This window comes from Polaribacter sp. IC073 (genome assembly GCF_007997075.1).
In the GTDB taxonomy this organism is placed as follows: domain Bacteria; phylum Bacteroidota; class Bacteroidia; order Flavobacteriales; family Flavobacteriaceae; genus Polaribacter.
The window spans coordinates 115,343-173,013 of record NZ_VORS01000002.1 but is presented as its reverse complement, the minus strand read 5'-3'; the positions used below and the strand labels follow the sequence as shown (position 1 = coordinate 173,013).

Sequence of the window (57,671 nt, the reverse complement as noted above, 5' to 3'; positions counted from 1 at the left end):
TTTCTTCTTTAATTTGTTTCCATTCTTTTGCATCGATACTTTGGGTTGCTAAAAATCGTGCAAAATCTTCGTGTAAACTTTCGAACTGTTCTTTGGTAAGTTGTCTGTATTTCATTTCTATAAATTAAAGGTCAAAAATAAAAAAAGCTCGTTATTTCTAACGAGCTTTTTGTAAAATATTAAAGTAAGTTACTATTCAGCAACAACTTCAAAAGTAATATCAGCAACTACCGCTCTGTGTAATCTTACAGCAGCTTCGTATTTACCTAATCTTTTAACAGAACCACCAACAACTTTGATAAATTTCTTATCTAAATCTGTTCCTGCTTTTGCCAATGCTGCAGCTAAATCAATATTGTTTACAGAACCAAATAATTTGTCTCCTGAACCAACTTTAGATGCAATCTTAATGTCATATCCTTTAACTGTTTCTGCTATTTCAGTAGCGTCTTCAATTAATTTAGCTTCTTTATAAGCTCTTTGTTTTAAATTCTCTGCTAAAACTTTCCTTGCAGATGAAGTAGCCAAAGATGCTTTTCCTGTAGGGATTAAAAAATTTCTACCATAACCGTTTTTCACAGCTACAACATCATCTTTAAATCCTAAATTTTCTACGTCTTGTCTTAATATAAGTTCCATGTTCTACGTCTTTATTATTTTAACAAATCTCCAACGTAAGGCATTAATGCCAAATGACGACATCTTTTAATTGCTTGCGCAACTTTACGTTGATATTTTAATGAAGTTCCTGTTAAACGTCTTGGTAAAATTTTACCTTGTTCGTTTACTAAATACATTAAGAAGTCTGCATCTTTATAATCGATATACTTGATACCTTTCTTCTTAAATCTACAGTATTTTGCTTCTTTCTTTGTGTCTATATCTAATGGCGTTAAATATCTAACGTCAGCAGATTTACCACCTTTTGCTTGTTGCTCTATTGATGCCATTTCTTATTTTTTAGTAGATTTAACACGTTCAGTTCTAACTTTTGCCCAAGCAGCAGCATGTTTGTCTAATCTAACAGAAAGGTAACGCATAACGCTATCATCTCTTCTAAATTCTAACTCAAATGCAGAAATCTCTTCTCCAGCAACTTTGTACTCAAATAAGTGATAAAAACCACTTTTCTTTTTTTGAATTGGATATGCTAACTTTTTCAAGCCCCAATCTTCTTTAGAAATCATTTCGGCACCTCTAGAAACCAAATAGTCGTTAAACTTTTGTACTGTCTCCTTTATCTGAGTATCAGATAAAACGGGATTCAAAATGAAAACAGTTTCGTAATGATTCATAAATTAAATATTTATTGTTTATTTTTAAGGCTGCAAAGATAGTAACTTTTTATTACTTAAATCTATATAAGACCAATAAATCTTTTTAATAATTTAAAAAATTATTTTCTCTCCAAAAAAAAATCGCATTAACCACCTTTTTATTATTAAAATGCCCCTTCAATTAATTTAAATCTAAACGAATTCCCATAGAAATATTTCTAATATCTGTATCTTTAAAAAGCGGATTTAAATCATACTTTACATACAAACTTGTAGATTGATACCCAACATAAGCACTTACCCCGTAGTTAATCGTGTTCATATTAAAGTTATTAAATTGAACTTCTTTAACTTCTACGTTCCTGGCATCTTCGTATTCTAAATATTGCCTAGTACCAAGTTTAAAACCTACAAAACCACCAAAGCCAACTCGTAAAGACCTATTTGTTCTATCATATATAAAACCATCTTTGTATTTTTTGTTTTTAGAAAAATCCCACTCTAAATGTAAAGGAAAAGTCACTTGTGCATGACGCAATCTACTTTCTATTAGATTATGAGGATATACTTCTAACTCTGTTCTATCTCCATTCTTAACATGTTGCTGATTATCTTCTAAGCGCAAATTGTTCCAAAGAAAAGACAAACCATACTTAAAATATAAGTTGGATGCTTTTCTGCTAAACCTGGTTTTCCAAGTAAAACCTAATTCATAAAAATGAGAAGCCCATACCTTGTAATCAGAATCACTTAAAGAACTTATTTTATGATCTTGCAAAACATTATTAACCCCTAATGCAAATACAAACTGACTCGTAGTTTTTCTATTGCTTTTACCATTTTTTCTCCATCTTTTTTCATTTCTACTTTTTACAGCAGCTTTATCTTCTTCCTTTACAGTAAATTTAAATGTTTTGTTTCCTACTTTAAATGTTCTCACTTCACCGTTATTTAAATCACTATCTGTAGAGCTTTCAATTTTACCATCTGTTTTTTCTTGAACTAAAAGCTGTAACAAGCGTTCTTGTTCACTCACTTTAATTTCTATTTGTTTGGCATGATAACTAGCAATTTCTTTCTTTAAAGTTTCCGCTGTATTTTTTGTGATTTCTCCTTTTTTAAGTTTCTTATCAATTGCAATTACTTTTGCTTTTAAAGAATCTTTTTCATTTTTGGTAATCATTTCTATTCTGTTAGAAATCTTTATCACTTCTTTTTCGAAGGTTCTTTTTTCTTGAGATGTTGTTGCGATGGTAACCAACAAAAGAAATAGTAATGTAATTTTTTTCATCTTTTATAATTTTGACTTTTTTTATCTTTTTTACTACAATTAGAATTAATCATTTCTACTGGCAATTGCAGTGGCAATATTAGTTATTTTTTTCTTTAACGATTTTAAAAAATTATTCTGAAAATCATCATCACTTATAGTACGTTTTACTTCTGCTAAAATGGTTTCTGGATTCACTTTTAAATTCGATTTTTTAAGTTCTATTTTAATCGTCTCTAAAAGAACTGCGCTACTTACATTATTCTTCATGTAAGGTTTACTTTCTTCTTCGGGTGCATTTGTAACCGCAAATAACAAAGCTTCTGCGCTCACTTTAATTCTACTAGTATTAATTTCTTTATTTAGAGTTGAAATTTTCTCAGTTTTTTTACTAATACCTTTATCTATGTTCCTAGAGATTCTTAAATTTTTATTCAACTCTACAGAATCCTCCTTTGTCGGAATTATTATTGCCTTTCTATACGCAATTGCCTTTTTTTCTTGTTTATTTTCAACTTTGTTGTCCTCTTTATTGATGACCTCTTTTTCTACAATTGCTCTTTCAACAGGAATTTCATTAAAGTGTTCTTCAATTTTATTTAGTACTTGAATTGTATCAACAACTCCTTCTACAATAACCTCTTTCGGGTTTGTATTTTTTTTATCACTAGAAAAGGTATAAACCCCTATTGAAACTAATGCCAAAATACTTGCTGCGTAGCCTATATAAAGAAACCAACCTTTCTTTTTTTGCTTTGGTTGGTTGTCTAATTGTACAGACAAACGTTCCCAAGCAGAAACCGATGGTTCTAAAGTTCTATTAGCGAACTTCTCTTTTATGTTGTTGTCTAACTTATTTATTTTCATGAATTGTCTTATTCATTTTGTAATAATTTGCTTGCAATAACTTACGTGCTTTAAATAATTGCGATTTCGATGTACTTTCAGAAACACCTAATTGGGCTGCTATTTCTGAATGTTTAAACCCTTCTATGGCGAATAAATTAAATACCATTTTGTAACCGTCTGGTAATTTATCTATCAATTTTTGAATATCCTCTACAGAAGTGTTTTCTAAACTTTCTGTGGCTGCATCGTTAAAAACATACTCTTCATCAGACAAATCGACTAAATTCTTTTTCCGGAGATAAGAAATGCAAGTATTCACCATAATTCTGCGAATCCAACCTTCAAAACTACCTTCGTGTTTAAATCTGTGTAAATTGGTAAAAACCTTTAAGAAACCTGTTAATAACAAGTCTTCTGCGTGATGCAAATCTTTAACATATTGCCTACAAACTCCCAACATTTTAGGTGAATGCTGCTCGAACAATTGTTGTTGCGCTTCCCTATTGTTGTCAATCGCTTTATTTAAGAGCAATTTTTGTTTATTCTGCAATGGTATAATTTTCAAGCCTCTTGTTTCAGTTTTTAATGCCTTACAAATATAGAGACTACAGAAGTTTTAAAAAGGTTGTCTATCAAAATAAAAAAAACTTAAAATTTAATTTAAGATTTATAATTTTAGTAATATTAGTGGTTACAAATCCAAAGAGATATGACTCTTCTCTAACTCTACTTCAAACAATTCTTTGGTTATTTCTGCCTTATAAAAAGGCACTATTTTTTTTAGTTTTTCTTCCCCTTTTTGTGAATTCATCAATTCTGGAAATGCTTTCTCTACAACTTCTAACATAATAGATGTTGCTGTAGAAGCGCCTGGTGAGGCGCCTAAAAAACATGTAATAGCCCCGTATTTGCTAGAAATTACTTCGGTTCCAAATTCTAACTTCCCACCTTCAAATGCATCTTTTTTAATAATTTGAACTCTTTAGCCTGCAATCATAATTTCCCAATCTTCACTTTTAGCATTTTTGACAAAGGTGCGTAAAGAATCCATTCTGTCCTCTCTACTCATTAAAACTTGCTCTATTAAATATTTAGTTAATGGTAAATTGTGCCAAAAAGCGCCCAACATAGCAGGAATATTATCAATTTTTATCGATTTAAATAAATCTAAACTAGAACCTTCTTTTAAAAATTTCGGGCTAAATCCTGCAAAAGGATCAAACATTAACTGACGTTTCCCATCAATATAACGCGTATCTAAATGTGGCGTAGACATTGGCGGGTCTCTAACTCCTGCTTTGCTATATACTTTTGCGTTGTGTTGTTTAATAATTTCTTCATTGGTACAAACCAACCATTCTCCACTTACAGGAAAACCACCGTAGCCTTCTTTTTCTTCAATTTCTACTTTCTGTAATAACAACAAACTTCCACCTCCTGCACCTATAAAAACATGGGCTGCTTCTAGTTGATGTTCCTCTTTCGTTTTTAAATCCCTTACTTCTACTGTCCAATCTAAATCTGTATCCGGATCTACATCCAACACCTCCATATTACAATGCACTGGCGTATCAAAATCGTTTTCTAAAATAGCAAATAATTTTTCTGTTAACGCACCATAGTTCATTTCTGTACCTCTATTCATTCTAGAAGCCGCCATAATTTCATCTTCCGTTCTATCTTTTGCAATTAAAGGAAACCACGCTTTCATTTTGCTAGCTTCTCTTGTAAACTCTATAGCATCGAACATAAAATGCTCTTTCATTGCATGAAATCTATTTTCTAAATAATCGGCATTTTCTTTTCATAAAACCCAACGATGGTGTTTTACTGTTGTAATAAATTCATCAGGATTTTTAAGTCCCCCTTTCACATACTAAATAAGACCAAAACTGTTTCGAAGTTTTATATTGTGTACAAATATCGATGGCTTTTTTTATAGAAATTGTTCCGTCTTCTTCCTGGCTATAATTTAATTCACACAGAGCAGAATGACCAGTTCCTGCATTATTCCAAGCAGTAGAACTCTCTTGTGCTACTTTATCTAAACGTTCTAAAATTAAAATATTCATTTCTGGTTTTAGAAGTTTTGTTATCAGCGCTAGAGTTGCACTCATAATTCCTCCACCAACACAAATTAAATCGTTTTTTTTTTGGCATTCATCTTATCCTTATTTTTTTTTTAATTCTCGACTGTGCTCAAACAGACATTTATTAAAGGTGCTAATAAAAACAAGTTAACTGAAAACTACTTATTTATTTAATACGCATCTACATCAATAATAAATCGAATCGGTCTAAAATCCTTTACTGCTTCAAACGTATTTCTAATTTTAGTAATTTGAGCTTTCGTATTTACTAAACTTTGTTTTGGCGGAATTTTAATGACAATATTCTTTATATATTGATTTCTCACTCTAGAAACTGATGGAGCTGTTGGCCCTAAGACATGTTCTCCGAAAGAAGTATGTAATGCTTTGAATAACCAATTTACACCACTATCAACTTTATTATAATCTTTGTGTTTTAACGTGATTTTTATCACTCTAAAATACGGCGGATATTTATATTGCCAGCGTTCTTGCATTTGTTCCTTGTACATTTCTGCATAATTTGTAGTAGAGACTTGCTGCAATATTTGATGATAAGGATTGTAAGTTTGAATGGCTACATGTCCTTGTTTTTTACTTCTTCCTGCTCTACCAGAAACTTGTACCATCATATCATAACCGCGTTCATGCGCTCTAAAATCGGGAAAATTGAGCATGGTATCGGCATTTAAAATTCCGACTAATGAAACATTTTCGAAATCTAGACCTTTAGAAAGCATCTGAGTTCCTACTAAAACATCTATTTCTTTGGCTTCGAAAGCTCCAATTATTTTTTGATATCCGTATTTTCCACGCGTGGTATCTAAATCCATTCTACCGATTTTAAAATCGGGAAATAAAGTTGTTAATTCTAATTCTATTTGTTCTGTACCAAAACCTTTTGTATCTAAAGTATTGCTACCACAAGCGCCACAACTATTTGGCATTGCACGCTGGTAATTACAATAATGACAACGCAATTCATTTCTAAATTTATGATACGTTAAGGTAACGTCACAATTTGGGCATTCTGGTGAAACTCCGCAAGTTTTACATTCTACTACAGGTGAATAACCACGTCTGTTTTGAAATAAAATAACTTGTTCTTTTAAATCTAAAGCTTCTTGAATTAATTTTAGAAGTCTGTCAGAAAAATGACCTTTCATTTCCTTTTTCTTCTGCTTTTCTTTAACGTCTATTAGTTCAATTTTTGGCAACAATACATTTCCATGTCGTCTATTTAAAGCTACAAATCCGTATTTATTTTCTTGTGCATTAAAATACGTTTCTAAAGAAGGCGTTGCAGAACCTAATAGTATTTTTGCTTTGTGAATTTTTGCTAAAACAATAGCACAATCTCTTGCATTGTATCTTGGTGAAGGCTCGAATTGTTTGTAAGAAGTCTCGTGTTCTTCATCTACCACAATCAACCCTAGATTAGAAAAAGGTAAAAAAACAGCAGATCTTGCACCTAAAACAATACGTGCTTTGGGTTTATTTTCTAAAACATTGTTCCACACTTCTACCCTTTCATTAACGGAGTATTTTGAATGAAAAACAGCAATTTGTTCTCCAAAGTAAAACTGTAATCGTGTAATTATTTGTGTGGTTAATGCAATTTCTGGTAACAAAAATAAAACTTGCTTCCCTTCGTCTAGAACTTCCTGAATCAGTTTTGTATACACTTCTGTTTTACCAGAACTTGTAACTCCGTGTAAAAGTGTCACATCTTTTTCTTTAAAGGTTTCTTTAATTTCTTGAAGTGCTTTTTCTTGAAACTCATTTAACACTTTTAAATCGTTGGTGTCGCCTTTAAATTGAACTCTATCAATCTGAATATGATAAAATTCAAAAATTTCTTTATCTACCAAAGATTTTAAAATAGTCCCAGAAACCTTTGCTTTTTCTTCTAAATCTTTGGCTTTTATTGGTTTTTTGGTAGATGATAACTGAAAGAAAGTTAAAACAGCCTCTCGTTGTTTTTTTGCTCTCGATAATTCTTCTAATAGTTTTCCTAAAGAATCGTCTGAGTTATATTTTGCTTGTAAACGAACATATTTCACCAATTTAGGTTTGTACTGTTCGTAAATTTCTTCTTTAATAGTAATTGCCTCTTTTTGAATAAGCGCATTTACAATCGGCATTACTTTTTTCTTGCCTAAAATTGCAATAACTTGATGAATTGTTAATTGAGATTGATGCTGTAACGCTTCAAAAATTAAAAATTCGTCATCTGCTAAAATAGCATCATCTAAAAAAGCATCATTTTTAAAAATAACGGTTTCACTTTCTAACAGAAAAGCTGATGGCAAAGAGGCTCTATAAACATCTCCCAAAGAACACATATAGTAATTAGCGATCCATTGCCAAAATTGCAATTGCTTTTCATTTACCAATGGTGTTTCATCTAAAATTTGATGAATTTCTTTGGCTTCATACAGCGTTGGAGCGTTTGTATGAATGTTAAGAACCAAGCCTGTGTACATTTTAGATTTGCCAAAAGAAACTGCTACTCGCATTCCTTTTTGTAAGAAATTTGCTTCGTCTTCTGTTACAGAATACGTAAACGTTCTCTGAATAGGAATTGGTAATATGACGTCTATAAAGTGCATTTTTTAGAATTCGATTTTTAACTAGTTCTAGTAATTCCTATTAAATCATTAGAAATTGATCGAACAGATATTCTCTATAATTAAAGTGAATCAAAACTAATAAAATTAGAATTAAAATGATGTTTTTAAGGAAAGATTGTTTTGTTAACTTACAATAAAGAGTGTCTTATCGACAAAGTGAAGAATAAGCGATGAGAAAACTACTATTTTTTAAGGTATAACTGTTGAGATTCCTCAATCGCCTAAAAAGGTTCATTTCGGAATGACATTTAGAAAATAAAATTACAGTAACTAAATAGCATTAAAACAAAGAATGTCATTTCAACAGAGTGCAAAATGAACGATATTAAAACTACTATTTATGAGTTGTAACTATAGAGATTCCGCAATCACCTAAAAAGGTTCATTGCGGAATGACAATGGAAAACAATCTATTAATAGAAAGTGAAAATACATTTAAAAAGTAGCTCGCTTTGTTCCTCGCAATGACGAAAAGTCAGCAAAAAAGAATTAGCCCTGATTGAAACGGCATCCTTTTTGTTTTTTACAAAAAGATACAGTGAAAAGCAGGAAATAGCTTCTAATAAAAATTTAGTGCATTACATTAGCGGGCTACTTTGTTCCTCGCAATGACTTAGTCTTCTAAATCTGTTTCAGAATCTGTATCCGTTTCTTCTTTGTGTTCTTTAAATTTACGCGTTCCCTCGTACAAATCGTATCTTACAAACTTACAGTCTAAATCGGCATTTTTTAATGCGATTCTTTTTGAAGTTCTTAAGCCAACACTTTTTAAAGCGTCTGAATCTGAAGTAATTAACCATGCTGTAGAACCTGGGTAATTATTTTTTAACGTATCGCCAATTTTCTTGTAAAATTCTTCTGTATCGATATTTAAACGCTCTCCATAAGGCGGATTGAATAAAATAGTGGTGTTTCCAAAAACTTCTTTTTTAGAGTTAAAAAAGTTTACATGGTGCACACCAATAAACTCGTCTAAATTAGCATTTTCTACATTGGCAATTGCTTTTTCAACTGCAGAAGGTGCTTTGTCAAATCCCATTATTTTAAAATGAGAAGAACGAATTTTCTTTAATAAAGATTCTTGAATTGTAAAATACAAGTCTTCATCATAATCTTTCCATTGCTCGAAAGCAAAGAGTTTTCTGTTGATGTTTGCCGGAATATTATTGGCAATCATTGCTGCTTCAATTAAAATTGTACCAGAACCACACATTGGATCGATAAAATTTTCTTCACCAGTGTACCCCGATAATAAAACCATACCTGCTGCCAAAACTTCGTTAATTGGCGCAATGTTTGTAGCAGTTCTATACCCTCTTTTGTGCAAAGAATCTCCCGAAGAATCGATAGAAACAGTTAATAAATCTTTCTGAATGTGAATGTGGATTTTAACGTCTGGATATTTTAAATCTACATTGGGTCTTTTGCTATATTTATGACGAAAATAATCTGCAACGGCATCTTTAGATTTTAATGAGATATAGTGAGAATTAGTTGTAAAGTTCTTAGAATTTACAACGGCACCAATTGCGAATGTACCTTCTACGTCTAAATAATTTTCCCATTTTATTTTCTGAATAGAATCGTAAAGATCTTCTTCATCGTAAATTTTACAAACTTTTATAGGCTTTAAAATTCGAACAGCAGTTCTTAAAGCAATATTTGCTTTGTACATAAAACCTTTGTCTCCTCTAAAAGAAACGCTTCTTACAGCTTCCTTTACATCTTGAGCTCCTAAGTTTTTTAGTTCTTCTGCTAAAACACCTTCTAAACCGAAAAGTGTTGTTGCCGTCATTTTAAAATCTTTTTCCATACGTATAAAATTGGTTGCAAAAATACGTTTTATTGTTTAAATTGATGAAGTTAGAACTAGGAAGTTTTCACTTAAAATAATACAATAAAATTGGCCTTATTTATTCTTATAAATTTAAGGAATCATTGGTTTTTTATAAAAAAATATAGTTTGTTATAATTTCATTTTACAGAACGTAAGATTTGGTTACTTTTACAGACTGAAAGCGCTTATGAAAACAAAAGATTGGTTTACAGATTGGTTTAATACAAAGTATTATCATATTCTTTACAAAGAAAGAGATAATTCTGAAGCTCAGTTATTTATGAAAAATATTACTGAGTTTATTGGTTTAAAAAAAGCTGCTCACATTTTAGATTTACCTTGTGGGAAAGGACGTCATTCTGTATTTTTAAACTCTTTAGGTTATAAAGTTACGGGTGGCGATTTGTCTGAAAACAGTATTAATGCTGCTAAAAACTATGAAAATGATTCTTTAAAGTTTAAAGTTCATGACATGCGAGCGGCTTTCAAAAATAAATACAACGCTGTCTTTAACCTGTTTACAAGCTTTGGCTATTTTGAGGATGACCAAGAAGATATTCTAATTTTACAGAATATTAAAAACGGATTGACATCAAATGGTTTTTTTGTATTCGATTTTTTAAACGCTGTATTGGTAAAAGAAAATTTGGTTGAAGAGGAAACAAAATCTGTAGACAATATTACCTTTCATATTAAAAGAGAGATTACAAATGGCTTTATTCTAAAACATATTTCTTTTTTTGCTGATGGCGAAAATCACTCATATACCGAGCGTGTAAAATATTTAGATTTAGAAAAAATGACTTCTTATTTAGAGAAAGTTGGTTTTACAATTGAACATATTTTTGGCGATTATCATTTAAAGACCTTCGATGCTAAAAATTCTAACCGCTTAATTATAGTTGCAAAATGAATTACATCTTATTAATTGCTTCTGTACTTTTAGGCGCGTTACTAGTTTTTATTATAAAACCTGGTAATAAAATTGTGCGCTTGTTATTGGCTTTTAGTGGTGCTTATCTTTTATCTGTTACTATTTTGCATTTATTACCAGAAGTGTATACAGAAACTACAGATTCTAAAAGAGTAGGTATTTTTATTTTAATTGGTATCATTTTACAATCGGTATTAGAATCTTTTTCTAAAGGAGCAGAACATGGTCACATTCATATTCATTCAGATGGCAAAGAGTTTCCTACTTTACTTTTTGTGAGTTTGTGCTTGCATGCTTTTTCTGAAGGTTTGCCTATTCACCATGCAGGTGATAATTTATTATGGGCAATTATTGTTCATAAAATTCCCATTGCTATTGTATTAACTACCTTTTTAATTCAAACAAAATATTCAAAAAAAATAGTTTTTAGTTTCCTCTTTTTCTTCGGAATTATGAGTCCGTTAGGAGTTTTACTAGGAGATAAAATTGATTTTTTCATAAACTACTATACAGAAATTACAGCCGTTATTATTGGTGTTTTCTTACATATTTCTACAATAATTCTTTTTGAAAGCTCAGAGAATCATACCTTTAACTTACAGAAATTTACGGCCATTCTTTTAGGAATATTACTTACCATTTTTACTTTATAATTTTTTTGCTTATTTTTAGTGAGTTGAATATACCTAGTTGTAGGTATGTTTGGTGTCTTGATATTTATGATATTGGGAATAATTACAACCAACTAAAACTAAATCTAATGCATGAAACCCTAAGATCATCCTTTAAATTACAAAAAGAAAACGCTGAATGGCAAAGAATAACTTCAGATTCTGCAAACAACACCTTCTTCAGTATATATGCAAAATTCTATTTTAAAGAAGATTCCTTCACGCCTAATTCTTGCGATGTTAAAATTCAAAATTACACAGGAAGTATTACTTATGGAATATCTAACGTAGCCTCTGAAATAAAATTTATTTATGATAAAGATATAAAAGACTATGTTTTCTTTTTTACTATAAAATTAAAACCTCTTTTTGCTAATGATGAAATGACCAATATTTCTTTAGAATTTAAGAATCTAAATCACAAACATTATAAAAACACTGAACCTACTTCTAATTTTTCTAGCAATCACTTAATGTTTGTACATTTAGAATATGAAAATCATCATAAAGAAGAACTTCCTATTGAAACAAATATTAATGATTTAAATTTTATCGACCAAAACCATTACCTAAGAGATGGAGATGAAATTAGGGGTGTTTCCTATATAGATTACAGTACTAATAATTTATATGATCCGCATGATTCACCTGTAAAAACAGAACTTATAATTCCTGTAAACGGAGTAAAAGAAACTGTTTTTTATGTAACAAGTAGACCATGTAGAGATATTTATGTAAGATTTTTCTAAATAAATGAGATTAATAATTTTAGTTTTCTTCTTATTAAAATCATCTATTTTGCTGTTTTCTCAAAATAGTAAGATGGATGATTTCTTAATTGAGGTTCGGAATGAAAATTATGAAGTAGCAGAAAACATAATTGAAACTTTTAATTTTAAGAATGATGAATGTGCAGAAAGTTACGAACTTCATTTTTTTATAGCATTATCTAAAAATAAAGGAGTCGGATATTTAAAAAACTACAAACCATTATTTTACGAAGCTACAAAATGTTCTAACAACCTTTTTATAAAAACAATTTCAAAACTAAATTATGCTCTTTTTAACTATTATTATAAAAAAAATGCTGATGTTTCTGTTTTATCTATTTATTTAGAATTATTAAAAACTTTAGAAAAAACTGATTTAAAGACACTTAAAGGAGAAGTTCTACGTAGAATATTAGAGTATCATAATGATATTTTTATACTTAAAGATTATTCCTTTAAAAATTACACAGTATTATATAAGAAAGTAGCTTTTGACGAATTAGATATTCAAATAGCCGATTTCTATAACTTGAGTATTGGTATTAAAAATACAGATTTAAGCTTGTCTAATACCAATTATAATAAAACTTTAAGCTTGATAAAAACGCTCAATATTCACTCTTACAATAATAAGTTATTAATCATTGCAGGGAATTACCTAGAGGAATTTGTTAGTAAAAAAGAAGCTTATCATTTATATTACAAATCTTTAGCAAATAATAAAAACGATTCTCTTGGAGTTAATATCCTTTCTAATCTTGGCTCTAGATTAAATTTAGCAATCTACTATTATTACAATAATAATTTTAAGAAAGCTATCAAGGAGTTAAAAACGATTGACCAATATACAGGGAAATTAATTGATCGAAAAAAAATATATTTTGATTATTGGTTGTCTTTAATCTATGAGAAAACTAATAATTACGAAAAAGCATATCAACATATTAAAACGAGTAGAAGAAATCAGTTTTCATTTAATCAAAATAATCATCTTTTAGCGATAAGAGATATTCAAACGAAATATAAAACAGAAAAAAAAGAGAAAGAAAACCTTCAACTTAAACAAGATAATTTAGAAATTGAGCAAAAAAGGAAACAGAACAGAAATCTTTTAATTGCATCCCTCCTATTTATTATTTTAGGAGGAACCATTGGTTTTTTAACGCTTAAAAATTCAAAAAGAAAAAGAAAACTAGCTGAACAAGAAACTGAGTTAGAAACTCAGAAAAACTTAACCTTTTTAAAAGAGCAGGAGCTAATTACTATAAATGCTATGGTAGACGGACAAGAAAAAGAGCGTAAGCAAATTGCAGAAGATTTACACGATAATTTAGGTTCTGTTTTAGCTACTTTAAAAATGCATTTCGAGAACCTTCAAATACATAAAGATAAAAAGAAAATCAATCAAGATAAATTATTTGATAAAACAGAAAGTTTAATTGATGAAGCCTATTTAAAGGTAAGAAGTATTGCACATGCCAAAAATGCTGGCGTTATTGCAAATCAGGGGTTGCTAATTGCCGTACAAATGATGGCAGAAAAAATCTCATCCGCAGATAAAATTAAAATTGAAGTAATTGATTTTGGCCTGAATAAAAGGTTGGAAAATAGTTTAGAAATCAGTGTTTTTAGAACAATTCAAGAATTAATTACCAATGTTATAAAGCATGCTGAAGCACATAATATTACGATAAACATTTCTCTTTTTCATAAAAACCTTAATATTATTGTTGAAGATGACGGAAAAGGTTTCAACACAAAAAAAATTGATATAAAAAAAGGAATGGGCATTGGAGCTATAAAAACTAGAATAAAACATTTAAAAGGTACTTTTGAAATTGACTCAACACCAAAAAAAGGAACCTCAATAATTATTAATATTCCGGTTGTATAAATACCTATTGATAGTGATTTTATAAGATATAAATTGATGTATTTTTATTGAAAACAAAACTATGATTACAATTATAATGGCAGAAGATCATCAAATGCTAATAGACGGCGTAAAATATTTCTTTGAATATGACGAGAATATTACGATTATTGGTGCCGTAAATAACGGAGAAGAATTGGTGAAACTGGTTTCTTTAAAGCAACCAAAAATGGTTATTACAGATATTAGAATGCCAAAAATGGACGGAATTGAAGCTACTAAAATAATAAAGAAGAAGTTTCCGCACATTCATGTTTTAGCAATGACTATGTTTGATCAACCAGAAGCGATAAAGCAAATGTTAGATGCTGGTGCAACGGGTTATCTTTTAAAAAATTCGGGAATTAAAATGCTCTCGAAAGCAATTATTGCCGTTTCAAACGGTGAAACTTTCTTTGATCCTAATGTAGCTTTCAACTTTATGAATAATTATATCGATAAAAATGTAACAATTGGTTCTTCGGATAAAATTATTTTATCAAACCGAGAAAAAGAAATCCTAGGTTTAATCGCAAACGGAAAAACATCAAAAGAAATTGCAGAAACATTATTTTTAGCAAAAACAACCATAGACACACATCGAAAAAACATGATTCGTAAATTAGACTTGTCTTCTGGTAATGAATTAATTAAATATGCTATTGATAAGAAATATCGATTCTAATTCCCTACTTCATTTATAAATTTAATACGCATTAAACGCAATTCTTCTTCATCGTAATCCCCATCAAACTCATCTAAAGCTTCTTGTATACTATCTGTTTCAGCTTCCATAAAATACTCATGAATCTCTTCTTGCTGATCTTCATCTAACAAATCATCTAGCGCATAATCAATATTCAGCTTTGTACCAGAATAGATAATGGCTTCCATTTCTTTAATTAAATCATTCATTTCCTTGCCCTTAGACTTGGCAATATCATCTAATGGTAATTTTCTATCTGTATTCTGAATAATATATAATTTTAATCCAGAATTAACACCTGTACTTTTAACAATTAAATCGTCTGGTCTTAAGATATCATTTTCGGCAACATACGTGGTAATCAACGCAACAAAATCTTTTCCAAACTTTCTGGCTTTACCTTCTCCCACTCCATGAACTTTAGACATTTCTTCTAAATTTATAGGATATTTCAAAGCCATATCATCTAAAGATGGATCTTGAAAAACAGCAAATGGAGGAACTCCTTGTTTTGTAGCCACTTTTTTACGTAAATCTTTTAACAGTTTTACTAAAACTACGTCAGAAACTCCGCCAGAAGATTTTGCATTTGTAATAATTGCATTGTCATTTTCTTCTGAATATGAATGATCTTCTGTCATCATAAAAGAAGAAGGTTCTTCAATATATTTTCTTCCTTCATCCGTTAGTTTCACAACACCATATTGTTCAATCTCTTTTTTGATGAAATAAACAACCAAAACCTGACGAATTAACGCCATCCAATATGCGGCAGATTTATTTTTACCGATTCCGAAAAAGGGTTGTAAATGTGTTTTATGTGAAGTTAATAAGGCGTTTTCTTTGCCAATTAGTGTATTTACAACTTCTTTAGATTTATATTTTTGAAGCGTTTTTTTAATTACAGTTAGTAATTTTACAACATCTTCTTTTGCTTCATGTTTTTTCTTCGGATTTCTAGAATTATCATCCATATCGGCTCCATCGCCGTTTACTTCATCAAATTCTTCCCCGAAATAATGCAATAAATATTTACGCCTGTTCATTGAAGTTTCTGCATACCCAACAACTTCCTGTAATAATGCATGCCCAATTTCTTGTTCTGCAACTGGCTTGCTAGACATAAATTTCTCTAATTTCTCGATATCTTTGTACGCGTAAAAAGCCAAACAATATCCTTCTCCATCATCTCGCCCAGCTCTACCAGTTTCTTGATAATAACTCTCTAAACTTTTAGGAATATCGTGATGAATTACAAAACGAACATCTGGTTTGTCAATTCCCATACCAAATGCAATGGTTGCAACCACAATATCACAATCTTCCATTAAAAACATATCTTGATGCCTCACACGCGTTTTAGCGTCTAAGCCAGCATGATAAGGAACAGCATTTAATCCGTTTACTTGTAAAATCTGAGCAACTTCTTCTACTTTTTTTCTACTTAAGCAATAAATAATTCCAGATTTTCCTATTCGTTGCTTCACAAAACGAATAATATCTTTCTCTACCTCTTTGGTTTTTGGTCTTACTTCATAAAATAAATTAGGCCTGTTAAAAGAAGCTTTAAATCTATTTGCATCTGTAATACCTAATGTTTTTAAAATATCTTCTTGTACTTTTTCTGTAGCAGTTGCAGTCAAACAAATAACAGGTACATCATCAATCGCTTTAATAATGTGTTTTAAATTTCTGTATTCTGGTCTAAAATCATGTCCCCATTCAGAAATACAATGCGCTTCATCTATAGCCACAAAAGAAATCTTTTGTGTTCTTAAAAAAAGCACATATTCTTCTTTTATTAAAGATTCTGGCGCAACGTATAATAGTTTTGTAATACCGTTGGTAATATCTTCTTTAACCTGAGCAATCTCAGTCTTATTTAGAGAAGAATTTAAAACGTGTGCAACCCCGTTATGTTCAGAAATACCTCTTATGGCATCTACTTGATTTTTCATTAAAGCAATTAATGGCGAAACTACAATTGCTGTACCTTCTTGCATTAATGCTGGGAGTTGATAGCACAGAGATTTACCACCCCCTGTTGGCATAATAACAAAGGTATTATTTCTCTCTACTATACTCTTAATAACTTGCTCTTGTAAGCCTTTAAATTTATTAAATCCAAAGAACTTTTTTAGAGGACCATGTAAATCCATTTATAAAAATATTCGTTTAACATTAAAAACAACGCACAAACCTTCTATAATATTGGTTGTAACTTTTTTTTGTAGTAAATTTGCTTGTTTCTTAATCTAAAGATATAACTTTTTTTTATTCTGATAAAATACCAAACTATTGAAAAAATCAAATCCTATTTTACAAACAGCAAAAGAGACCATTTTATTAGAAAGCGGTGCTATTGCGAATTTAGCAAATTTATTAGACGAAAACTTTGAAAAAGCAGTTAATTTTATTTTAAATTCTAACGGAAGAGTTATTGTAACCGGAATTGGCAAAAGTGCAAATATTGCGACAAAAATGGTTGCTACTTTTAATTCTACTGGAACGCCTGCAATTTTTATGCATGCTGCAGATGCCATTCATGGAGATTTAGGTAACGTGCAAGAAAATGATGTTGTTATTTGCCTTTCTAAAAGTGGAAATACCCCAGAAATTAAAGTTTTAGTTCCGTTAATTAGAAATTACGGAAATAAAATAATTGCCATTACTGGTAACGTAGCTTCTTTTTTAGGAAAAAATTCTGACTTCCCTTTAAATACATTTGTAGAAAAAGAAGCATGTCCTAATAATTTAGCGCCAACATCTAGCACAACAGCACAATTAGTTATGGGAGATGCATTGGCTGTTTGTTTGCAAGACTTAAGAGGTTTTTCTAGTAAAGATTTCGCAAAATATCACCCAGGTGGTGCTTTGGGAAAGCGTTTGTATTTAAGGGTTTCCGATTTGATTAAAAATAATCAAACGCCTAAAGTAGACCTAAATGATTCCGTAGTAAAAGTAATTGTAGAAATTTCTGAGAAAAGATTAGGAGTTACAGCCGTTTTAGAAAATGAAAAAATAGTTGGTATTATTACAGATGGTGATATTAGAAGAATGTTAAGTAAAACAACAGACATACATCACGTTACTGCAAAAGATATTATGGGTAAAAACCCAAAAACAGTGCAACAAGACGCAATGGCTATTGAAGCTTTAGAAAAACTAGAGACCAATAGTATTACCCAAATATTAGTAGTTGATGAACACAATACATACGTTGGTGTGGTTCATTTACACGATTTAATTAAAGAAGGAATTTTCTAATGGCAGAAAAACAAAAAGACATGTCCTTTTTAGGGCATTTAGAAGAATTAAGATGGCACTTAGTAAGAAGTGCGGCTGCAATATTTATCATTGGTGTTTTATTATTTATTTTTCAAAAAGAGGTGTATGAACACTTTTTGTTGGCGCATAGGAAGCCCGATTTTATTACCTATCAATTCTTTTGTGATTTCTTTAATTTTATAGGAGTCGATAGTACTTTCTGTAATGTAGAATTTAACGATAATTTAATCAGTTTAAAACCTACACAACAATTAATGAATGCCATTTGGTCTTCATTTATTTTAGGTATTATTTTATCATTTCCTTATTTATTATGGGAGCTTTGGCGTTTTATTTCTCCAGGATTAACTAGTAAAGAAGTGAAGAACTCTAAAGGATTTATTTTTATTGCTTCCTTTTTATTTTTCTGCGGAATCGCTTTTAGCTTTTATGTAATTGCACCCATATCTATACATTTCTTATACAATTATCAAATTTCAGATTTAATACAAAACAATTTTACATTAGATTCTCATATTGGTTTAGTTACAAATATGTTATTAGGAATTTCTATTCTTTTTGAATTGCCTGTATTAATTTATTTTTTGACAAAAATAGGTTTGGTAACTCCAGAATTTCTAAAAAAATACAGAAAACATGCGTTGGTAGTTGTCTTAATTTTAGCTGCTATTATTACGCCTCCAGATATTGCTAGTCAAGTTATTGTAGCAATACCAATACTTATTTTATATGAAATAAGTATTAAAGTCTCTAAAATGGTGATCAAAAAACAACAAAAAGATGCACAAAAAAGTCCAAGAGTTTAACGATTATCGTTCTAAAATGAACGAAAAAATCTTAGCTTCTGATAATAAAGTTATTAAAAGAATATTTAATTTAGATACAAATGCTTTTAAAGAAGGGCATTTGCCTGTAAAAACCAAAGAATTGTTAGGTTTGGTAGCTTCCACAGTTTTAAGATGTGATGATTGCGTACAATATCACTTAGAAGCATCAAAAAAGAACGGGGTTACTACAGAAGAAATGATGGAAACCATGTCTATTGCGAACTTAATTGGAGGAACTATTGTTATTCCGCATTTAAGAAAGGCAGTGGAATATTGGGAAATGTTAGAAAATGAGTAAATCAGTTGGCAGTTTTAAGTGGGCAATATTTAGTGGCAATAACACTTTAAGTTAAAAATTTGTGTTTTTGCGGTTGGTTTTAATTATTAAATAAGCCTAACTTTTGTCATTCTAAGTTTGTAAAAAACTCCGAGCCTAAATTGTAATTTTTAAACATGTAATTTTTTAACGGTGTAAATAATTACATGTTTAAGAAGGCTTTAAGACTCTTAAACGGCATGTTTATTACTTTTACACAAATGAACAATTAAAAGGTTTTACAATTACACATCAATAAAAAATATGATTTTAAAAGCAGAAAACATTCAAAAAATCTACGGAAGTAGAAAGGTAGTAAAAGGAATTTCTTTGGAAGTTCAGCAAGGTGAAATTATTGGTCTTTTAGGACCAAATGGCGCTGGAAAAACTACCTCTTTCTATATGATTGTTGGCATGATAAAGCCAAATGCAGGTAAGATCTTTTTAAATGATGAAGAAATAACCAAAGACGCCATGTACAAACGTGCACAAAAAGGAATTGGGTATTTGGCACAAGAAGCATCTATTTTTAGAAAATTATCTGTAGAAGACAATATCATGTCTGTTTTACAATTTACAGGACGTTCTAAAAAAGAACAAAAAATAAAATTAGAATCTTTAATAGAAGAGTTTAATATTGGCCATGTTCGTAAAAACAGAGGAGACTTATTATCTGGTGGCGAAAGACGTAGAACCGAAATTGCACGTTGTTTAGCTTCTGACCCAAATTTTATTTTATTAGATGAACCTTTTGCAGGTGTAGATCCTATTGCGGTAGAAGACATACAAAGCATTGTAGCACATTTAAAAGATAGAAATATTGGTATTTTAATTACAGATCATGACGTGCAGGCAACTTTAGCAATTACAGATAAAACCTATTTAATGTACAACGGAAGCATCTTAAAAGAAGGAACTCCAGAAGAATTAGCTGCAGATGAAATGGTACGTAAAGTGTATCTAGGTAAAGATTTTGAATTGAAAAAAAGGAAGTTTTTTTAATTTTTAATTATTGGAAATTTTAGACAAAATTCAACTCCTTCTTCTTCTTTGGTTTTTTTAAGATCAATACTCCCTCCTAACCTCTCTAGCATAGAACTAACGGTAGACAGCCCAATTCCAGTACCTTTTTCACTATCTAACGTTTCAAAAAGTCCAAATACCTTATTATGGTATTTTTCTTCGATTCCAGGACCATTATCTTTGTAAATTATGCGGTAATAATCTGATTCTACTTCTAGAGAAATAGAAATAACGGTTTCTGCTTTATCATTAAATTTTATACTATTTGATAATAAATTTTGAAATATTTGAATGAAAGCTATTTTAGACTGTTTTAAAGATATAGTACAGCCAGAATAACTAATTTTATAAGAATTATTCCAATTACTAGAAGATTTAATCTGAGCTAGTAAACCTTCTAAATGAAACGTTTCAAAAACGATTTCAGCATTTGTAGTCTTTGTAAAATTCAACATTCCTTCTACCAATGAATATAAATAAGAGCTGCGGGAAGAAATTAAATTAAGCCAACTTTTTCCTTGTGTATCTAATTTATCCGCATAATCTTCTTGTATTACTTCAGAAAGGTATTTTATTCCACTTATAGGTGTTTTTAAATCATGTGATAATCGATATGCGAATTCACTTAATTGTTTATTCAACCTTAAAACTTCGCTATTCGCTGTTGTTAATTCTTGGTTTTTTTTTCTTAATTCTAAAAGATGAACAACCTGTTTTGCTAATAACTTTAAACTCTCTTTTTGAGTATCACTCAGCTCTTTTGGCTGATTGTCTATAACACATAAAGTGCCTAAAGGATACCCTTCTGAACTATTTAATGGAGCACCAGCATAAAAAACTACATTAGGTTTACCTGTGGTTAATGGGTTGTCATGAAAGCGTTTGTCTTTTGTTGCATCATTGATTATAAATAACTCATCTGGTTGTAAAATACTGTGTGCACAAAAAGCAAGATCTCTTGGTGTCTCTGTAGCATCTAAACCATGGTGAGATTTAAACCATTGTCTATTTTCATCTATAATAGAGACGAGCCCAATGGGAGTATTACAAATACCTGAAGCAATTTTTGTAATTGCATCATAATCTTCTTCGGGTAAAGTGTCTAAAATATTATAAGAATTTAAAACGTTTAACCTTTCTGCTTCATTTGGAGGTAAATTAGCTGGTATCATGAATTTTGTTTAGGAATATCTATTTTCTGTATTAAAGATAAAACTACGTATAATATTATAATAATTGGTACAGAAATAAAATTTAAAGTGACAATCATTACTAATGAAATTAATAAAAATAAATATTTTACTAAATTATTTTTCAGTGAATATTCTTTAAATTTTAAAGAGAATAATGCAACTTCAGCATTCATTAAATACGTTAAAACTAAAGTAACCGCTATTAAAAAGTAATTGTTCGCAATTAGATTCTGAACAAATTCGATGTTAGAATATTCTTGTATTAAAGGCAATGAAATAACAAATAAACTCATTGCTGGTGTTGGCAAACCAATAAAAGATTCTGATTGCCTTGTGTCTATGTTAAATTTTGCAAGTCGGTAGCAAGCTCCTAAAGTTAATAATAACCCCATAAAAGAGAGCAAACTATAATCCATTAAAGAATTATCAAAGCTTGAATTATTATTTAGATCGATCAAATTAAACATAATAATTCCTGGAACAACACCACTTGTAACCATATCTGCTAAAGAATCTAATTGTTTTCCTAATTCTCCTGAGACATTTAAAAGACGTGCCGCAAATCCGTCAAAAAAGTCGAAAACAATTCCTATGACAACAAATACCCCTGCTAAAACAAAATCGCCTTGAACCGCCAAAATTGTTGCAATTGTTCCGCATAAAAGATTACCGAGCGTTATTAAGTTAGGAATGTGTTTTTTCATATGTTATTTTGATTAAAACGCTAAAATAACAAATCCTCTTTTGGTAATTTTCTAAAAATCTTTATTTTTTATGTATTTTTAAAAAATAGCAATTAAAACTGAATAAATGCCACTATTAAAATCGGACTTCTCTCCTACTTTGCCTTTTAGAAACAGTCATTTTAATACCATGTACAGACCCCTTTTTATGAAAGATGTTTGTAGTTATCAGCGAAAAAGAATTACAACTTGGGACGCAGATTTTATCGATTTAGATTTTTCTTTGGTGGGTTCAAAAACTTTAGTTCTTTTAATTCATGGTTTAGAAGGAAGTTCAGAATCAAAATACATTGCATCTACCTCTAATCATCTAAATAAAAAAGGCTTAGATACTGTTTGTTTTAATTTAAGAAGTTGCAGTGGTGAAGATAATTTATTGTTAGCCACCTACCACAGTGGAAAAACGGAAGATGTAGATTTTGTTGTAAATCATCTTTTAGAAAACTATGATTACGATTCAATTTTAATGATTGGTTTTAGTTTAGGAGGCAATTTAACGTTGAAATATTTAGGCGAATATCAACAAAAATTATCAGAAAAAATTAAAGGCGGAATTGCAATTTCTGTCCCGATAGATATAGCTTCGGCAGAAGTAGAAATGGAAAAATTAAAGAACAAACTATACATCGAAATGTTTTTTAAAACAATGAAGAACAAAGTTTTAGAAAAAGCTCATAAATTTCCAGAATACAATTTAAATAAAGACAAATTATTTAAAGCGACTAAATTTAAGCACTTAGAACATTTGTACACCGTGCCCGTTTTCGGATTTAAAAATCCAGAAGATTATTGGAAAAAAGCGAGTGCAAAACCTTTTATCTCTAATATTGATAGACCCACTTTATTAATTAATGCAAAAGATGATACTTTTTTATCTGAAGAATGCTACCCTAGAAAAGAAGCCCTAAAATCTCATCATTTTTATTTAGAAATTCCAGATTATGGCGGGCATTGTGGTTTTATGAGCTCTTTTAAACCGCATGAAAACACTTGGTTAGAAAAAAGAATAACTAAGTTTATAGCAGAAAATATTTTAATTGAAGCTTCCTAAACAATAACTTTTAAAAACTACAGTTATTTTAAATAGTATTTAAGATATTTGCTACAGAAATTTTTATATTTTGAAATTCAGAATTTTACTTTTATTCTTATTTTTTTCATTCTTTTTAAGCGCACAATCCTTTAGAAATTATTCTAACGAATTTTTAAATATTGGTGTAGATGCTGCTGCTTTAGGAATGAGTAAAGCGGTTGTTGCTACTTCTAATAATGTAAATTCTATATACTGGAATCCTGCGGGTTTAGTTGGTATAGAAGATTATCAAGGTTCTTTAATGCATGCTTCTTATTTTGCTGGAATAGCAAATTACAACCATGCTGCGTTTGCAATGCCAATAGACAAAGAAAGTGCTTTTGGTATTTCTATAATCCGTTTTGGTGTGGATGACATTCTAAATACTACAGAATTAATTGACAGCGAAGGAAATATCGATTTTAATAGAATTAGTCTTTTTTCTGCCGCAGATTATGCCTTTAATATTGCATACGCTAGAAATCTTATTTTTAAAAATGTAAAATTTGGTGTGAATGCTAAAATAGTGAGAAGAACCATTGGTGATTTTGCTTCTTCTTGGGGATTCGGATTCGATGCTGGAATTCAGTTTGAAAGAAACGATTGGAAATTCGGAATCATGGCAAGAGATATTACCACAACATTTAATAGTTGGGCAATAAATCAGGTTGAATTTGATAAAATTAAAGATGCTATTCCTGGGCAAAATCAAGAATTACCAGAAACCACGGAAATTACAAAACCAAAATTACAAATAGGTATAGCTAGAGAATTTAGAATTGGGCGCTATTTCAACTTACTTGCAGAAGTAGATTTAAATGTTCGTTTTGCGAGAACGAATGATCTTTTTTCTTCGGATGTAGGAAGTATAGATCCTGCAATTGGCTTTCAACTAGATTATGACAACATTGTTTATTTAAGAGCTGGTGTTGGTAACTTTCAATATATAACTCAGTTTAACGATTCTAAATCAGTGTCTTTACAGCCAAATTTTGGTGTTGGTTTCAACTACAGAGGAATTCGAATAGATTATGCTCTAACAAATATTGGGAGTGTTGGTAATGCTTTGTTTTCTAATATTTTCTCAATTACTTTCGATTATACTTTTCTTAGACCTTAATTTTTATGAAGAATAAATTACGCTTACTTATCTTATTTTGTTTTTTATCAATCATTAAAAATAATGCTCAAGTACATCTTTCTGTTTATTCAGAAATTTCTATCGTTACTGCGGGTCCTGGTGAAGAATTGTATGAAAAATTTGGTCATTCGGCAATCAGAATTAAAGATCCTCTATTAAAATTAGACCTTATTTATAATTACGGAATTTTCGATTTTAATGCGCCTAACTTCTATTCTAATTTCGCACAGGGTAAAATGTATTATTTACTTGCTAGATATGATTTTAAATACTTTTTAGCAAGTTACAAAAAAGACAAACGTTGGTTAAAACAACAAGTATTAAACCTAAATCAAACAGAAAAACAGCAATTTTTTGTTTATTTAGAAAACAATGCTTTAGCAGAAAATGCAACGTATTTGTACGATCCTTTTTTTGATAATTGTGCTTCTAAACTTAAAGACATTACACAGACTATTTTAAATGAGGATGTCCTTTTAAATTCTGATAAAATTGAAAATAATAAGACATTAAGAGGTTTAATGAACCAAGAAATCTATTGGAACACTTGGGGTAATTTCGGAATTAATTTAATTGCAGGAACTATTTTAGACGAAAAAAGAAATCAATTATCGTATACTTATTTACCAGATTACCTTTATAAAACCTTCGAAAATGGAAAAATTAAGAATGGTGAAAAATTAATAGACCTTGTAAAAAGAGAAGATGTTTTATTAAATTTTGATGAAACAGACAATTCTTCAAGCGCATTTCATCCTTTCACTGTATTTACTTTTTTACTATTGCTCGTGGTTTTTATTACATATAAAGATTTTAAAAATAACAAGAGAACTAAATATTTAGACTTTATAATTTTCTTTACAACCGGCCTAATCGGAGTAATTATAACGTATTTATGGATCTTTTCTTCACATAAAACGGCGCCTAATAATTTTAATATTTTATGGGCATTTCTTCCGAATTTGTTCGTTGCTTTTTTAATCCTAAAAGAGAAAGCTCGGAAATGGCTGCAGAAATATATTTTAATCCTTTTACTCTTTTTAATGATAATTCCAATTTTATGGATACTAGGAGTTCAAATATTTCCTGTTGCGGTAATGCCTTTATTGGTTTTGTTTTTTATACGGTATGTCTTTCTCTATAAATACTTATTGCCCTCTAAAAAATAATACCGTCGTAATTGTTTTAATCAGTATTTTAAAATCTAAAAAAGCATTTCTTTCTTTAATATAATACAAGTCGTATCTTAATTTTGTTTCTTGCTCTTCTAATGTATTTGCATACGGATAATTAACTTGTGCCCACCCCGTTAATCCCGGTCTTACAACATGCCTAATTGCATAAAAAGGAATCTGATCTTCTAAATCTTTTACAAACTCTGGCCTTTCTGGTCTTGGCCCAATAATACTCATCTGCCCTTTTAGAATATTAAAAAACTGAGGCACTTCATCTAGTCTAGTATTTCTTAAAAATTTACCAAAAGAGGTAATTCTAACGTCTTCTTTCTGTGCCCAAACTGCTCCGTTTTTCTCTGCATCTGTAACCATAGAACGCAGTTTAAATATTTTAAAAACTTTACCATTTTGCCCCACTCTATTTTGAGAATAAAATAACGGACCTCTATTTCCAAATAAATTTCCAATTAAAATTAATGGAGAAACACATAAAAATAAAATACTTCCAATAAAAGAAACAATAATATCTGTAATTCTTAATCCAAAAAGATAAAACCTGTTCGTATTATTCTTACTAAAATTGATGTATTTGTAGAAGTTCTGTTCTAAATATTCTTTTGGTATTCTTAAAGTAATGCTTTCATAAAAACTTTCATAGCTTGTAATATGTAAGCCTTTTTGAAATAAAAATATCAATTCTTTATTTAAAGAACTAATTACTTCTTCTGGCAAACCTTCTTTTGAAACAATGATTTCATTAATTGAATGATCTAGAGAAAATTCAGCTAATTTATCGGTGTTTATATTTCTAAAACCTTCTGCATTTTCAATTGCTCTATCAGAGAAATAAGCTCTTAGATTATGATAATTATCTCCTTTGATTTGGTTTATAAGCTTTTCTATTTTTTCTGATTTGCCTATAAAAATTACGGTCTTAAAAAATTTAGGAGAAAAAATTACTTGTATATAAATAAACCTCCAGAGTGTAACTGGTACAATTAAAATTAAAAAAAGATATAAAATTTGAAGTCTATTATTTGGTAAAACAGGCGCTATAAAAGGCGTGAAAATATAGAATACTGTCGTAATAAATGCGGTAACCACAATACTTCTTACGACTAAATATCTATTATTAGAGATGTTTAAATTGAATAACTGAAAAATTTCTCCAAAAATTAAGTAGTAGAAAACTAATAAAGATACCCAACCAAAAATAGCCTCATTTTTAAAGCTAAAATAATTGAAGTCTAATACTTCAAAAGACATAAATAAGCTGACAATAATAACCAGTATATCCGTTACTCTTAAAAGTATTTTTCTTTCAGAAATATTAAAATATTTTTTTTGAGTCATTAAAATATCTTGTTTAAAACATTTGAAGTTACATAAAATAAAGACTGAAAATAAGATAATTCTTCTACTTTTTTATACAAAATCCAATTCCATTTTAACATTTCAACTTTATTGTTTGATATAGAATTACTTCTATCTCTATAACACGCTAAAACCTCTTGAAGACCATATGCTCTTTCTTCTTTTTTTAAAATTTTAAGCCACAGTGCATAATCTTGTCTTTTTCTAATTTCCGGCATATATATCTTGCCTAAATTATCCTTATTATACATCGCTGTAAGACACCCTATTTTATTTGAATACAACATTTGGCTGTAATTTAAGGTCGGCTTACAAAGTACTATTTTATTTGGTTCTGCATCTTTTTCATTGAAAACATTATAAGAAGTGTACGTTAGGTTGTAGTTCTTCTGAACCATAAAAGCGAGTTGCTTTTCTAACTTTTCTGGATGCCACAAATCATCACTATCTAAAAAAGCAATAAAGTTACCAGTAGCTTCTTCAATAGCTTTATTTCTAGCAATACCAGCACCAGAATTTTCATTCAATCTAATAACTTTTATTCTTTTATCTGTTTTAGAATACGTTTCTATAATGTCTAAACTCTTATCCGTAGAACAATCATCTACAATTATAAGTTCCCAGTTTTTATAGGTTTGAGCTCTTATACTTTGTAGCGTTTGTGCTATAAATTTTTCTGAGTTATAATTTGGAGTAATTATTGAGACTAAACTATTCATTGATTTTAGAAATAAAATTTTTAAGTTTGTTCTTTTCCTGAAGACTAAAAGTTGAATTTTTCTTTACCTCATAGCTAATATCTTTCTTAAAATATTTTTCTATTTCACAAATTAATTTGTTTTCTTCCGAGGTATTTATCATTTGTTCTATCAAAAAAGTTAATGCCCCTTTTTGCTCTTGAATTACTTGATAATTCAATTCGATATTAAAGTTTTCGGAAAGATTTTTAAAAATATAATATAAATATAAACTTGGATATGTTTTGTTGAAACCGTAAATATTTTCTCCTATTCGGCCGGTAACTTCTTCTAAAATTTGATGTTCCAATCCACATTTACACTTTTCTCCACTTAAATCTAACTTAATATAATCTCCTAATTTATACCGAATAATAGGAAAAGAATGCATTTGAAGATTGGTTACTACTATTTCATTATCAATTTCCTCTACAAGCACACCTTCCATGTTTATGTGCATGCGACCAAAAGGGCATTCAAAAGCTATAATTCCAGCTTCTGTTGCTCCATATTCACTAATAATCTTCGACCCAAAAGCTTCTATAATTTCTTCTTGGTAGCTCTCTAATATTTTTTCTGAAGTACCTTTCACCATCTTAATTTTAGAAGGTTTAGATAATTTTTTAGCATTTATTAAAACTGCTGTTTGATAAATCATTGAAGAATATCCATGAACATAACGCGCCTTTTTCAACTTATTTATAAATTTTTTAAGTTGCTTTTCATTAAAGCTAAAAACCCTAAATCTGTTTTGAATTTTATCTAACAAACTATTTTTACATTTCTTTAAAAACGAAAAATTTGACCCCCAAAAATAGCCATTTCTATCCCAATAATTCACATTATACCAAGAATACCCTCTTTGTATGGCTGCTCTATTAAATGAATCTGCGGCTTCTTCTCTATTAAAAACTAAAGATCTACCGCTAGATCCTGAAGTTCTTGCTACAAACTGTTTTTTAAAATTGATGTTTGTATGTACATCAGAGCTATATTTAAAAAGTTCTTCTTTTGTAATAATTGGAACTTTTTTTAAATCTGATAAATAATTTATTTCAGATATATTTATATCTTTTAATTTCTCTTTATAAAAGGAAGAATTATCTGTGGCTATTTTTAGTAATTCTTTCAGTTTTTTAAGTTGGTATTTTTCTAATTCGTCTAAACTCCACTTTTCAGAAGCTTTAAGAAAGGTATATTTTTCTTGTAAAGAAGGGTTTCTTAACTTTTCACCTATTTTATAAATAATTCTATAAATCATTAGCGTAAAATTTTTAACCAATCATTTCTTATACTTTCCCAACCAAATTTTTCAACTTTTGCTCTTGCATTTATAGCAATATCTTTATGATTCCCATTAATTATAGAAATTACATACTCAACCATTTTTTCAACATCATTTTTAGCTACTAATAAACCATCTTCTAAATTTTCAATTACATAAGGAATACCGCCGACATTTGTAGAAACTACTGATAAACCTAACGCCATAGCTTCTATAACACTTACTGGAGTATTGTCTATATTAGTCGTATTGATAAAAATATCATACGCTTCTGATTTTTTATGCCATTCACTTTTCGGAAGAAAACCAGTGATTTCAACGTTATTTTCTAAATTATATTTAGAAATTAAACTTTTTACATCTTTTAAAGAACCATCTTTATCAGGACCGATCATACATAATTTGGCTTCTGGATAAATTTTCACTAATTTCCTTAAAACTTCGATTGCCATTGTAGGATTGTAGATGTTATCAAAAGCTCTTACATAAAGTAATTTTGACTTTATAATTTCTCTTTTAAGAAAAGGATACTTCTCTGTCTCTAAAATATTAGGGATTTTTTGTACTACATATCCTTTGTTTTCAAATTCATATTTTAAATAGTCTGATGGTGAAATATTCACATCAGAGTTTTTAAAAATTAGTGCAGACATTTTAGGAAATTTTTCTAATCTATGCGGCAAATTTCCTCCATGTAAAATAGGAATGTATTTCAGTTTTAAAAACCGTGCTAGTTGAGAACATACCAAAGCATAATAAAAATTTGAAGTACTATACGTATCTATTAATACGTAATCCACCTTTTTCCTTAGGTTAATAATACAAAAACACATGTCTAGTAACCTCAAAAACTTATTTACTTTAGCAGATGCTTCATATATTGTATACCCTTCTTTATTCAAAAAAAAACTTAAATTTTTAAATGTAGTTGGGTTTTCTGAATGCATATTACCAATATAAAGAATCTGTTTATGCATCATCTACACTCTTTTTATCAATTATATCTTCGGCTTCTTCTTCATTAGTGCCTGTAATATTTAATAAACTAAGTGCATATACAAAACCCGGTAAAGCAATTCTCATAGCAGAGTGATTAATTGTCAAGAACCAAATTGCATAGAAAGAGAGGATAAATGCTCTTTGATAATTGTTCCCTCTAAAAAAGTTAAAAAGAGGCACCACCAAAAGTATTATTAAAAGAAGAAGACCAATATAACCATGTTCTTCCAATAATCTGCCCACCTCATTGTGTGACGCTCCTGTAACTCCTTCTCCTTGATTTAATCTTTCATATTTTCCATTCCCTACTCCAATACCTAAAGGGTTTTCTAAAAAATTTTCCATTTGAATTTGTAATATATCAACTCTTCCAGTTGTAATATCTTTCTGAACTCCAATTGCATTTTTACCGGTATACCTGTTATTTAACATTCCGCCTGTTATGTCTAAAGTATAAAGCCAAATCGACAAAATAAAAGCAATTGATACTAATGCATACCTTAGTATGATAGTAAAAGCAATTTTTTTATGTAATAAATAAAAGAAGAGAAATATTAGTAAAGTGACAACAGCAGTTAAAATACCTCCTCTAGAAAATGTTAATAGCCCTCTGTAAGAAAAGTAAATTAAAAAAATAGCATCTAGAAATAGATACCCAGACAGCTTTTGTTTTGATAATAAATAGACTGTTAATATAAACATGCCCAAACCAATTGCTGATGCCACTTGATTGGGTCCAAAACCACCGGAAGTTACAAAATTAGCCTCCCCTCCAAAAACGATTTCACTTAAATCTGGCGTTCTAAAGTAGAGATAAATGATCATAGAAAAAAGCGGCAATAACATAAAAAAAAGCATGTCCATTAGCTTTTTTAAAGTAATTTCTCTTTGATAACAATAAAATGCAGCAATACCTAAAACGATAGGACCACTTAAATTAAAGGTAATATTTGTTCTTAAAGACTCTCCTTCAGGAACTTGTGTAAATACAATTCCTAACAATAATAATAGAATGTAAAATACATATTGTACAGAAAATACTTGTTTAAACTTCCCTAAAACAATGCCCATCGTTAAAAATAGTAATACAGCATACTTACCGGTTTCATAAAAAATAAAACCTCCTGTCATTCTAATAAAAACCTCTGCGCCTACAATATAAGCCGCAAAAAGTAGTGCTTCTTCATTTTTATTATTTGTCTGAAAAATGATAAATATAGGCAGCATAATAGTAATCAAACCAAATAATGATGGAAAAAAGCCTTTTGTTCCTAAATATCCAATAACCAAATGAATACAGATAAATAATAATTTATTTCTTAATATTTTTTCGACCAAGTTAGCGAGTATATATTTTTAATAATTGATTCATAAATTTTTCTTCAGAGTATTTCTCTGTAACATTTTTATGGTGCTGTTCACCAAATAAAACTCTTTTTTCTTTAGAGTTCGCTAAAATATGTAGGGCTTCTTCCAATTCTAAACTATTATTAGAAGTTACCACAATTCCTGACTTGTTATTCTCTACAACTTTAGCACATTCGCCAACATTTGTTACCACAACAGGTAATTTAGCCAATCCATATTCTAATAAAGCTAAAGGCAGTCCTTCAGATTTTGAAGACAAAACCCCAATGTTACTTTGTTTTAAAATATGCTTAATATCTAAACAAGAATCATAAACAAAAATATGCTTTTCTAATTTTAAATCTTTTATCAATTGAAGTATTTTACGAGAGTATGCCGTATTGTTTAATTGTCCTACTAAATGTAACGTCCAAGTAGGGTTTCTTTTTAAAAATGACAGAAAAGCATTGATTAAATTTTCGTGATCTTTTTGCACTCTAAATGCAGCAAGATGAATTATTCTATTACCACCACTTCCTTGCAAAGTAGTTTCCTCATCAAGATTACGAAACAACGCAAAATTGTTTAAAAATAACACATCTTTACAAAATAGTTTATGTTGTGCCCAATCTTTTAAATCGTTATTTACAGAAATAATCGTATTTAAAAAAAAAGAACTTATTTTTAAAACAGCCGAAGGTCTTAAACTTAAATCTTGACTTTTACCATAATGATCATGCCAAACGATTTTTAATTTCCAATGAATCAGTTTCATACAAACGGCAAAAAAAAAGGACGTCGCATGGGCATGCACAATACTTATGTTATTTGCTTTTGTATATTTTCTAAAATTAATAAAAGCCTTTATATCTATTACTTTTTGTCTATTTAGAAATAAATAACCAACAGACCTATCAATATTATCTTTTAAGTCTCCTTCTTTTCTAGTAGCACACATATGAGAATTTAAACCCTTTTGTGACAAAGAATTTGCAATATTAACTGCCAAAACCTCTGCTCCACCAGTATTTAGAGAATCGATTACTTGTATAACTCCGACTTTACGCATCTAATAGTATATTCTGTATTTCTGCTTCAAAGGTATCTAAAGTGTAGCTCTGAGCCCAGTTTTGTGCCGCTAAAACTTCTTTTTGATAGATATTTTCGTTCTTAATATACTCAATTATTATTTTAACTAAAGCCTCTTTACTCACATTTGCCTCTACTAAAGAACCTCTACTTCCATCATCTAACATATAAGGTACACAAGATACTTTTGAAGAAATTGGCAAACACTTCCAAAACATAGCTTCAGCAACTACTTTAGGCCAACCTTCTGACTTTGATATAAATAATAAAAAATGAGCCTCTTTATATGCTTCTTTTACAACATTTTTGGGTTGATTTCCATGTAAGAAAATGCTTTTTTCTAATTGGTTGGATTTTACATAGTTTTCTACTTCATTTCTCATTATACCATCACCATAGATATCTAATTGAACCTGGTAGCCTTTATTAATTAACTCATGGATGGTTTGTACACTTAATAATGGTTGTTTGCCTACTGTTAATCCACCTACATAAATTAACCTAATAAGGTCTTTTAACTCTTTTTTAGAAACCGCTTCAATTTCATTTTGAGAATAGCTCGCTGTAAAAAAAGGAATAATATTTTTAGTTTGTAAAGGCCAATTTCCATACACCAATACCTTCATTTTTCTAGTTAAAAAGGTGTTAGAAAGTATCCATTTTTGAATTTTATAACTTAATGGTTGTTTACTTTTTGGATCCCAGTTTCCCGCATATTTTGCTGTTTTTGGTGTAAATGGAAAGAAAATTTGCACAAAGCATGCTAAAAGTCCTATACTACCGGGACTCCTTATATGAATATGATCTGACATATACATATTCAAAAAAAGTTTAAACAAAATATAAGGTAAAACTAAAACACTCTTTAGTATTTCTAAAAATGAAATTAACGATATTGAAGGTATAGAAGATACTTTCAAGTTTCTATCAAATGATTCAACTAATAACTCTTTATTATATTTTGTTGGAGAAACAAGAACAACATCCTCAAAATGTTTTATCCATAATTTCATTTCATTTACGTAGGGAGCATAAGAAAATAATTTATTCTCTTTTTTTAAAACAGGTGCATCAGAAATAATTAAAAATCTCATTAAATATATCCTTTAGAACCTAAATTATTAATAACTTTTGCAGGAACGCCCATAACAGTAGAATTATCACTTAAGTTTTCTATAACCAAAGAATTTGCTGCGATAACACAATTATTACCTATTATAATTTTACCAGCTACAACAGCATTAGCACCAATATAATTATTGTTACCAATTATAGGAGTCCCCCTTTTATCTCCTCTTCCACTCACACCAATGGTTACTCCTTGAGATATATTGCAATTAGTTCCAATTACAGAATTAGGATGAATAATAATATTTCCGAAATGACCTATATAGAACCCTTCACCAATAGAAGCCGAGTATGGTATGGAGATACCGGTAAAACACTCCATAGATTTCTGAATTGGTATATAAAAAAATAACATAGTTTTTTTTAAAAAAGATGGAATTTTAGATATATATAAATTGTTAAAAACTCTATAGAAAAATAATACCCAAAGGCCTTGAGTACATAAGATAAGAAAAAAAACATTATTACTTTTATTATAACTTTTGTACCTATTTATATCTTCTTTATATTTCATCTTTCTATTTTTGGTTTGTTTAAAACTAATGAAAATAAACCATAACCTCTGCCTAAAGCTTCTGTAAAAGCTTCTTTCTTTCTGTTTGTAGTTATTATATTGGTAAACCTAATACTCATTAACACAACTGCTATTAGATTCCATTTAATACGAGCAATAATTTGTGGTTTTGGATATTTAACCCTCCAAACATACCAGCCATTTCTAGTAACCATTTTACCATATTGAAATTGATTGGGCCTACCTGCAGTATCGTGGTGGTGTTCTATTTGTGCTGCCGTATTTATGTATACTTCTCCTTTTTTTGCCAATCGCAAAGAAAAATCAGCATCTTCATACAAACCATATCCCTCAAAATATTTTGAAAATGAAAAGTCTTTAAAAACCTCTATTCTGTATGAGGCAACTCCTCCCATTATTTGCTCAACTCGGTAAACCTTGTTACTTGGCGGTAAAAACCCAATAGACCTTCCATTAGAGAACTTTGGCATCCATCCTGGTGCTGTATTGTCTAATAAGCCTAGTTTTTTTCTTAATTTAAACCTCGAACTTTCTTTTCTAACCCAACCATCATAATAAAACTGATGAACATTGTATTCCTCTGTTTTTTCCCATTTGATCTCATTCATAATATAACCACCCACGGCCAAAGCTTTAGGATAAAATTTATAAGTTTCAATTAAGTGTTTAAAATAATTTTGATCTAATGAAGTATCATCATCTAAAAAACAAACCACATCAATATTGTCAGCTACTTTTTCAATTCCAAAATTGCGCTGTTTTGTTAAGCCTCTTTCTTCTGGTAAAACTTTAAAGTAAACTAAATTTTCAAATGTATGCTCCTTTAAAATATACTTTGTTAAATTGTCTATAGAACCATCTATAATCAAAATTTCAGTTGGATAATTTGATTGTAAAATAACAGACCTTAACAACGTAATTAAAGCTGTAGGCCTCATATAGGTACAAATTATTAGACTAAACTTCATATTTCATTAGTTTAGTAGCCCATTTTACACTCATGTTCCAACGTTTTTTAAAACTTTTATAATATGTAACAGGATTTTTAATATGTTGTTTTTTATAGAACTTCACAAATAGTAAAAATTTATAACCATCTAATTGTTCTTTAGTTAAATGCTTTAAGTTATAAGCCATTACCGTTGGTGATGGTTTCGGAACTACAATTTCTTTTTCCCATTCTGGATAGATCTTAGCTCTAAAACCACCAATAGGTGCTTTTAAGTGCAGCATTTTAATATATGGAATATATAAATTTTCACACCCTTTATTTCGCAACTGCATTCCAAAGTCATTATCTTCACCATAACCAAATTCATGTTCAGATTTAAAGCTACAATTATATATATATTTGTTTTCAACAAAAGAAGCATTGGTTCCAAAGCCACTCCATTGAAAATGAGTCTTATTATTCTCTAATTCTCCTTCTTGTAAACAACTAATAGTAATGCTAGAAGCTCCAAACATATTAATATATTCAAGTGATTTGTCTAACAAATCTTTTTCAAACCTGATATCATCATCAGCAAAAAACACCCAATTAGAAGTTACTTTAGACAACGCTATGTTTCTAGCGTTACAAGCACCTAGTTGATGAATAAATGTGTGATCTATTTTGAACGGCCAATTATTATTTAAGTAATCCAATTCCGAAACTGAATTTTCTAAACCGTTTTGTTCAACTATAATTACTTTTTCAGGAAGTAAAGTTTGTTTAGACAAATCCTTCAATACATTTTTTAAATGCTCTTTTCTACCTAAGGTTGGTATTAACACATCTACCGTAAAGTCTTCCTTTGTTATGTTACTTTTTGTTGATACAAGATGTATACTTTTAAAGTTTATCTTATTTGCACCTAACTTTTTCGCAAACAAACTCGTACATAAACTCGCTAAATAAATTTTATGTTGGTAATACATCAAGCAAAAAAATAAGATAAAAATCCACTGAATTTTATAATGTCTTTTTACAAATTTAAATAACAATTTATTTGTTGAATCTGCCTTTATTTTTATGTTCCTAAAATCTCCTTTTAATAGCATTGGTGCAGAATAACAAAACAATCCTTTTGGCATGCTTAGTTTTGCTAAACTTGATAAGTATAAACCAAAAGGTTGAGAAAGAGTTATGATTTCTTTTGATTGTTGAATAATACTGGCATAAGTACCTCCAATATCGCCAGACATTATCCAGGTTGGGTATTGAACTTCTTTTTTAACATTTATAAAACAATGCTGATCTACATATCCTATATTACTAGAAACATCCCCTAACTTATTAATCCCATAACTTGCCAAAATTAGTTCATGCTGAAATATGAACTTAATTTCTGAGTAATTTATAAAAGATTTTAACTTTAAATTACACCAAATTAGTAGTTCTTTTGGATACGTTGTAGACAACTTAAATAAAGATTTTTGAATGGTTTTCTCTGTACAAGAAAACTCTTCTTTTGTCGCTAAGTCTAAATACTTTAAAGGTTTAATACCATTATGAAATAGAATAATCATACTAAGTTTTTATAAAGTTTTATATTTTTTTTAAAAATTTCTTCAAAATCAAATTTAGTTATAATTCTATTTCTTGCTGCTTTTGCCATTTCATCCGCTTTTTCCTTGTCATTTAACAATGCTAAAATTTTAGCAGCAAACTCATTTGTATTTGTAGGATTTATTGTGTACCCCGTTTCACCATCAACCATCAATTCTTTTGCCCAACCAATATTAGAAGTCACCAACTTTTTTTCTAGAGCCATGGCTTCTAACCAAGTCATAGGAAAAGCTTCAGCAAAACTTGGTAATAAAATAATTTCTGACTGCTGAACGTATTTTATAACTTCTTTATAGGGTACTGCGTTTAAAAAGGTAACCTTTTTTTGTGCTTTTTCAGAAAGTAATTCTTTAAAGAGAGTTATTGTAGAACCATTAGAGACAACATCTTTAGTATCTCTACCTAACAAACATAAAGTAATCGTAGCATCTCGCTCTATTATTTTATTAAATGCTTTCGCTATTTCTAAAACTCCTTTTTTTCTTATAATTGTTCCAAAATATAATAAGGATTTTGATTTTATTTGTTTATGATTCGGCGTAAATAAAGTTGTATTTATTGTATTATGAATTACATCAATATTCTTATTTAACTGAAACAGTTCTTGGGTTCTTTCTGCTACAAAATTACTAACACCAACAATCTTATCAGCGCCTTTTAAAGCTTTTCTTTCAAAAAATTTATTTTTAGCTTTTACTTGTCTATGTTCTAAATCACAAAAATAGGTATCCGAACCGTGCAATCTTATTACTAACGGACATTTAAACTTCATAAAGGCAGTAAAACCAGTCCATTCTGGAGCTTCTATTACATCAATTTTTTTTTGAATAATAAGGCTATTTACATATTTATTAAAATATCTTCTATTAGTAAACCAAGTCCCCCCTTTAAAAGTCTTCTTTTTTACTAAGTGAACTTCAACTCCATTTTCAATAAAAATCCCTTCAATAGATTGACTGTGGATAAAAACTGTAACTCCATAATTCTTTGTAACCAATTGTTCCGCCAAATTCTTTGTAAAAGTACCAATTCCTCCAATATTCCCTTCAAAACTAGCGATAGGATATTCTGGTGTGATGAAAGCTAACTTCATGGCAATAAATTTATATGACTAGTAATCATTTTTACCAAATTATAGTCTTCTATAATTAAATCTGAAGTATTTTCTATTACAGTAGTTTTCTCTGTAATAATATTTTCTAGAATGAATGACAAAGCTTTGCAATCTCCTGGGCTGTATATATATCCATTTTTATTATTTTCTACCACTTCTAAATTTCCTCCAACCGTAGTTGTAATTACAGGAATATTTGCAGATAAACTCTCTAAAATTGATAAGCTAAAGCATTCCATATAGGTCGGCTGAATCATATAGCTATAATTACAGAACAATTCATTTAATTTAGAAGAACTCCCTTTAAAAGAAACTATTTTTTGTAAATTATATTGATTGGTTAACTTTTCTAATTCTTCTTTATATTCACCTTCACCATAAATATCTACCGCAACCTTATTCAATAGATTTATATCTATATAACTTAAAGCTTTGAGTAAATCTTGAATTCCTTTTGAAGGTCTTAAATGAGAAGCAACAATAAATTTATTTTTATTTTCTTGTGTTCTCTTTACAAAAACATCCGTATCAATACCATTGAATATAACTTTCGTTTTCTTTTTTAAAAAGTGACCATAATCATTTAAAATATGGTTGACAGTATATTTAGAAACCCCTATAAATTGATTGATATATGTACCGTACAAAAAACCTGCTATTCTTTTTTTAATTCTCTTTTTTAACGAAAAACCATCTAAAGGTCTAGGGTTATGGTCTACGGCTATTACATAAGAATTAGGGTTATTTACTTTAACTTCTTTGTAAAACTGAGTGCATAATTCTGTGAAATGTGTAATTATAACATCATAATTTTGGTTAAAAGAAACATCCAAAAACTTTTTTTCTACTGATAAATTTTCAGCGCTTGTAATATTTAAATTTCTATAAAAATCAAAAGCCAAATAATCTGTAAAAAACCAATCTACTGTATATCCTTTTTCTTTTAATCGCGTATCAAACAATTCAAAAAATCGATCCATACCACCAATTCTATCAGGTCTTAAAATGTAGTTACAAATTATTGCTACCTTTTTCATTATATTTTTTTAGTCCTTTTATTTTGTTTGTAGAAATAGGGTAATTATCAAAATAATTATTTCTTATATTAATTTCTCCCAATCTTCCTTTTTTAGTTTTTTTACCCCTACAATAAAATTGATTATTCAACAGGATCTAAAATATTTTCTTTTATCAATTCCTTTTCAGGAAACCACCTATGCTCATCAAATTGTTTACTTATTAAAAACACTCTAACTTTAGGTTCAAATAGTTTTGATACTGAACTTAAAATAGATGCTGTTTTCAGTATTGTATTACAATTAGATAATAACAACATACTCACCAAAGCTTCTCTATTAATTTCAATAACATTATTTTTACTAAAATGCACAGGATCAGAATTATCTGACCTAAATAAATCATCTCTACTAAATACTTTTATTTGAATAGAACTTTCCTTTAAAAATTTAATAAAATTATTTTCATCTGATGAAACGAATATAGAGTTTGTCTTTGGATATTTTTTTAAATAATGAGAAATATTATTTTTTACAAATTCATAATTCTTTCTAGGAGCTTCAGAAAATTTATCAGTTCCTCTAAAATGTACACCTAATACCTCTCTCTTAATAAAGTTTTTATCAACAAAATCTTGTATTTCTTTTTTAACATCATCTTTTACTCTAATATATTTGTTTATTAAAAAATGAGAGTAGTTAATATTTAAAGGAACGCTTTCTAGGGATGCCGAATATTTTAAAACAGTATTAATATTATTAACTTCAGCATATTTAACTTTTGAAATTTTTATTGAAGTTTTTATTTCAAAAAAAGCATCAAAAACATCTTCTTTTTTATGATCAAAAGATCCTGTAAACTTTATCATTGGACTTAGGTTGTACTTATCACAAATTGCCATTAACTCTAGAGCATGTATAAGTTTTGCCCCTAAACCATTAGAATTATTTAAAGTTATAGCTAATATGCCTTTCTTTAAATTTTTTTGAAGTATATATTTATTTAAAAAATTAGAAACAAATAAATGCGGCTTTCGTATGAGTATATTGCTGATTTTCTTAATGTAATATTTAAAATTCATTTTTTGCTATTTATATCTAAAAAAAAATATTTTTTAAAATTTCCATTATTTTAATAGAAGTTCTTCCATCACCATATGGATTGTCACTTGAAATCATTTTAGCATAAACGGCTTCATTTTCAATAAGTTTTACGGCCTCTTTTATAATTAACTCTTTAGAAGTACCTACTAATTTAACAACCCCACTTACAACAGCTTCCTGCCTTTCTGTAACATCTCTTGTAACTAATACAGGTTTCTTTAAAGAAGGCGCTTCTTCTTGTACACCACCACTATCTGTAATAATTAAGTATGACTGATTTAGTAACCAAATAAAGGCTTCATAATCTAAAGGAGCAATCAATAAAATGTTTTTGTGACTTCCTAAAGTATCGTACACCGCTTTTTGCACATTTGGATTTAAATGAACTGGATAGATTAATTGAACATCATCTCTATCCGCCAATTGTTTTAAGGCATTACAAAACTCATAAAACTTATCTCCAAAATTTTCTCTTCTATGCCCTGTAACTACAATTACTTTTTTTGCGGTATCTACAAATTGTTTTATTTCTTTGATGTCTTCCCTATCTTCATTTACATGTTGAATTCCCCAAAACAAAGCGTCAATCACCGTATTACCTGTGACATAAATATTTTCTTTCTCTACTTTTTCATCTAGTAAATTTTGTGCAGATTGTTGGGTAGGCGCAAAATGAATATCTGCTATTCTCCCCGTAATTTGTCTATTAATCTCTTCTGGAAACGGAGCTAACTTATTGTAGGTTCTTAATCCAGCTTCTACATGTCCTACTTTAATTCCTTTATGAAAAGCCGCCAAAGCCACCATGCTGCTTGTAGAGGTGTCTCCATGTACCAAAACCAAATCTGGTTGAAAATCTAACAGTACAGGATCTATCGCTGTTAAAATTCGTGCACTTAATTCGTTTAAAGATTGGTTTGCTTTCATTAAATCCAAATCATAATCTGGAGTAATTTTAAAAAAAGACAATACCTGATCTAACATTTCTCTATGCTGTGCAGTAACACAAACCTTAGTCTCAAACTCTTTTGATTGCAGTAACGCCTTTACTAAAGGAGCCATTTTTATAGCTTCTGGTCTTGTTCCAAAAACAACTAATATTTTTTTCATGCTAATTCATTTAATGCTTTTACAATTCTTTCACTTGTCCCCTTTAATGTTGCTCCTATCTCTAAATCAAGAATTACTTTTCTATTACTACTATATAATAATGGGTTTTCTAAAGCTATGTTAATACTTTCTATTAACTCATTTTCACTTTTAGCGACTACCACAGCTCCACTATCTGTAACTTTTTTATAATGTACATATTCTAAATATTTTTGGTCATTATACAATCCATTCTGTTCATTTCCAAAAACACTATTAATAACAGGTTTATCAAAAACCATAAAATCTAAACTCATGGTAGAACACATATTTATATTCACATCTGCATAGGTTAGAATCGCTCTTAAGTCTTTAATATCTTTTTTAGAAGGAACTCTTTGTGACCAAGTTTCTGTATGATTTGTTCGTGTTAATGTCCAATCAGGAAAATTCCATGTAATATTAGAATATTTTTCCATAATTTCCATAAACCTTGTATTGTCTTCAGCAGGAGATGTTCTCACTATAAAATTCACCTGTTCTATTTTTTTATTTTCAATAGCTTTTGCAATCACTTCAATATAGAGAGGATCTAGTTTACTTGTTGAAACATCCCCACAACTATAATAAATAGTTTTCTTTGTATTATCTAAGTTAAACTCTTCATTAAAATAGTTATTATCTGATTTATATTCTTCTAAAACATAAGGTTCAAACTGAGGAGTACCCACTACTTTAATATCATTAGAAATTGAAGTAGGATAAAAATATTTCATTTCATCCTTCATTAAATTACTCCAAACTAAATAACTATCGAAAGTTCCTAACATTCTTCCTTTAGAAGCTAAATTATCCCAACTAAAAATAAAGGTAGAGGTCTTTATTTTTAAGGCTTTAGCAGCTGCTAATAAAGGAGATAAATTATATGGTCTCTGATGTGTAAAAAAAAGATAATCTGGAGAATCAATAGATAGAAATTCTATATAATTAGAAAATTCTTTTGTTTGTTTTAATGAATTATATTGATGTTTCTCATAAAACAAGATACTTTTTTCTGAATGAAATATATTTGTAATTTGGTATGCTAACAAATTTAACAAAGAAGTAACACTCTTTATCTTCTTCGTTTTTCCATTATTAAAACTTGTATTAATACCAAAAAAAGAAAGATGTTTTCTCATGTGAGCAACTTCTTTTAACTTTCTTAAAAACCAAGTAAATTTATGTTCTCTAAAAATGTCTAACTCTCTAACTGTAAGATTATCTTGTGTAAAGTCATTGTATAATTCTTTTATCAATCCAGAATAAACAATTACTTCATCATATTCCTTAAGAGCAACCTTTAAAAAATCACTCATCACAAAGTTTCTATATCCTACACCATCGGCAATCACCAATCCTAACTTTTTCATTAACTTAATTTTTCAATTAATTTATTAACAATAAACATTTCTGTTTTTTCAATAGATTCATAAGTATTTCCAGCTATATGAGGAGTGATAATTATGTTTTCATTCACTTTAGCTAATTGAATTAATGGATGGTTTTTTATAGTTGGTTCACCGTAAAGCACATCGGTTGCATATCCTTTAATTTTATTATTAATGATGAAATTTATCAAATCTATTTCATTTACCAAACCACCTCTAGCAGTATTTATAATAGATATATCTGAGGTTATATTTTCAAAAATATTTCTATTTAGTATAAAATGAGTGTCTTTATTATATGGTAAATGAATAGAAAGTATATCTACATTCCCTATCAATTCTTCTATTGAATTTGTTTTTATGAACTCTAAAGAAACATCTTGATCAATAATATCATAATAATAAACCTCCATACCAAAAACAGCACAATATTCTGCAACTATTTTACCTAGTCTACCCATCCCAAGAATTCCAACTTTCTTTTTATACAATTCTGTACCTTCAAATAAATACCGATTCCATTTTCCTTTTTCTGTATGAAGAAATGCTTTTTTATTTTTTCTAATTAGACTTAACATTAAGCCCATGGTATGTTCTGCCGTGGCTCTAACTTCTTTTAAAAACTCCTTTTCTCCCTTTAAACTGATAATTTTAATACCTTTTCTAAGACAAAAATTTACATCTATGTGATCTAAACCTGTCGCAGCACATAATATATATTTACAAGTAACATTTTTAAGAATATCCTCGGTGAGTTTATGGTTTAATCTAAACCAAAAAATATCACAACGATTAAGACAATTAATTAATTCTTGATTTGTAGCAATTGTAACATATTCAACATTAGAAACACTTAACAGTTTTTGTTCAACATCGTTAGATAAACTACCAATTCCTGATATGATTGTTTTTAACATCTTAATTGCTATTGTTTCCTATTTTTCCACTCTCTTACCAACACCTCAGCAATTAAAAAATCTCTTTCCGTATCTATATTTGCCCATTTATTTTCAGGCATTATATAGGCTTTCTTGTTTGATGAAATTAACTTTTTGTTTGCCTGTAATGATTTTACTTTTGTAGCATAAATAGATCCATTTCTTAAATAGACAGGAGTTAAATCTTGCCTTCTAAATCTTTCTTTAGTAGATTCTAGGGATTCCATATTTTTATCGCTATCAACATTGTACATTCTTGCCGGATGAATATCTTCTAGCTCAACAACTGAAACAACACTCTCTAATTCTTTATCTTCTATAAACATGTTTATAACATTGTCTATATCTTTTCCTTCTCTTATAGGCGCTGTAGGTTGTAACAAAACAATTAAATCATATACTTCTTTTAAAGCATCTAATAGCTCATAAATAACAGGTTCTATAGGTGTATTATCTCCTGCATTTTCTTCAGATCTTTTAAAAAAACTACAATTATATTTTTTAGCTACGGCTATAATCTCTTCGCTATCTGTAGAAACAAACACATCTGTTAGCAAACGGCTCTCTTGTGCTGCTTTAATAGAATAAGCTATTAAAGGTTCTCCATCTAATAACTTAATGTTCTTTCTAGGAACTCCTTTAGAGCCTCCTCTTGCGGGTATAATTCCTAATATTTTCATTAATACATAATTGTTTTATGAAATGTGAATTTCGTACTCGCTAAGATAGTTGCAATTCGATCTCCTGAGAGTCCATCGCCATATATATTTTCTGATACAATATCTTTAGCCTCCATTCTATTCTGAATGGCTTTTATGATTTCACTTTTCTTATAAACAGTATCCAACACATTGCTTCCTCTTTCTCTTTTGTTTTGACGAGTACCGATGTTTACAACAGGAACCCTCAAATAAGAACATTCACGAATTCCTACACTAGAATTCCCTATCAAACACTTACTATTTACCAATAATTTCAAAAAATCATTTGGTTCCATATTCTTAAAAAAATGAATATTTTTAGGTTGGTGTTTTTCTCTAAAAGCTCTAATACCCCCAGAGGTACCATCAGAGCCGGCATCTACATTAGGCCAAAACCAAAATGTTGGTACACCTAATTCGTAAACAGCTTTTAAGGTTTCTTCTACATCTTTTCTTGCGGATGCATATTCTGTAGTCACAGGATGTTGCATCACCACTATATATCCTTGTTTCCAATCAATCGTTGTACCAACACCTCCATATTTTTGAATAGGGTCAAAATCTAATTTCGGATTGACTTTTATTTCATTTGCTAAATCTATGGAAGGACATCCTGTGTTAAAAACCATTTCTGGGTTTTCTCCCATTTTAATAACCCGATGTCTAGCATCTTCTGAAGCCACCAAATGTAAATCTGCTAATTTGGTATTTGCATGACGTACTTTTTCATCAATGTTTCCAGTAACCTCACCGCCTTGAATATGAATTAATGGAATATTTTGATAGGATGCAGCAATACTTGTTGCAATGGTTTCAAATCTATCAGCAATAGTCACCACTGCATCTGGTTGCAAACGATAAAAAACATTGGCCAATTCCATAACCCCTAAACCAGTGGTTTTTGCCATAGAAGTAGGATTTTCTCCCTCTAGCACCATAAATACTTTCTCTGCTATCTCAAATCCATCTTTTTCAATAAATTCTACAGCATTTCCATACCTACCCAGCAATGCAGAACCTGCAATGACCAATTGCAGTTCTAATTTTGGATGCTTATGAATTGCTGTTAAAGCTGTTTTTATTCTACTATAGGATGGTCGTGCAGTTACAACTACACATATTTTTTTTATTAACATTTCTAGCTTCTTAAAGTCCTTATAATATACTTGTATTTTGTACTAACTTTTTGCTTAAACCAGTTGATTCTTTGTCTAAATATAGGTTTTACATAAATAATTTTGACACCTCCTTGATAGTGATTAGAGTCAAAAAAACCAGATCCATCGTTTTTACTAAGTGTAATAACATGAACATCTATAGATTCTGGAAATAATTTCCTAATTTCTACTAATTGATCTTGTCTATATCCCTCAATTATAATAACACCATTATTACTTATACTTTCTTTAACATAATCGAAATATCTATCTTTTCCATCAACTATAACAACATCTATTTTATCCTTAAAGTGGACATCTTCTATTGACTCATAAATAATTAAACTATTGTAAGAGTCTGATAAATTCTTCTCTAAACTCTTTAAACAGAAATCATTATTTTCAGTTCCAAAATATTTAATTTCTTTACTAAACTCTCTAACCGCACTGTATATAGTCCCAATACCTAAACCAATCTCTAAAACATTCTTTGCTTTTTCCTTTTTTATTACTTGTAAAATTCTAAAAATTGAATGTTCTTTTGCAATATGTTGGCTACCCTCATAATTTGAATACTCAATATATTTTTCTAAAGATATTTTTTTTATGCTCATAATTTTTATTTTAAATCCTCATAATTTAGAAAATCCCACTGGTTTAAATCTTTATTAATTTTTTTACCTAGCACCTTTTCATATTCACTAGCCAAGATACCAAATCCTTTAGGTTTTTTGGTTTCTAAATCAGAAAATGTTAACACAGACCCTACTTTTAATGACCTATTAACAGCTAAGGACTTTTCAAAAATTGACTTTAATGAATCAAACTTTGAATTATTTGATTTATCTACAGGATTTTGAAGGGCAATTTCTATGTTTTTAACTGCTTTTACTAACTCAGTGGTCTCCTCCATAGTTAAAGATGCTTTGGCATCTGGTCCAAACATTTCTTTATTAAAAACCACATGAAATTCTAAAATATCTGCCCCTAAAACCACTGCTGCTATACAAGCCTCTATAGCGGAAGAATGGTCTGAAAAACCAACAGAAACATTATACTTACTCTTTAACTCTTGAATCACATTTAATCCAAATTCTTTAGGTTCCGTTGGGTATGCAGTTGTACACTGTAGAATTGAAAACTGAACGTTTCTATTTTTTAAAAATTCGATTGTTTTATCTAATTCTTCAAAAGAACTCATTCCTGAAGAAATTATAACAGGCTTTTTAGTTTGTGCAATTTTTTCTAACAACACAAAATTGTTGACTTCTCCAGAACCTACTTTGTAACGTTTGACTCCAACTTCTTCCAATAAGTCTACCGCAGCATTGCTAAAAGGAGAACTCATAAACTCTAATCCTACCTCATCACAATGCGCTTTTATTCCTTTCCATTCTTCCAATGTAAATTCCATGCGTTTCCAATAATCAAAACGAGTAGCGTCTTGTTTAGAAAATTTAACTCTAAATGGTTCATGAATACTGCTTTCTGCTTCTGCCATATGCGTTTGAAACTTAATGGCACTACATCCTGTTTTGGCAACAGCATCAATATAAGCATGCGCCATTCCTAAACTCCCATCGTGTGCTTGTGCTATTTCTGCTATAATAAATGTCATAATCAATACATTTTTAATTTATTAATAATTTTATCCCACCTAAAAAATGAAAGATGAAAATTTTTAATTATTCTCAAACAAAATAAAACGAAATCTTTCCATTTGGGAAGTTTTCGTTTAAATATTTCTTCAATAAATTTAATATTATAATTATGCTTATGAATTAAAGCCTTCCTATATAAGTTTAATAACATTCTATAAGAACTTTGAATTAATTCCCCATCAGATAATTCTATAGCTCTAACCAAATTTTCACTTATAATATAAGACGATGATTCGTGAAAATCTTCTCTATATTTTATAGCTTTACTTGTTGATGATTCTGGGTGACCTCTATACAGAAAACTATATGACTGAATAATTTTATATTCCTCTTTATGAGTCTTAAAAAATAATCTCGAAAACAACTCAAACTCTTGTCCTTTATTAATCGTATCTATAAACAGCTGTTGTTTATTTAAAAATTCTTTTCTAAATAAAATTGATGGTGTTAAAACATTTAATCCGTCTAAAACAAAGTTTTTATATAATGTGTTTTTAGATTGTATTAGGCTTATTTTTTTTCCATTTTTCAAATACTCATCTGTATTGTACCCTGATGAAATAATCATATTTTGAGCTATATTATCAATTGAATTTATTTTATCTTGAATAAAATTCGGAAGCATAATATCATCATCATCAAACCAATTAACATATGTGCCTTTCGATTTTTCAAAGCCATAGTTTCTGCAGGAATTTGCCCCTTTTATTAAATGCAAAGGCCTTTTGAAAAATTTAAATCGATTGTCCTGTATAGAGAGATTATAAACCATGCTCTCTGTATTATCATATCCTCCATCATCTACAATAATACATTCCCAATTTTGGTAGATTTGATTTTTAATACTCTCCAACGTCGACTCTAAATAGTCTTTCCTATTAAAAGTAGGAATAATAATACTTACCAATTCCTTATACATCAATTAAATTTTCTTAACCTATTAATCAACTCATTATCAATAATATCAGTAATTAATATTCTTGATATTATTTTTTTTGACTTAAAAAAATGGTTAGAATAATAGTCATTCGCTAAAAATAAATAATTAAATTGATTCATTAGTAATTCTGAATCAATTAACTGATTATGATCTCCATACGGATAAGCAAAAATATCTATTTTTTTTGAAGTTATTTTTTCTAAAATAGTTGTATTTTTTTTTACATCAGATATAAACTCCATTTTTTTTGTTGCTGAAAATCTAAAATGAGTATGAGTATGTCCTCCTATTTTTATAAGGTTTGAACTACTAATTTTTTTTATTTCAGAAATGTTTAAACTTCTAAATTCATCATCAAATTTAATACTTAAATTATTTAAATTCATTATTTTTTTCAACCATTTCTCTATATAATCAGTTTTTTTATTTTTAATTAAATCATGTAATATGCTATAATTATAAGATTTCTTATTTACCAATTGTTCCTTATTAGGTAAGTAGTACAAATCCGGTAGTTCTTCATAAATTAAGACTAATTTATCCCACCAAAAATAATCTTTCGATTCTAGATGTGAGGTAACAGGAAATAATAATGCAGGTATATTATGCTTTTTTAAAATGGGCAAAGCGTTATTATAAAAATTAGCATATCCATCATCAAAAGAAAAGACAATACCTGTTTTATAAAAGGGAAGTTTCCAACTTTCTTCAAAACTTAATATTTTATATTTTCTTTTAAAATATTTTATTTGAGTCTCAAAATTAGCCTTTGAGATTGTTAAGTATTGGTTATTCTCCAACTTAACATCACTTATTCTATGATACATTAATACAATCGTATTACCTCCATAGATTAGTTTATTTTTAAACTTTAAAAGATAATAATAAAAATATATGATTGCTTTTTTCAATTTAATTTTGATAAGGTGTTTAAAAGATACTCCAAACCTAGATATGTCCCTAAATCATCCCGATCTAATTTTTGATTTCTATCTTTTTTCCAATTAAAATACAACTCTCCTATCAGTATTGATATTTTTTTAGAATCTTTTAATTCTGAAATAAAATTATAATCACTTCCTAATAGTCTTTTTGTTTCGCTATAATAAGGGCTTAATAATAAAATAGGCTTATTTGCATTTATACAATTCGGAAATTTTCCTGGTAAAAAAGGGCTTATAGATGAATCTCCTTCAATAATTACATTAACACTTGTATTATTCTGAAGCATTAACGCTTCCTTAAATTTCACACTTCCTTTACTCCAATAAATGTTATTGCTCCTAGCCTTATTCAAGTAATCTAAATAGTTTTCATCTGTTCCACCAAGCAGTATTAGTTTTGACGCATTAATTGCTTCTGGATTATTTTTCAAAAACATTTGATACCCTTTTATTAAAAAATGAGGTGGTCGTTCTTTAAACATATTCCCTGCATGAAGTATATTAAATTTTGAGGTATCTATATAATCCGGTAATTCTTGCTCTTTATTTTGATCAATTTCTAAATTTTGATGAGGAATAATTACACCAGTTTTTAAAAAATTAGGAAAATAACCTCCCATCCATTCCTTTAACATCAAACTTGGAAACCCACTATATTTAGCTTTTTCTGAAACCTCTCTAAAAAATTTTTCTTTAAATTTAGCTCCTGCTTCTAACCAGTCATAAGGTCTTGGGTAATAATGAAAAGGATAAGGGTCATGAACATAAGCCATCCATTTATCATGTAAATTTGGTAAACTCAACATGGCATGGTGCGGTCTAAAACTAGCTCCTTTACTTAATGTTATTATTAAATTTTCATTATCGTAATATTTTTTAACTGTTTTAGAAATACTTTTAGAGTCATTAAAAAATGTAAAAGAATGGCCAAATATATTTTCTAATCTGTTTGATATATTAATTTTTGTTAGTCTTTGAAACACTCTTTGCGACCTACTTAATAGATAATTTAATGAAAGCTTTATTTCTGGGATAACAATACTCTTAACTCCTTCTAATTGAATTTTTTTTCTTGTATAATGTAAAACCTTAACATCATACCCTATTTTCTTTAAGTTCAGAATTAAAGCTACATTTACTTTAGAAGCACTACTATCTTCTATATCTATGGATTCAGATATTACGAGGATTTTTTTCAAATTACTTAATTTTATTTTTAAACAAATATTATAATTCACTTAATAGGCTATCATCTATTAAATTTAAAATCGAACTATCCTCATCAAATTTACGTGCAAATAACTTTCCCCTAGGTTGGTCAATTAACAATCCTAGATCTTCTTTTTTAAACGTTACAGGTAATGGGACGTTTTTTCTATCCCAATCTACAAAGTGTAGTGATTCTGAAAAATGAATTTTATTTTCAATCTCGACAACCTCATTAAGTATTGTATGAAAAAATTGTTCATCTGCACAAGCTGTATATTTATAGTATTTGAATAGTTATACTTTATTTTTTTCAATAAAATCCAAAATAGAGTTTACAGTACTATAATTCAAAGCAAACCAATTAGATCCTTTATATTGTTTTTTGAAAATTAATTTACGCTTAATTTTAAGAAAACCAAAAGTCTCTTTTATTTTAATTTTTCTTTTTAAAATTAACTTTATAAATAATTTTAAATTATTAAAATCCGAAGATAATATTGGATTTAAAAAAACAAAATCCAAACGCTTATCCGATTTGTTTATTTTATACTGATGGACTCTTTGTTTATAGACAAAAGATTTTTCAAACGGGTCATTATCAAAACTTATAAATTCATTTTTTTTATTTTCAATAAGGTATTTATCAATATCATATAAAGATTTAATTGAGTAATCTTGACCACTCAAAAAAATGATTTTAGAGTTATGATTTTTATTTAAAATAGCATATCTTAATAAATTAATAGTAGCCATTACTTGAGAAAAATCACCCCATATACAATTTACCCTCTCTTTAATAAACTCTACATTAGATAAATCTATTATATCTTTAAACGATTTTATATCTGATTTTAAATCTACATGAATGTAAAATTTAGATTTATTATCATTTAACCTATTTATTAATCTTTTAAGGTGATTAGGATTATTATGTACTGTTATTATATATGTTTTAATCACTCTATATATATTTTGTAATATAAAATTAACTTTAATATTATTATATTATATCTACGAATTCTTATTTGATAGGTATCTAAAATTCTTTAACAATTTTATAAAGATAATATTTTATTGGATAAAAGAAAAAACTGATTCTATTGATTAAATTTTTATCTAATAATGGATCAATGATGTGTTTTTCTTTTAAGACATAAGATTTTTGAAAAAAATATTTTTTTAAACTTCTATTTATTTTATTTTTTTCTATTAATAGTTCTAATACTAGTTTATGGGCTTGGATATAAGATTCTTTTCTATTTTTATCGTTAGACCAAAATTCACCTGTATTAGACTGAATATGTTTTCTATTAAAATATAAAAAATTATTTATTAAAATTCCTTTTAAATTATTTAATATTAAAAGTCTAGAATAGCACTCCCATTCTTCGGCATACATTAATGCTTCGTTAAATAAGTTTTTCTTAAACAATGCTGTTTTCCACATTACAGTACAAGAGGCTAATGGTAAGGTTCCTAAAATCACTTTTTCATATATGTTTTCTCCTAGTAATTTAGTCTCAGAAACTATAATTGGTTGTAACAAATAATTATCAAAATCTCCCTCAAAAGATTGTTTATTATAGTGGACAAAACTTATATTTTTCTTTTTAAAACTCTCTACACAGCACTCTATTAATTGTGGATGTACAATATCATCATCATCAAAAAACACCAGGTACTCCCCTTTTGCTTTTTTTATCCCTATATTTCTGCTTGCTGGTAACCCTTTGTTAATACATTTTTCTTTAACTATATATTCTAATCTTTTATCGGTTTCAATGTATTTCTCAACAATTACACTCGTGTCGTCTATAGAATTATCATCAATAATAATACATTCCCAATTTTTATAGTTTTGAGCTAATACAGAATCTAAAGTTTCTCTAATAAAGTGAGCTCTATTAAAAGTTGTAAGAACAATTGTTATACGTGGTTCACTATGCATACAGATACTTTTTAAAAAATCTGATTGGCTTTAAAATATAATAACCAATTCTATACTCTAATCTAGAGTATATTTTTAATTTTTCTTGCTCTTCTTTTTCTATTTTACTTAATAAAAAATCTATAAAACCTGTAAAATGGACTTTGTACAAATCTTCATGTTTACTGTAAATATACCTTAATAAGGTGTATTTTATTTTATTTGCTTTTGTTGTTGTAGACTCTGTTTTCCTTCTATAATTAAACAATATATCTTTGATCACTTCAACCTTTCCATTCTCTTTTAATAGTCTAATATAAAACTCCCAGTCCTCAAACCCTTCTCTCATTGACTCATCATAACCTTCTACAATTTCCCAATCTCTTTTTCTAAACATACAACTCCCCATAGCCGAATTATTTAGTAGTATTTCTGAGAGATCGCCTCCTTTTGGTTTATAAACTTCTGTTTTAGATGAATTTTCATACAAGATATTAGAGTAAGATGTTACAATTTTAATATCTAAATCATTATGAATTAAATTAACAGCCTTATTGCAAAAAGTTGACTCAAAAAAATCATCACTATCTAAAACTAAAATATATTTACCTTTAGCTTGTTTTATACCATTATTTCTGCCTGCAGCTTGTCCCTTGTTTTCTTGAGTGATTAATAAGTCAATTTTAGAAGATAATTCTTTAAGTATGTTTTTTGTTTTCTCATTAGAGCCATCATCTACAACAATTATTTCTATATCATTAATACAAGTTTGATTTAATATTGAATTAATAGCTTTTGTAATATAATAGCTATCATTATAACAGGGAATTACTACCGATATAGAGGAATTATTCATTAGATATACTTTGACATGATATTTTCTAAACTATCTACATATGAAGGTAGATTAAACTTTTTAATTCTTTCCAAATTCAAACATCCCTCAATTTCTCTTTCTTCTTTATTGCAAATGAGTTTATTTAATTTTTCTTCTAAAATACTTTGATTATTAGGAATTAAATACTCACTATTTTCTAATAACTGTTTACATCCCGGATGATTAGATACAACAGAAGGTATACCATAAGCCATGTATTCCATAACAGAATTAGGCATTCCTTCTATTTGAGAAACCAAAACGGCTATATCCAATACATTTAAAACATCAATAACCTCTAAATTAGAGACAACACTTACAGAGTGTTGTAAATTATTTTGCTTTACTCTTCTCTTTAAATTTTCATAAATTTTAAAGGATGCTGCATCATTGTCTTTATTACCTAATAACACCAAATAAACCTTTAAATTCATTTTTTTTTTTATATTTAAAAAAGCATCAAATAATAAATCAAAATACTTATCTTTTCTGTAATGAGCAATCATTCCTACTACAATTGCATCCTGTGGGATATTTAATTCTTTACGTTTTTTTTGTTTATCTAACTTTACTACATCTAATGTTAAGTATTGAGGTAATAAGTGAAATTTAGATTTTGGAATAGGTAATTCATCCTCAAAAATATCATAACAATTAGGGGCATTACCTATTACACATGGAATATTTTTTCTTACAAGTTCTTCAATCCAATCTTTTTTAATAATATCCAATCCCAATTGATGCCAAAATGTAAATTTTACAGATGGAATCATTTTATAAATAAAATAAGCCAATTTGGAGGTATGATTTAAATAAGGAATTACCAAAGAGTAATTATAAGGTTTTAATCCTTTACGCAATTTGTTAAGGTATTTATAATTCCAACGAAGTCTTTTTATATTTTTTAAAGACCATTCTTTTGGTAAATACAAATAAGGTTCTCCAAAATGATAAGTATTTCTTATTCCAGACTCTTGCACATAATCTTTAAACTCCTTTGTTTGAAAATCGGAATGCATTAAAAATAAATCAACGGTACAGTCTCTTTCTTTACTTAAGTATTTTGCTAACCCTAGAGCTTGTCTTTGTGCTCCTCCTAAAGTTCCATAATGTAAAATAATTAAAATATTTTTATTTTTTAATTGCATTTACTCCAAATTTAATAAGTTTCTTTTTAATTATAAATGTCAATTCTTTGTATGGCATAACAAATAATGCTTTTATTCTCCATTGCTTATCAATTTTTTTTCTTATGCCTGTAAAATAAATATTATAGACTATTTGCCTTCTTATTTTATTTATTACTTCTTCTAAATATTTAGAATCAAAGCAATTGTTATTTTTCAATAAAATATTTGTAAACTTAAAAAAAAATGATAATTCACTAACTGTAATATAATTATTTGTGAACATAATTTTAATCACGAAATCATCTTTGTATAAATTTTGATTATATTTTATCTTTTTAAATAAATTTAATTTAATAATAATATCATTTTTTAATTGAATTTGTTTAAACAAATATGAAACTTGTTCATCATGAGCTCTATAGTAATATAGTACTTCTTGTAAATTATGAAGTTTGCAACTCCAAATCGTTCTAACCCAAAAATCATAATCTTCTACATGTTGCATAGTCTTATCAAAGTCAAAACCTAAATATAATTTTCGTCTTAACATAGTAGCACCCATACTCATAGCGTTACTTAATAACATATGGCTTTGAATTTCCTCATGTGTTTCTTTGTGTTTGAGAATAACATTATTAGCACCAAATGCTTTCAGCCAAGAACCACACGCAGCAATACAGCTATTAGCTTCGAGAAAATTAAGTTGTTTTTCAAACCGATTTAAAGCATTTACATCATCACCATCTACTCTTGCAATATATTTTCCTTGAGCAATTTTAAAACCAATATTTAAACTATCTACCAGCCCTTTATTCTCTTCTTTTTCATATATTTTAATCCTCTCATCGTTGTAAGATTTAATAATATCTAATGTTTTATCAGTAGAGCAATCATCAATGACTATAATTTCAAAATCTTGTATGGTTTGTTTTAAAATAGAATCCATAGTTTCTGTAACATATCTTTCGACATTATATACAGGCAGTACTACTGAAATAAGTGGCTGGTTAGGTTTCATTAAAAACTTATTTATATTCTTCCTTTTATTAATAACAATAGACTTTTAATTTTTCTAATAGGTTTATGAAATGGAGCTGCATAAATTGACTTACAAAGAAAGTATAGTTTTATTTTAAACTCTTTATTGTTTTTTGAATTTTCAAATCTATTTAAAAAGTAATTAGATTCATACTTTTTAAAAAAATTATTAGAAAAATTATCTATTTCACTATTATTAGCCTTTCTTCTGTTGTAAGCAGATTTTTTTGCGTAATAATGCCAATATCTTGCTTTAAAAATATTTTCGTTTTCTGAAATACTATTTTTATGTATTCTATACAAATAAAAAAAATTTTCTAAATAAACGTGATTTCCTTGTTCCTCAAGCTTATAATATAAATCTTGATCTACAGCTCTCTTCATTAAAGGATTAATACCTAATGTTTTTTTATAAGCTTCATTTTTAAATGAGGCAAAAGCTGTTAAAGCCCCTTCTCCATAAGTTAGGTATGATTTCTCTTTGGGGATTGCAGTTGCATTAAGTCCTTTACTAATAATATTTAAGTTTAAATCTACAAGTTCATAATTAGAGGTTATTATAGCTGCTTCTTTATTCGTTTTGTGTGCATTTACCATAACTTCTAATGCGTTAGACTTTATAGCATCATCTGGGTCTAAGAATCCTAATACATCTCCATTCGCATATTCACAACATCTGTTTTTAGTATATCCACAACCTCTATTTTTATCGTTTCCATATAACTTAAAACGACTGTCTTTACCTATTGTTTTTTTTATAACTTCTAACGAGTTATCATTTGAGCCATCATCTACTATAATAACCTCCCAATTAGTATAAGTTTGTTTTATTATACTATAATAACAGTCAATAAAAAAATGACCATTATTATAGTTTGCAATAAGTATCGAAAATAGCATTGTGGTTTATATTAAATAGAGCAACAGTATTTATATTTTTCTGTAGTAATTATCTTTACGTCCTTAAAACCAAAAAAGGTTTCATGGTGAATTATGATTCCTTTTTGTTTAAATACAGATTGTAACTCATAAAAAGTATCTTTTTCTCCTTGTCGTTGATAATCATCAAATATAATTATGAATTCATGACCTAGACTTATTTCTTTAGCAATAGAGACTATATCATATCTTGAAAATCTTGGACTACCATGTGGCCCATCTACAACATATAAATCGTATTTTTTTTCAATTTTAGATTCTAAATTTTCATAAAATTTAACTGGAAATTCATGAATATTTTTTTCAATTATAGGACAAATGTTTATTTTAGACCTTTTAGATAATAAAAACTGTGTTTTAAAAGCTGAAGCCCAATATTTATCTTGCTCTATTATTAAATGATTAGACTTTGTTAAATAAGAATCTAAATAAGTCGAAATAAATTTTGAAGACTCTCCTAAGCCTAATTCTAATATATTTAGTGGTTTATTATCTTTTAAAACCCTATTTAAGATATAAAAAAAGGCGTAATTACCAGCCCATCTGCCTATATTTAAAGACAGGTCTTTAACACCTTCTTGACCTCTAATACTATCATGATATATTTGACCCCACTGTAACTCTTTAAGATGTTTTATTTGCGTTTTTTGGAATGCTCTATTCTCTCTAATTAATTTTTTTATTTTATTAATCATAATTCATTTAAGACTTTAAAATTAAACAAAGCTTTACTTTGGCTTGTAGATACTAATGCTCCATTACCATAATAATCTCCTTCTTCTACTTCAAATGAAAACGCATTTTGAATCCAGTCTGAAATTTCATTATTTACTGTTATATGAGTCGTAATATAATAAGTTCCTTTATTAAGATTTAATTTATCAATTTTAAAAATTAATTTATTAACCACTTCATCATCTGAGCCACAATTAACTAAACTAGTACTTAACCAAGCTATTCTTTGTCCAAGATTATCATCTATTCTCAAATCCATTTGAACATCAATAAATTTTGCTTGCACAATATTATCTAAAATAAAGGTCATTTTAAATGGTAAACCTGTTTGTGGTTTTACATCCTCTTTTTCACCATGTACCTTAACTTCTTTTATTAATAATTTTCCATTTCCTTTTCTATCAAGAAAAATATTTACATTTGAATCGTTTTCAGAGCCTTCTAGATAAAACGTTACAGCTTCCTCTACATCTCCTTCAAATTCTGTTTTTCCATTTTTTAACACTAGCGCTCTAGTACACAGGTTTTTAACAGCAGCCATATTATGACTCACAAACAACACCGTTCTTCCTTCCCCTTTAGAAATATCCTGCATTTTACCAATAGCTTTCTTTTGAAACTCGGCATCACCAACAGCTAATACTTCATCTATAATTAAAATATCTGGTTCTAAAAAAGCTGCTACAGCAAATGCCAAACGAACGGTCATTCCGCTTGAATACCGCTTTGTAGGTGTATCAATATAACGCTCACAACCAGAAAATGCTACAATCTCATCATACTTAGCGTCAATTTCAGCTTTGGTCATCCCTAAAATGGCACCATTTAAATAAACATTTTCTTTACCTGTAAGCTCTGGATGAAACCCTGTACCTACTTCTAATAAAGACGCAACTCTACCGTTAAACTTTATATTACCAGTAGTAGGTGAAGTAATTTTAGACAAAATC

The 57,671-nt window shown here is 28.8% G+C and carries 55 protein-coding genes and 2 pseudogenes (2 of these 57 running past the window's edge); 12 read left to right on the top strand and 45 right to left on the bottom strand.

Going from position 1 to position 57,671, the window contains the following annotated elements:
• The 11 genes and pseudogenes from ES045_RS03605 to ES045_RS03560 all read right to left on the bottom strand — a co-directional run.
• On the bottom strand, positions 1-115 hold the start of the coding sequence (locus ES045_RS03605; RefSeq protein WP_147112552.1) for a DUF6495 family protein. It extends 356 nt beyond the left edge of the window; only the first 115 of its 471 coding nucleotides appear in the window; its start codon is at positions 113-115; its stop codon lies off the left edge, out of view.
• 77 nt (positions 116-192) lie between these two features.
• Positions 193-639 carry a 50S ribosomal protein L9 gene (gene rplI / locus ES045_RS03600; RefSeq protein ID WP_147112549.1) on the bottom strand — a complete coding sequence of 149 codons (447 nt, stop codon included), beginning with the start codon at positions 637-639 and terminating at the stop codon, positions 193-195.
• A 14-nt stretch (positions 640-653) separates the two neighbouring features.
• Positions 654-950: a 30S ribosomal protein S18 gene (gene rpsR, locus ES045_RS03595; RefSeq protein WP_100945395.1), complete on the bottom strand. Its 297-nt coding sequence runs from the start codon at positions 948-950 to the stop codon at positions 654-656.
• Between the two features lie 3 nt (positions 951-953).
• Positions 954-1,295 carry a 30S ribosomal protein S6 gene (gene rpsF, locus ES045_RS03590; protein ID WP_100945396.1) on the bottom strand — a complete coding sequence of 114 codons (342 nt, stop codon included), beginning with the start codon at positions 1,293-1,295 and terminating at the stop codon, positions 954-956.
• A gap of 163 nt (positions 1,296-1,458) precedes the next feature.
• Entirely contained in the window at positions 1,459-2,568 is a 1,110-nt protein-coding gene (locus ES045_RS03585; RefSeq protein WP_147112546.1) for a hypothetical protein, read from the bottom strand.
• Positions 2,569-2,613: 45 nt separating this feature from the next.
• Positions 2,614-3,414 carry a hypothetical protein gene (locus ES045_RS03580; RefSeq protein WP_147112543.1) on the bottom strand — a complete coding sequence of 267 codons (801 nt, stop codon included), beginning with the start codon at positions 3,412-3,414 and terminating at the stop codon, positions 2,614-2,616.
• Positions 3,401-3,961, bottom strand: a complete 561-nt coding sequence (locus ES045_RS03575) for an RNA polymerase sigma factor (RefSeq protein ID WP_147112538.1) — start codon at positions 3,959-3,961, stop codon at positions 3,401-3,403. Before ES045_RS03575 ends, ES045_RS03580 begins: the two co-directional genes overlap by 14 nt.
• Positions 3,962-4,087: 126 nt before the next feature.
• Positions 4,088-5,146: pseudogene (locus ES045_RS03570) on the bottom strand (malate:quinone oxidoreductase).
• A gap of 106 nt (positions 5,147-5,252) precedes the next feature.
• Positions 5,253-5,513, bottom strand: coding sequence for a malate:quinone oxidoreductase (locus tag ES045_RS16710; protein ID WP_262712856.1), 261 nt, complete (start codon positions 5,511-5,513; stop codon positions 5,253-5,255).
• A 143-nt stretch (positions 5,514-5,656) separates the two neighbouring features.
• Entirely contained in the window at positions 5,657-8,098 is a 2,442-nt protein-coding gene (gene priA, locus ES045_RS03565) for a primosomal protein N' (RefSeq protein WP_147112535.1), read from the bottom strand.
• 634 nt (positions 8,099-8,732) lie between these two features.
• A complete protein-coding gene (locus tag ES045_RS03560) occupies positions 8,733-9,932 on the bottom strand; it encodes a class I SAM-dependent RNA methyltransferase (RefSeq protein WP_147112532.1) in 1,200 nt (399 codons plus the stop codon).
• A 211-nt stretch (positions 9,933-10,143) separates the two neighbouring features.
• Here ES045_RS03560 and ES045_RS03555 point away from each other — a divergent pair, with 211 nt between their 5' ends.
• From ES045_RS03555 to ES045_RS03535, 5 genes are all read left to right on the top strand, one after another.
• On the top strand, positions 10,144-10,869 hold the full coding sequence (locus ES045_RS03555; protein ID WP_147112529.1) for a class I SAM-dependent DNA methyltransferase: 726 nt from the start codon (positions 10,144-10,146) through the stop codon (positions 10,867-10,869).
• A complete protein-coding gene (locus ES045_RS03550; protein ID WP_147112526.1) occupies positions 10,866-11,543 on the top strand; it encodes a ZIP family metal transporter in 678 nt (225 codons plus the stop codon). Before ES045_RS03555 ends, ES045_RS03550 begins: the two co-directional genes overlap by 4 nt.
• Before the next feature lie 107 nt (positions 11,544-11,650).
• Positions 11,651-12,310: a hypothetical protein gene (locus tag ES045_RS03545; RefSeq protein WP_147112523.1), complete on the top strand. Its 660-nt coding sequence runs from the start codon at positions 11,651-11,653 to the stop codon at positions 12,308-12,310.
• A 4-nt stretch (positions 12,311-12,314) separates the two neighbouring features.
• Complete coding sequence (locus ES045_RS03540) at positions 12,315-14,225, top strand: sensor histidine kinase (protein WP_147112521.1); 1,911 nt, start codon at positions 12,315-12,317, stop codon at positions 14,223-14,225.
• Positions 14,226-14,286: 61 nt separating this feature from the next.
• A complete protein-coding gene (locus ES045_RS03535) occupies positions 14,287-14,928 on the top strand; it encodes a response regulator (RefSeq protein WP_189663020.1) in 642 nt (213 codons plus the stop codon).
• Here ES045_RS03535 and ES045_RS03530 read toward each other — a convergent pair.
• Positions 14,925-17,108 (bottom strand): ATP-dependent DNA helicase RecQ, encoded by a 2,184-nt coding sequence (locus tag ES045_RS03530; RefSeq protein ID WP_147112518.1) that lies wholly within the window; start codon positions 17,106-17,108, stop codon positions 14,925-14,927. The two genes, ES045_RS03535 and ES045_RS03530, sit on opposite strands and share 4 nt — an antisense overlap.
• 139 nt (positions 17,109-17,247) lie before the next feature.
• Between ES045_RS03530 and ES045_RS03525 the strand changes: the two genes are divergently transcribed.
• The 4 genes from ES045_RS03525 to lptB all read left to right on the top strand — a co-directional run bounded on the left by ES045_RS03525 (position 17,248) and on the right by lptB (position 20,382).
• Positions 17,248-18,216: an SIS domain-containing protein gene (locus ES045_RS03525; protein WP_147112514.1), complete on the top strand. Its 969-nt coding sequence runs from the start codon at positions 17,248-17,250 to the stop codon at positions 18,214-18,216.
• Positions 18,216-19,043: a twin-arginine translocase subunit TatC gene (gene tatC / locus ES045_RS03520; protein WP_147112512.1), complete on the top strand. Its 828-nt coding sequence runs from the start codon at positions 18,216-18,218 to the stop codon at positions 19,041-19,043. The genes ES045_RS03525 and tatC overlap by 1 nt, the downstream gene beginning before the upstream one ends.
• Entirely contained in the window at positions 19,018-19,362 is a 345-nt protein-coding gene (locus ES045_RS03515; protein WP_147112509.1) for a carboxymuconolactone decarboxylase family protein, read from the top strand. Before tatC ends, ES045_RS03515 begins: the two co-directional genes overlap by 26 nt.
• A 282-nt stretch (positions 19,363-19,644) precedes the next feature.
• Positions 19,645-20,382: an LPS export ABC transporter ATP-binding protein gene (gene lptB / locus ES045_RS03510; RefSeq protein ID WP_147112506.1), complete on the top strand. Its 738-nt coding sequence runs from the start codon at positions 19,645-19,647 to the stop codon at positions 20,380-20,382.
• On the opposite strand, the gene ES045_RS03505 is transcribed toward lptB, so the two are convergent.
• The gene (locus tag ES045_RS03505; protein WP_147112503.1) at positions 20,379-21,575 is read right to left on the bottom strand and encodes a GAF domain-containing sensor histidine kinase; all 1,197 of its coding nucleotides are present in this window, start codon (positions 21,573-21,575) and stop codon (positions 20,379-20,381) included. The two genes, lptB and ES045_RS03505, sit on opposite strands and share 4 nt — an antisense overlap.
• On the bottom strand, positions 21,572-22,300 hold the full coding sequence (locus ES045_RS03500; RefSeq protein WP_147112500.1) for a CDP-alcohol phosphatidyltransferase family protein: 729 nt from the start codon (positions 22,298-22,300) through the stop codon (positions 21,572-21,574). The genes ES045_RS03505 and ES045_RS03500 overlap by 4 nt, the downstream gene beginning before the upstream one ends.
• A gap of 106 nt (positions 22,301-22,406) precedes the next feature.
• On the opposite strand from ES045_RS03500, the gene ES045_RS03495 reads away from it, so the two are divergent.
• The 3 genes from ES045_RS03495 (at position 22,407) to ES045_RS03485 (ending at position 25,721) form a co-directional block, all read left to right on the top strand.
• Positions 22,407-23,390: a YheT family hydrolase gene (locus ES045_RS03495; protein WP_147112497.1), complete on the top strand. Its 984-nt coding sequence runs from the start codon at positions 22,407-22,409 to the stop codon at positions 23,388-23,390.
• A gap of 70 nt (positions 23,391-23,460) precedes the next feature.
• Complete coding sequence (locus tag ES045_RS03490; protein WP_147112492.1) at positions 23,461-24,531, top strand: PorV/PorQ family protein; 1,071 nt, start codon at positions 23,461-23,463, stop codon at positions 24,529-24,531.
• A 5-nt stretch (positions 24,532-24,536) separates the two neighbouring features.
• The gene (locus ES045_RS03485) at positions 24,537-25,721 is read left to right on the top strand and encodes a DUF4105 domain-containing protein (RefSeq protein WP_147112489.1); all 1,185 of its coding nucleotides are present in this window, start codon (positions 24,537-24,539) and stop codon (positions 25,719-25,721) included.
• Here the strand turns inward: ES045_RS03485 and ES045_RS03480 are convergent.
• From ES045_RS03480 to ES045_RS03325, 31 genes and pseudogenes are all read right to left on the bottom strand, one after another.
• Entirely contained in the window at positions 25,701-27,080 is a 1,380-nt protein-coding gene (locus ES045_RS03480) for a sugar transferase (RefSeq protein ID WP_147112487.1), read from the bottom strand. The two genes, ES045_RS03485 and ES045_RS03480, sit on opposite strands and share 21 nt — an antisense overlap.
• Positions 27,080-27,820, bottom strand: coding sequence for a glycosyltransferase family 2 protein (locus ES045_RS03475; protein WP_147112484.1), 741 nt, complete (start codon positions 27,818-27,820; stop codon positions 27,080-27,082). Before ES045_RS03475 ends, ES045_RS03480 begins: the two co-directional genes overlap by 1 nt.
• Positions 27,813-29,099 carry a phenylacetate--CoA ligase family protein gene (locus tag ES045_RS03470; RefSeq protein WP_147112481.1) on the bottom strand — a complete coding sequence of 429 codons (1,287 nt, stop codon included), beginning with the start codon at positions 29,097-29,099 and terminating at the stop codon, positions 27,813-27,815. The genes ES045_RS03475 and ES045_RS03470 overlap by 8 nt, the downstream gene beginning before the upstream one ends.
• Complete coding sequence (locus ES045_RS03465; protein WP_147112479.1) at positions 29,099-30,103, bottom strand: glycosyltransferase family 4 protein; 1,005 nt, start codon at positions 30,101-30,103, stop codon at positions 29,099-29,101. The genes ES045_RS03470 and ES045_RS03465 overlap by 1 nt, the downstream gene beginning before the upstream one ends.
• Positions 30,093-31,460 (bottom strand): O-antigen ligase family protein, encoded by a 1,368-nt coding sequence (locus tag ES045_RS03460; protein ID WP_147112476.1) that lies wholly within the window; start codon positions 31,458-31,460, stop codon positions 30,093-30,095. The genes ES045_RS03465 and ES045_RS03460 overlap by 11 nt, the downstream gene beginning before the upstream one ends.
• 1 nt (position 31,461) lies before the next feature.
• Positions 31,462-32,538 (bottom strand): glycosyltransferase, encoded by a 1,077-nt coding sequence (locus ES045_RS03455; RefSeq protein ID WP_147112473.1) that lies wholly within the window; start codon positions 32,536-32,538, stop codon positions 31,462-31,464.
• Positions 32,531-33,652, bottom strand: coding sequence for a glycosyltransferase (locus tag ES045_RS03450; protein WP_147112469.1), 1,122 nt, complete (start codon positions 33,650-33,652; stop codon positions 32,531-32,533). The genes ES045_RS03455 and ES045_RS03450 overlap by 8 nt, the downstream gene beginning before the upstream one ends.
• Positions 33,652-34,041: a serine O-acetyltransferase gene (locus ES045_RS03445; RefSeq protein ID WP_223267170.1), complete on the bottom strand. Its 390-nt coding sequence runs from the start codon at positions 34,039-34,041 to the stop codon at positions 33,652-33,654. The genes ES045_RS03450 and ES045_RS03445 overlap by 1 nt, the downstream gene beginning before the upstream one ends.
• Before the next feature lie 155 nt (positions 34,042-34,196).
• The gene (locus tag ES045_RS03440) at positions 34,197-35,189 is read right to left on the bottom strand and encodes a glycosyltransferase family 2 protein (RefSeq protein WP_147112461.1); all 993 of its coding nucleotides are present in this window, start codon (positions 35,187-35,189) and stop codon (positions 34,197-34,199) included.
• A complete protein-coding gene (locus tag ES045_RS03435) occupies positions 35,179-36,732 on the bottom strand; it encodes a glycosyltransferase family 2 protein (protein WP_147112456.1) in 1,554 nt (517 codons plus the stop codon). The genes ES045_RS03440 and ES045_RS03435 overlap by 11 nt, the downstream gene beginning before the upstream one ends.
• Positions 36,729-37,865, bottom strand: coding sequence for a glycosyltransferase family 4 protein (locus ES045_RS03430; protein WP_147112452.1), 1,137 nt, complete (start codon positions 37,863-37,865; stop codon positions 36,729-36,731). The genes ES045_RS03435 and ES045_RS03430 overlap by 4 nt, the downstream gene beginning before the upstream one ends.
• Positions 37,862-38,923 (bottom strand): glycosyltransferase family 4 protein, encoded by a 1,062-nt coding sequence (locus ES045_RS03425; RefSeq protein ID WP_147112448.1) that lies wholly within the window; start codon positions 38,921-38,923, stop codon positions 37,862-37,864. The genes ES045_RS03430 and ES045_RS03425 overlap by 4 nt, the downstream gene beginning before the upstream one ends.
• A gap of 122 nt (positions 38,924-39,045) precedes the next feature.
• On the bottom strand, positions 39,046-39,984 hold the full coding sequence (locus ES045_RS03420; protein WP_147112445.1) for a hypothetical protein: 939 nt from the start codon (positions 39,982-39,984) through the stop codon (positions 39,046-39,048).
• Between the two features lie 16 nt (positions 39,985-40,000).
• Entirely contained in the window at positions 40,001-41,116 is a 1,116-nt protein-coding gene (gene wecB / locus ES045_RS03415; protein ID WP_147112442.1) for a non-hydrolyzing UDP-N-acetylglucosamine 2-epimerase, read from the bottom strand.
• The gene (locus tag ES045_RS03410) at positions 41,113-42,507 is read right to left on the bottom strand and encodes a hypothetical protein (RefSeq protein ID WP_147112439.1); all 1,395 of its coding nucleotides are present in this window, start codon (positions 42,505-42,507) and stop codon (positions 41,113-41,115) included. Before ES045_RS03410 ends, wecB begins: the two co-directional genes overlap by 4 nt.
• The gene (locus ES045_RS03405) at positions 42,507-43,442 is read right to left on the bottom strand and encodes an NAD(P)-dependent oxidoreductase (protein WP_147112436.1); all 936 of its coding nucleotides are present in this window, start codon (positions 43,440-43,442) and stop codon (positions 42,507-42,509) included. The genes ES045_RS03410 and ES045_RS03405 overlap by 1 nt, the downstream gene beginning before the upstream one ends.
• A gap of 8 nt (positions 43,443-43,450) precedes the next feature.
• Entirely contained in the window at positions 43,451-44,143 is a 693-nt protein-coding gene (locus tag ES045_RS03400; protein ID WP_147112433.1) for a cytidylyltransferase domain-containing protein, read from the bottom strand.
• Entirely contained in the window at positions 44,143-45,300 is a 1,158-nt protein-coding gene (gene neuC, locus ES045_RS03395) for a UDP-N-acetylglucosamine 2-epimerase (RefSeq protein ID WP_147112430.1), read from the bottom strand. The genes ES045_RS03400 and neuC overlap by 1 nt, the downstream gene beginning before the upstream one ends.
• 2 nt (positions 45,301-45,302) lie before the next feature.
• Positions 45,303-45,935: a methyltransferase gene (locus tag ES045_RS03390; protein WP_147112427.1), complete on the bottom strand. Its 633-nt coding sequence runs from the start codon at positions 45,933-45,935 to the stop codon at positions 45,303-45,305.
• A 5-nt stretch (positions 45,936-45,940) separates the two neighbouring features.
• Entirely contained in the window at positions 45,941-46,939 is a 999-nt protein-coding gene (locus ES045_RS03385) for an N-acetylneuraminate synthase family protein (protein WP_147112424.1), read from the bottom strand.
• 2 nt (positions 46,940-46,941) lie between these two features.
• Entirely contained in the window at positions 46,942-47,901 is a 960-nt protein-coding gene (locus ES045_RS03380) for a glycosyltransferase family 2 protein (RefSeq protein ID WP_147112421.1), read from the bottom strand.
• A complete protein-coding gene (locus ES045_RS03375) occupies positions 47,901-48,833 on the bottom strand; it encodes a polysaccharide deacetylase family protein (protein WP_147112419.1) in 933 nt (310 codons plus the stop codon). Before ES045_RS03375 ends, ES045_RS03380 begins: the two co-directional genes overlap by 1 nt.
• On the bottom strand, positions 48,830-50,065 hold the full coding sequence (locus ES045_RS03370; protein WP_223267169.1) for a UDP-glycosyltransferase: 1,236 nt from the start codon (positions 50,063-50,065) through the stop codon (positions 48,830-48,832). The genes ES045_RS03375 and ES045_RS03370 overlap by 4 nt, the downstream gene beginning before the upstream one ends.
• Before the next feature lie 28 nt (positions 50,066-50,093).
• Positions 50,094-51,035: pseudogene (locus tag ES045_RS03360) on the bottom strand (beta-1,6-N-acetylglucosaminyltransferase).
• Between the two features lie 76 nt (positions 51,036-51,111).
• Complete coding sequence (locus ES045_RS03355; RefSeq protein ID WP_147112412.1) at positions 51,112-52,023, bottom strand: glycosyltransferase family 2 protein; 912 nt, start codon at positions 52,021-52,023, stop codon at positions 51,112-51,114.
• The gene (locus tag ES045_RS03350) at positions 52,016-52,858 is read right to left on the bottom strand and encodes a glycosyltransferase family 2 protein (RefSeq protein ID WP_147112409.1); all 843 of its coding nucleotides are present in this window, start codon (positions 52,856-52,858) and stop codon (positions 52,016-52,018) included. Before ES045_RS03350 ends, ES045_RS03355 begins: the two co-directional genes overlap by 8 nt.
• On the bottom strand, positions 52,858-54,027 hold the full coding sequence (locus tag ES045_RS03345) for a glycosyltransferase family 4 protein (RefSeq protein ID WP_147112406.1): 1,170 nt from the start codon (positions 54,025-54,027) through the stop codon (positions 52,858-52,860). Before ES045_RS03345 ends, ES045_RS03350 begins: the two co-directional genes overlap by 1 nt.
• Positions 54,011-55,027, bottom strand: a complete 1,017-nt coding sequence (locus ES045_RS03340) for a glycosyltransferase family 2 protein (protein WP_147112403.1) — start codon at positions 55,025-55,027, stop codon at positions 54,011-54,013. The genes ES045_RS03345 and ES045_RS03340 overlap by 17 nt, the downstream gene beginning before the upstream one ends.
• Before the next feature lie 11 nt (positions 55,028-55,038).
• Positions 55,039-55,947: a glycosyltransferase family 2 protein gene (locus ES045_RS03335; protein ID WP_147112400.1), complete on the bottom strand. Its 909-nt coding sequence runs from the start codon at positions 55,945-55,947 to the stop codon at positions 55,039-55,041.
• Between the two features lie 11 nt (positions 55,948-55,958).
• Entirely contained in the window at positions 55,959-56,681 is a 723-nt protein-coding gene (locus ES045_RS03330) for a hypothetical protein (protein WP_147112397.1), read from the bottom strand.
• Positions 56,678-57,671 carry the 3' portion of a polysaccharide ABC transporter ATP-binding protein gene (locus tag ES045_RS03325; RefSeq protein WP_147112394.1) on the bottom strand. Its footprint extends 275 nt past the window's final position, so only the last 994 of its 1,269 coding nucleotides appear in the window; the start codon falls outside the window, past its right edge; its stop codon occupies positions 56,678-56,680. Before ES045_RS03325 ends, ES045_RS03330 begins: the two co-directional genes overlap by 4 nt.

Coding starts and splice junctions, on each gene's coding strand:
- rplI (WP_147112549.1), bottom strand. CDS start 639: ATGGAACTTATATTAAGACAAGACGTAGAAAATTTAGGATTTAAAGAT.
- rpsR (WP_100945395.1), bottom strand. CDS start 950: ATGGCATCAATAGAGCAACAAGCAAAAGGTGGTAAATCTGCTGACGTT.
- rpsF (WP_100945396.1), bottom strand. CDS start 1,295: ATGAATCATTACGAAACTGTTTTCATTTTGAATCCCGTTTTATCTGAT.
- ES045_RS03585 (WP_147112546.1), bottom strand. CDS start 2,568: ATGAAAAAAATTACATTACTATTTCTTTTGTTGGTTACCATCGCAACA.
- ES045_RS03580 (WP_147112543.1), bottom strand. CDS start 3,414: ATGAAAATAAATAAGTTAGACAACAACATAAAAGAGAAGTTCGCTAAT.
- ES045_RS16710 (WP_262712856.1), bottom strand. CDS start 5,513: ATGAGTGCAACTCTAGCGCTGATAACAAAACTTCTAAAACCAGAAATG.
- priA (WP_147112535.1), bottom strand. CDS start 8,098: ATGCACTTTATAGACGTCATATTACCAATTCCTATTCAGAGAACGTTT.
- ES045_RS03560 (WP_147112532.1), bottom strand. CDS start 9,932: ATGGAAAAAGATTTTAAAATGACGGCAACAACACTTTTCGGTTTAGAA.
- ES045_RS03555 (WP_147112529.1), top strand. CDS start 10,144: ATGAAAACAAAAGATTGGTTTACAGATTGGTTTAATACAAAGTATTAT.
- ES045_RS03550 (WP_147112526.1), top strand. CDS start 10,866: ATGAATTACATCTTATTAATTGCTTCTGTACTTTTAGGCGCGTTACTA.
- ES045_RS03545 (WP_147112523.1), top strand. CDS start 11,651: ATGCATGAAACCCTAAGATCATCCTTTAAATTACAAAAAGAAAACGCT.
- ES045_RS03540 (WP_147112521.1), top strand. CDS start 12,315: ATGAGATTAATAATTTTAGTTTTCTTCTTATTAAAATCATCTATTTTG.
- ES045_RS03535 (WP_189663020.1), top strand. CDS start 14,287: ATGATTACAATTATAATGGCAGAAGATCATCAAATGCTAATAGACGGC.
- ES045_RS03530 (WP_147112518.1), bottom strand. CDS start 17,108: ATGGATTTACATGGTCCTCTAAAAAAGTTCTTTGGATTTAATAAATTT.
- tatC (WP_147112512.1), top strand. CDS start 18,216: ATGGCAGAAAAACAAAAAGACATGTCCTTTTTAGGGCATTTAGAAGAA.
- ES045_RS03515 (WP_147112509.1), top strand. CDS start 19,018: ATGCACAAAAAAGTCCAAGAGTTTAACGATTATCGTTCTAAAATGAAC.
- lptB (WP_147112506.1), top strand. CDS start 19,645: ATGATTTTAAAAGCAGAAAACATTCAAAAAATCTACGGAAGTAGAAAG.
- ES045_RS03505 (WP_147112503.1), bottom strand. CDS start 21,575: ATGATACCAGCTAATTTACCTCCAAATGAAGCAGAAAGGTTAAACGTT.
- ES045_RS03500 (WP_147112500.1), bottom strand. CDS start 22,300: ATGAAAAAACACATTCCTAACTTAATAACGCTCGGTAATCTTTTATGC.
- ES045_RS03495 (WP_147112497.1), top strand. CDS start 22,407: ATGCCACTATTAAAATCGGACTTCTCTCCTACTTTGCCTTTTAGAAAC.
- ES045_RS03485 (WP_147112489.1), top strand. CDS start 24,537: ATGAAGAATAAATTACGCTTACTTATCTTATTTTGTTTTTTATCAATC.
- ES045_RS03480 (WP_147112487.1), bottom strand. CDS start 27,080: ATGACTCAAAAAAAATATTTTAATATTTCTGAAAGAAAAATACTTTTA.
- ES045_RS03475 (WP_147112484.1), bottom strand. CDS start 27,820: ATGAATAGTTTAGTCTCAATAATTACTCCAAATTATAACTCAGAAAAA.
- ES045_RS03470 (WP_147112481.1), bottom strand. CDS start 29,099: ATGATTTATAGAATTATTTATAAAATAGGTGAAAAGTTAAGAAACCCT.
- ES045_RS03465 (WP_147112479.1), bottom strand. CDS start 30,103: ATGATGCATAAACAGATTCTTTATATTGGTAATATGCATTCAGAAAAC.
- ES045_RS03455 (WP_147112473.1), bottom strand. CDS start 32,538: ATGCGTAAAGTCGGAGTTATACAAGTAATCGATTCTCTAAATACTGGT.
- ES045_RS03450 (WP_147112469.1), bottom strand. CDS start 33,652: ATGAGATTTTTAATTATTTCTGATGCACCTGTTTTAAAAAAAGAGAAT.
- ES045_RS03445 (WP_223267170.1), bottom strand. CDS start 34,041: ATGTTATTTTTTTATATACCAATTCAGAAATCTATGGAGTGTTTTACC.
- ES045_RS03440 (WP_147112461.1), bottom strand. CDS start 35,189: ATGAAGTTTAGTCTAATAATTTGTACCTATATGAGGCCTACAGCTTTA.
- ES045_RS03435 (WP_147112456.1), bottom strand. CDS start 36,732: ATGATTATTCTATTTCATAATGGTATTAAACCTTTAAAGTATTTAGAC.
- ES045_RS03430 (WP_147112452.1), bottom strand. CDS start 37,865: ATGAAGTTAGCTTTCATCACACCAGAATATCCTATCGCTAGTTTTGAA.
- ES045_RS03425 (WP_147112448.1), bottom strand. CDS start 38,923: ATGAAAAAGGTAGCAATAATTTGTAACTACATTTTAAGACCTGATAGA.
- ES045_RS03420 (WP_147112445.1), bottom strand. CDS start 39,984: ATGAATTTTAAATATTACATTAAGAAAATCAGCAATATACTCATACGA.
- wecB (WP_147112442.1), bottom strand. CDS start 41,116: ATGAAAAAAATATTAGTTGTTTTTGGAACAAGACCAGAAGCTATAAAA.
- ES045_RS03410 (WP_147112439.1), bottom strand. CDS start 42,507: ATGAAAAAGTTAGGATTGGTGATTGCCGATGGTGTAGGATATAGAAAC.
- ES045_RS03405 (WP_147112436.1), bottom strand. CDS start 43,442: ATGTTAAAAACAATCATATCAGGAATTGGTAGTTTATCTAACGATGTT.
- ES045_RS03400 (WP_147112433.1), bottom strand. CDS start 44,143: ATGAAAATATTAGGAATTATACCCGCAAGAGGAGGCTCTAAAGGAGTT.
- neuC (WP_147112430.1), bottom strand. CDS start 45,300: ATGTTAATAAAAAAAATATGTGTAGTTGTAACTGCACGACCATCCTAT.
- ES045_RS03390 (WP_147112427.1), bottom strand. CDS start 45,935: ATGAGCATAAAAAAAATATCTTTAGAAAAATATATTGAGTATTCAAAT.
- ES045_RS03385 (WP_147112424.1), bottom strand. CDS start 46,939: ATGACATTTATTATAGCAGAAATAGCACAAGCACACGATGGGAGTTTA.
- ES045_RS03380 (WP_147112421.1), bottom strand. CDS start 47,901: ATGTATAAGGAATTGGTAAGTATTATTATTCCTACTTTTAATAGGAAA.
- ES045_RS03355 (WP_147112412.1), bottom strand. CDS start 52,023: ATGCATAGTGAACCACGTATAACAATTGTTCTTACAACTTTTAATAGA.
- ES045_RS03350 (WP_147112409.1), bottom strand. CDS start 52,858: ATGAATAATTCCTCTATATCGGTAGTAATTCCCTGTTATAATGATAGC.
- ES045_RS03345 (WP_147112406.1), bottom strand. CDS start 54,027: ATGCAATTAAAAAATAAAAATATTTTAATTATTTTACATTATGGAACT.
- ES045_RS03340 (WP_147112403.1), bottom strand. CDS start 55,027: ATGAAACCTAACCAGCCACTTATTTCAGTAGTACTGCCTGTATATAAT.
- ES045_RS03335 (WP_147112400.1), bottom strand. CDS start 55,947: ATGCTATTTTCGATACTTATTGCAAACTATAATAATGGTCATTTTTTT.
- ES045_RS03330 (WP_147112397.1), bottom strand. CDS start 56,681: ATGATTAATAAAATAAAAAAATTAATTAGAGAGAATAGAGCATTCCAA.